The organism is Kitasatospora sp. NPDC127035 (assembly GCF_042726075.1).
Taxonomy (GTDB): Bacteria; Actinomycetota; Actinomycetes; order Streptomycetales; family Streptomycetaceae; genus Kitasatospora.
This window is the reverse complement of sequence record NZ_JBHXDN010000012.1, coordinates 112,546-170,216: the sequence shown is the minus strand read 5'-3', so window position 1 is coordinate 170,216 and position 57,671 is coordinate 112,546. Positions and strand designations below refer to the sequence as shown.

The 57,671-nt window shown below is 75.0% G+C and carries 42 protein-coding genes and 2 pseudogenes (1 of these 44 running past the window's edge); 15 read left to right on the top strand and 29 right to left on the bottom strand.

Annotated elements, in window-relative coordinates; all coding sequences use genetic code 11:
- The 4 genes in view from ACFWIC_RS11125 to ACFWIC_RS11110 are tightly spaced (at most 7 nt apart) and all read right to left on the bottom strand, a layout consistent with a single transcriptional unit that may run on beyond the window.
- Positions 1-596: the 5' portion of an ATP/GTP-binding protein gene (locus ACFWIC_RS11125; protein ID WP_329878286.1), read on the bottom strand. It extends 58 nt beyond the left edge of the window; the window shows 596 of its 654 coding nt (coding positions 1-596); it begins with the start codon at positions 594-596; its stop codon lies beyond the left edge, outside the window.
- A gap of 3 nt (positions 597-599) precedes the next feature.
- Entirely contained in the window at positions 600-1,025 is a 426-nt protein-coding gene (locus ACFWIC_RS11120; protein WP_380355415.1) for a DUF742 domain-containing protein, read from the bottom strand.
- A 7-nt stretch (positions 1,026-1,032) separates the two neighbouring features.
- Entirely contained in the window at positions 1,033-1,464 is a 432-nt protein-coding gene (locus ACFWIC_RS11115) for a roadblock/LC7 domain-containing protein (protein ID WP_329878284.1), read from the bottom strand.
- Entirely contained in the window at positions 1,464-4,421 is a 2,958-nt protein-coding gene (locus ACFWIC_RS11110; RefSeq protein ID WP_329950879.1) for a nitrate- and nitrite sensing domain-containing protein, read from the bottom strand. Before ACFWIC_RS11110 ends, ACFWIC_RS11115 begins: the two co-directional genes overlap by 1 nt.
- Positions 4,422-5,214: 793 nt before the next feature.
- On the opposite strand from ACFWIC_RS11110, the pseudogene ACFWIC_RS11105 reads away from it, so the two are divergent.
- Positions 5,215-6,921, top strand: a pseudogene (locus ACFWIC_RS11105) (2-isopropylmalate synthase); the annotation flags it as partial.
- Between the two features lie 36 nt (positions 6,922-6,957).
- On the top strand, positions 6,958-7,455 hold the full coding sequence (locus ACFWIC_RS11100; RefSeq protein ID WP_355401503.1) for a YbaK/EbsC family protein: 498 nt from the start codon (positions 6,958-6,960) through the stop codon (positions 7,453-7,455).
- Between the two features lie 63 nt (positions 7,456-7,518).
- Here ACFWIC_RS11100 and ACFWIC_RS11095 read toward each other — a convergent pair whose 3' ends face one another.
- The 3 genes from ACFWIC_RS11095 to ACFWIC_RS11085 form a co-directional block, all read right to left on the bottom strand.
- Positions 7,519-8,127, bottom strand: a complete 609-nt coding sequence (locus ACFWIC_RS11095) for an RICIN domain-containing protein (RefSeq protein WP_380517806.1) — start codon at positions 8,125-8,127, stop codon at positions 7,519-7,521.
- Entirely contained in the window at positions 8,124-8,783 is a 660-nt protein-coding gene (locus ACFWIC_RS11090) for a hypothetical protein (RefSeq protein WP_329950877.1), read from the bottom strand. Before ACFWIC_RS11090 ends, ACFWIC_RS11095 begins: the two co-directional genes overlap by 4 nt.
- A gap of 345 nt (positions 8,784-9,128) precedes the next feature.
- Positions 9,129-10,289, bottom strand: a complete 1,161-nt coding sequence (locus tag ACFWIC_RS11085) for an NAD(P)-binding protein (protein WP_380517802.1) — start codon at positions 10,287-10,289, stop codon at positions 9,129-9,131.
- 282 nt (positions 10,290-10,571) lie between these two features.
- On the opposite strand from ACFWIC_RS11085, the gene ACFWIC_RS11080 reads away from it, so the two are divergent.
- Complete coding sequence (locus ACFWIC_RS11080) at positions 10,572-11,015, top strand: SRPBCC family protein (protein ID WP_329878272.1); 444 nt, start codon at positions 10,572-10,574, stop codon at positions 11,013-11,015.
- Between the two features lie 72 nt (positions 11,016-11,087).
- On the opposite strand, the gene ACFWIC_RS11075 is transcribed toward ACFWIC_RS11080, so the two are convergent.
- Complete coding sequence (locus tag ACFWIC_RS11075; protein WP_380517798.1) at positions 11,088-12,524, bottom strand: LuxR C-terminal-related transcriptional regulator; 1,437 nt, start codon at positions 12,522-12,524, stop codon at positions 11,088-11,090.
- 175 nt (positions 12,525-12,699) lie between these two features.
- On the opposite strand from ACFWIC_RS11075, the gene ACFWIC_RS11070 reads away from it, so the two are divergent.
- Positions 12,700-13,656, top strand: a complete 957-nt coding sequence (locus tag ACFWIC_RS11070; RefSeq protein WP_329950873.1) for an NADP-dependent oxidoreductase — start codon at positions 12,700-12,702, stop codon at positions 13,654-13,656.
- A gap of 121 nt (positions 13,657-13,777) precedes the next feature.
- Here ACFWIC_RS11070 and ACFWIC_RS11065 read toward each other — a convergent pair whose 3' ends face one another.
- Together ACFWIC_RS11065 and ACFWIC_RS11060 are read right to left on the bottom strand one after the other, a co-directional pair.
- Positions 13,778-14,200 carry a MarR family transcriptional regulator gene (locus tag ACFWIC_RS11065; protein ID WP_329878265.1) on the bottom strand — a complete coding sequence of 141 codons (423 nt, stop codon included), beginning with the start codon at positions 14,198-14,200 and terminating at the stop codon, positions 13,778-13,780.
- Positions 14,201-14,237: 37 nt separating this feature from the next.
- Positions 14,238-15,458, bottom strand: a complete 1,221-nt coding sequence (locus tag ACFWIC_RS11060; protein WP_380517795.1) for a M48 family metalloprotease — start codon at positions 15,456-15,458, stop codon at positions 14,238-14,240.
- 216 nt (positions 15,459-15,674) lie between these two features.
- On the opposite strand from ACFWIC_RS11060, the pseudogene ACFWIC_RS11055 reads away from it, so the two are divergent.
- A pseudogene (locus ACFWIC_RS11055) lies at positions 15,675-15,887 on the top strand (aminopeptidase); the annotation flags it as partial.
- 216 nt (positions 15,888-16,103) lie between these two features.
- Positions 16,104-17,270, top strand: a complete 1,167-nt coding sequence (locus ACFWIC_RS11050) for a CapA family protein (protein WP_380517792.1) — start codon at positions 16,104-16,106, stop codon at positions 17,268-17,270.
- 68 nt (positions 17,271-17,338) lie between these two features.
- Here ACFWIC_RS11050 and ACFWIC_RS11045 read toward each other — a convergent pair whose 3' ends face one another.
- From ACFWIC_RS11045 to ACFWIC_RS11035, 3 genes are all read right to left on the bottom strand, one after another.
- Positions 17,339-18,037 carry a siderophore-interacting protein gene (locus ACFWIC_RS11045; RefSeq protein WP_380355430.1) on the bottom strand — a complete coding sequence of 233 codons (699 nt, stop codon included), beginning with the start codon at positions 18,035-18,037 and terminating at the stop codon, positions 17,339-17,341.
- Between the two features lie 69 nt (positions 18,038-18,106).
- Positions 18,107-18,754, bottom strand: coding sequence for a TetR/AcrR family transcriptional regulator (locus ACFWIC_RS11040; protein ID WP_380517789.1), 648 nt, complete (start codon positions 18,752-18,754; stop codon positions 18,107-18,109).
- Positions 18,755-18,758: 4 nt separating this feature from the next.
- Entirely contained in the window at positions 18,759-20,075 is a 1,317-nt protein-coding gene (locus ACFWIC_RS11035) for an MFS transporter (protein ID WP_380517786.1), read from the bottom strand.
- Between the two features lie 320 nt (positions 20,076-20,395).
- Between ACFWIC_RS11035 and dhbC the strand changes: the two genes are divergently transcribed.
- On the top strand, positions 20,396-21,598 hold the full coding sequence (gene dhbC / locus ACFWIC_RS11030; protein WP_380517846.1) for an isochorismate synthase DhbC: 1,203 nt from the start codon (positions 20,396-20,398) through the stop codon (positions 21,596-21,598).
- 264 nt (positions 21,599-21,862) lie between these two features.
- Here dhbC and ACFWIC_RS11025 read toward each other — a convergent pair whose 3' ends face one another.
- The 11 genes from ACFWIC_RS11025 to ACFWIC_RS10975 all read right to left on the bottom strand — a co-directional run bounded on the left by ACFWIC_RS11025 (position 21,863) and on the right by ACFWIC_RS10975 (position 34,810).
- The gene (locus ACFWIC_RS11025; protein ID WP_329950868.1) at positions 21,863-23,239 is read right to left on the bottom strand and encodes an MFS transporter; all 1,377 of its coding nucleotides are present in this window, start codon (positions 23,237-23,239) and stop codon (positions 21,863-21,865) included.
- Positions 23,236-24,561, bottom strand: coding sequence for an acetyl-CoA carboxylase biotin carboxylase subunit family protein (locus tag ACFWIC_RS11020; RefSeq protein ID WP_380517783.1), 1,326 nt, complete (start codon positions 24,559-24,561; stop codon positions 23,236-23,238). Before ACFWIC_RS11020 ends, ACFWIC_RS11025 begins: the two co-directional genes overlap by 4 nt.
- Entirely contained in the window at positions 24,554-26,206 is a 1,653-nt protein-coding gene (locus tag ACFWIC_RS11015; RefSeq protein ID WP_380517780.1) for an AMP-binding protein, read from the bottom strand. The genes ACFWIC_RS11020 and ACFWIC_RS11015 overlap by 8 nt, the downstream gene beginning before the upstream one ends.
- Positions 26,207-28,246 (bottom strand): hypothetical protein, encoded by a 2,040-nt coding sequence (locus ACFWIC_RS11010; protein WP_380517777.1) that lies wholly within the window; start codon positions 28,244-28,246, stop codon positions 26,207-26,209. It abuts the gene before it with no gap.
- Positions 28,243-28,509: a phosphopantetheine-binding protein gene (locus ACFWIC_RS11005; protein ID WP_329878245.1), complete on the bottom strand. Its 267-nt coding sequence runs from the start codon at positions 28,507-28,509 to the stop codon at positions 28,243-28,245. The genes ACFWIC_RS11010 and ACFWIC_RS11005 overlap by 4 nt, the downstream gene beginning before the upstream one ends.
- Positions 28,503-29,372, bottom strand: a complete 870-nt coding sequence (locus tag ACFWIC_RS11000) for an aspartyl/asparaginyl beta-hydroxylase domain-containing protein (RefSeq protein ID WP_329878244.1) — start codon at positions 29,370-29,372, stop codon at positions 28,503-28,505. The genes ACFWIC_RS11005 and ACFWIC_RS11000 overlap by 7 nt, the downstream gene beginning before the upstream one ends.
- 44 nt (positions 29,373-29,416) lie before the next feature.
- Positions 29,417-30,418, bottom strand: a complete 1,002-nt coding sequence (locus ACFWIC_RS10995) for a proline racemase family protein (protein ID WP_329878242.1) — start codon at positions 30,416-30,418, stop codon at positions 29,417-29,419.
- A gap of 64 nt (positions 30,419-30,482) precedes the next feature.
- Positions 30,483-31,427 (bottom strand): PhzF family phenazine biosynthesis protein, encoded by a 945-nt coding sequence (locus tag ACFWIC_RS10990; protein WP_380517773.1) that lies wholly within the window; start codon positions 31,425-31,427, stop codon positions 30,483-30,485.
- Complete coding sequence (locus ACFWIC_RS10985) at positions 31,424-32,539, bottom strand: DUF6421 family protein (protein ID WP_380517770.1); 1,116 nt, start codon at positions 32,537-32,539, stop codon at positions 31,424-31,426. Before ACFWIC_RS10985 ends, ACFWIC_RS10990 begins: the two co-directional genes overlap by 4 nt.
- 25 nt (positions 32,540-32,564) lie before the next feature.
- Positions 32,565-33,398 carry a DUF6202 family protein gene (locus tag ACFWIC_RS10980; protein WP_329950862.1) on the bottom strand — a complete coding sequence of 278 codons (834 nt, stop codon included), beginning with the start codon at positions 33,396-33,398 and terminating at the stop codon, positions 32,565-32,567.
- Between the two features lie 245 nt (positions 33,399-33,643).
- The gene (locus ACFWIC_RS10975) at positions 33,644-34,810 is read right to left on the bottom strand and encodes a GNAT family N-acetyltransferase (protein WP_380517767.1); all 1,167 of its coding nucleotides are present in this window, start codon (positions 34,808-34,810) and stop codon (positions 33,644-33,646) included.
- 240 nt (positions 34,811-35,050) lie between these two features.
- On the opposite strand from ACFWIC_RS10975, the gene ACFWIC_RS10970 reads away from it, so the two are divergent.
- From ACFWIC_RS10970 to ACFWIC_RS10940, 7 genes are all read left to right on the top strand, one after another.
- On the top strand, positions 35,051-36,253 hold the full coding sequence (locus ACFWIC_RS10970) for a PQQ-dependent sugar dehydrogenase (RefSeq protein ID WP_380517764.1): 1,203 nt from the start codon (positions 35,051-35,053) through the stop codon (positions 36,251-36,253).
- A 350-nt stretch (positions 36,254-36,603) separates the two neighbouring features.
- Positions 36,604-37,458, top strand: coding sequence for a DUF4132 domain-containing protein (locus tag ACFWIC_RS10965; protein WP_380355459.1), 855 nt, complete (start codon positions 36,604-36,606; stop codon positions 37,456-37,458).
- Positions 37,455-42,650 (top strand): hypothetical protein, encoded by a 5,196-nt coding sequence (locus tag ACFWIC_RS10960; protein ID WP_380517761.1) that lies wholly within the window; start codon positions 37,455-37,457, stop codon positions 42,648-42,650. Before ACFWIC_RS10965 ends, ACFWIC_RS10960 begins: the two co-directional genes overlap by 4 nt.
- Positions 42,647-43,795, top strand: a complete 1,149-nt coding sequence (locus tag ACFWIC_RS10955; RefSeq protein ID WP_380517758.1) for an AAA family ATPase — start codon at positions 42,647-42,649, stop codon at positions 43,793-43,795. Before ACFWIC_RS10960 ends, ACFWIC_RS10955 begins: the two co-directional genes overlap by 4 nt.
- A gap of 270 nt (positions 43,796-44,065) precedes the next feature.
- Entirely contained in the window at positions 44,066-47,878 is a 3,813-nt protein-coding gene (locus ACFWIC_RS10950; protein ID WP_380517755.1) for a DUF5682 family protein, read from the top strand.
- Positions 47,875-50,049 (top strand): hypothetical protein, encoded by a 2,175-nt coding sequence (locus ACFWIC_RS10945; protein ID WP_380517752.1) that lies wholly within the window; start codon positions 47,875-47,877, stop codon positions 50,047-50,049. The genes ACFWIC_RS10950 and ACFWIC_RS10945 overlap by 4 nt, the downstream gene beginning before the upstream one ends.
- A gap of 156 nt (positions 50,050-50,205) precedes the next feature.
- Positions 50,206-50,673 carry a MarR family transcriptional regulator gene (locus tag ACFWIC_RS10940; protein WP_329878223.1) on the top strand — a complete coding sequence of 156 codons (468 nt, stop codon included), beginning with the start codon at positions 50,206-50,208 and terminating at the stop codon, positions 50,671-50,673.
- 64 nt (positions 50,674-50,737) lie between these two features.
- On the opposite strand, the gene ACFWIC_RS10935 is transcribed toward ACFWIC_RS10940, so the two are convergent.
- The 5 genes from ACFWIC_RS10935 to ACFWIC_RS10915 form a co-directional block, all read right to left on the bottom strand.
- Positions 50,738-51,310, bottom strand: a complete 573-nt coding sequence (locus ACFWIC_RS10935; RefSeq protein WP_329878221.1) for an ATP/GTP-binding protein — start codon at positions 51,308-51,310, stop codon at positions 50,738-50,740.
- Positions 51,311-51,398: 88 nt separating this feature from the next.
- Positions 51,399-51,779, bottom strand: a complete 381-nt coding sequence (locus tag ACFWIC_RS10930) for a DUF742 domain-containing protein (RefSeq protein WP_329878219.1) — start codon at positions 51,777-51,779, stop codon at positions 51,399-51,401.
- The gene (locus tag ACFWIC_RS10925; protein ID WP_329878217.1) at positions 51,776-52,207 is read right to left on the bottom strand and encodes a roadblock/LC7 domain-containing protein; all 432 of its coding nucleotides are present in this window, start codon (positions 52,205-52,207) and stop codon (positions 51,776-51,778) included. Before ACFWIC_RS10925 ends, ACFWIC_RS10930 begins: the two co-directional genes overlap by 4 nt.
- On the bottom strand, positions 52,207-54,432 hold the full coding sequence (locus tag ACFWIC_RS10920) for a sensor histidine kinase (protein WP_380517748.1): 2,226 nt from the start codon (positions 54,430-54,432) through the stop codon (positions 52,207-52,209). Before ACFWIC_RS10920 ends, ACFWIC_RS10925 begins: the two co-directional genes overlap by 1 nt.
- A 438-nt stretch (positions 54,433-54,870) precedes the next feature.
- Positions 54,871-56,142 carry an acyl-CoA dehydrogenase family protein gene (locus ACFWIC_RS10915; RefSeq protein WP_380355478.1) on the bottom strand — a complete coding sequence of 424 codons (1,272 nt, stop codon included), beginning with the start codon at positions 56,140-56,142 and terminating at the stop codon, positions 54,871-54,873.
- 405 nt (positions 56,143-56,547) lie between these two features.
- Between ACFWIC_RS10915 and ACFWIC_RS10910 the strand changes: the two genes are divergently transcribed.
- A complete protein-coding gene (locus ACFWIC_RS10910; RefSeq protein ID WP_380517745.1) occupies positions 56,548-57,624 on the top strand; it encodes a GAF domain-containing protein in 1,077 nt (358 codons plus the stop codon).
- Positions 57,625-57,671 lie beyond the last annotated feature (47 nt).

Below are 57,671 nucleotides of genomic sequence, written 5' to 3'. Positions count from 1 at the left end.
AGGTCCCGCCCGTAGGTCCGCTCCCGCACGTCGCCGAGCAGCATCGGCACCTGCGGGTCCAGGTCCAGGGCGGCCCGGATCTCCTCCGGGCCGCGGGTGTTGTGGGCGTGGAAGCAGTTGATCGCCACCACGAACGGGATGCCCCGGCTCTCGAAGAAGTCGATCGAGGCGAAGCTGGTGTCCAGCCGGCGGGTGTCGGCGATGACGATCCCGCCGAGCGCGCCGTTCACCAGGTCGTTCCACATGAACCAGAACCGTTCCTGGCCGGGCGTGCCGAACAGGTAGACCACCAGCTCCGGATTGACCGTGATCCGGCCGAAGTCCAGGGCGACGGTGGTGGTCTCCTTGCTGTCGATGCCCGACAGGTCGTCGACGCCGACGCTGGCGCGGGTCAGCAGCTCCTCGGTGCGCAGCGGCGCGACCTCACTGACCGAGCCGACCAGGGTGGTCTTGCCGACGCCGAAGCCGCCGGCGATCAGGATCTTGACGGCGGCGGGGGCCGTCGTCGGGCCGTGGGAGGCCGGGCCCCCGGCGGCCAGGCGGTTCGGCCCCGCTGCGTGCGGTCCGGGGGAGGGGAGGGGTGCGGTCGGTGCCATGGTTCAGAGTCTCCGGAGTCCTTCGCGTACGGCCGTCAGCAGTCCGAGGTCCACGCCCCCGCTGACCCGGGCCACCGAGAGCGGCGGCCGGGCCAGCAGCAGGCCCTGCGAGATGAGATCGCCCAGCAGGATCTTGGTGACCGAGACCGGCAGGTTGAGGCCGGCCGACACCTCGGCGACGGCGGCCGGACGGCGGCAGCGCTCCAGGATCATCCGGTGCTCCGGCTGCAGCGAGCGCGGCCCGGACCGGGAGCCCCGGGCCAGCGCCTCGGCCGCCGGGTCGTCGACGGTGGTGAGCAGGGTGATCAGGGTGAGGTCGTCGCGCTCGGGCGCGACCCGGCCGCGGGTGATGGTGTAGGGGCGCACCATCGTGCCCGCGCCGTAGTCCTCGTCGTCGTCCTCGTCGGGCTCGCTCCAGTGGGGGCGCACCGGCGTCTCAGCCCCGGTTCCGGGCCGCGAAGGCGTCGAACTCGTTGCGGGCCGGGGTGCTCATCTTCTGGCCCACCTGCTGCACCAGGGTGTGCATGGCCACCGACATGACCTCGGCGTCCACCTCCTGGGAGGCGACCACGGCCAGGTGGGTGCCTTGGGCGGCGGCGATGATGAACAGCCAGACCTCGGCCAGCTCGACGATCACCTGGTGCACCGGACCGCCGTCGAAGAGCTGGCCGACGCCGCGGGCCAGGCTCTGCTGGCCGGTGGCGACGGCGGCCAGCCGCTCGGCGTCCGACCGCTCGATGGTCCGCGAGTGACTGACGACCAGGCCGTCGTCGGAGAGCAGGACGGCGCTTCTGGTCCCGGCCACCGAGTCGACGAGTCCGTCCAGCAGCCAGTCCAGGTCCTGGTGGGTGGCGATCGTACGGTTCATCACTGGTCTTCCGTCCTCGTGGTTCGGGGGTCCGCGGCGGGGAGGGCCCAGGGGGACGGGCCCGGCGCGGGAGTCGGGGGGCCGGCGTGGGCGGGGGGTGCCGGGGAGTCGGGGTACTCGGGACCCGTGCCGTCCGGGTCCGGCCCCTGGCCGCGCGCGGCGCGGGACTGGCGCTGGAAGGCGCCGATGGTCGCGCCCGACCGGCGGGGCGGACGCTGGAAGGGCCCCGCCGCACCGTCCTGCCCACCCTGCCCGACGAGCCCGGGGGCGTCGGCCTGCCCGCCGGCGGTGGCGCCGTGGTCGGCCCGGGGCTGCGGCGGGACCCGCAGCTCGGCGGCGAGGCTGGCCTGCCGGACGCGCTGCGGGAGCGGCGGCTGGCCGGTCTCCGGGGCGCTGAGCGGGATCGCGGAGTCGTACTCGCGCCGCTCCCGGCGCTCCGCGAGCCGGTAGTGGTCGGCGGGCCGGTACTGCTCGTCGGCGTACGGCGCCTCGGCGGGCGTCACCGTCGCGTAGGCGATGTCGGGGTACGCGGGGGCGTCGTACGGCGGGAGCGCGGCCTCCGGGGCACCGGCGTGGGCGGGGCTGCCGTGGGCCGGGGTGCCGTCGTAGCCGGGTCCGCCGTACGCGGGTGCCTGGTAGCCGGGCGAACCGTGCTCGACGGGCTGCTCCGCCTCCGCGGGCGTCACGTACTCGACGAGCGCGAACGCCTCGGCGGGCTCCGGCCGGGGGTTGCCGGTGAACCAGTCGGTGTCCGGGGGGACGTCGTCGTCGGTGAACGTCTTGCCACCGGAGTAGCCGCGGCCCTCGGGGTAGCCGCCCTGCTCCGGGTAGCCGCCCGCCTGGGGGAAGGCACCCTGGTCGGCGGGGGCGGCCTCGCCGGGGCCGTCGGAGGGGCCGGCGGCGGTGGGGGCCGTGGTCACGGTGTCGACGCTGTCGCCGAACGCCGCCTCGATGGCCGCGCGCCCCTCCTCGTCCTCGTCGACCAGGACCACCGGTCCAGCGGTCGGCACGGTCGGTGCGGTCGACAGAGCGGGCATCTCGGTCACCGAGGCCAGCACCGCGTTGCCGTGCGCGCCGCGCTGGCGGCGGGCGAGCGGGATCGGCTCGACCGGCACGGCGTCCGGCAGGTCGGCGTCCCCGTCGATGACGAGCTCGCCGGGGACGAGCACGACCACCCGGGTGCCGCCGAAGGCCGACGGCCGGAACTCCACCCTGATGCCGGTGCTCGCCGCGAGCCGGGCGACCACGTAGAAGCCGAGCCGGATGTCGTCGGCGCGGGCCAGCACGTCCATCCGCGGCGGGCTGGTCATCAGCGCGTTGGCCGCGTCGTACTGGTCCGGGTCCATGCCGAGCCCGCGGTCCTCGATCTCGATGGCGAGGCCGCGTCCGACGACTGCCGCCCGCACGTCGACCGGCGTGGGCGGCTTCGAGAAGGTCGCCGCGTTCTCCATCAGCTCGGCGACCACGTGGGCCACCGGTCCGACGGCGCGCTCCGAGAGCCACGGGTGGCCCTCGACGTCCAGCATGATCCGGCGGTAGTCCTGCACCTCGCCCTGGGCGGAGCGGAGCACGTCCAGCAGCGGGACGGGCTTGCGCCACTTCCGCTGCGGCTGGCCGCCGGCCAGGATGACCAGGTTCTCCTCGTAGCGGCGCAGGCGCGCGGTGAGGTGGTCGAGGTCGAACAGCCCCTCCAGCACCTCCGGGTCCTCGTGCTTGCGCTCCAGCTCGTCGAGCTTGCGCAGCTGCTGGCCGATCAGCAGCTGGGTACGGCGTGCGATCCGCTGGAGCAGCCGCTCGAAGCCGCGGTACTGCTCGGCCTGGCGGACGGACGTCTCCAGCGCGGAGGTGCGGGCCAGGTTGAGCGCCTGGCCGAGCTGCGCCAGCTCGTCGGTGCCGTTGGAGTGCGGTCCGGCCGTGATGGCCCGGCTCTCCGCCTCGACGTCGACCTGCTCGCCCTGCGAGAGCCGCTCCACCACCTCGGGCAGGGTCCGCTCCAGCTCCTGGGCCTGGCTCTGGAGCTCCTTGATCCGGCGGCGCAGCGAGCGGGTGAGCCGCCAGCTGGTGAGGACCACCGCGACGACCGCGAACAGGCCGATCACGGCGGTCAGCGCGACCCGGGTGAGCAGCGAGATGATCGAGCCCTTGCCGACCTCGACGACGCCCTCGGTGCGCGTCTCGATGGCCTTCACCAGCGCCGGGTTGACCTGGTCGAGGGCCTGTCGCCACTGGTCCTGGAGCTGCGGGAGCTTGACGCTGCCGCCGGCGTCGACGGTGGCGGGCCGGATCAGCGCCTGCTCGACGGTGGCCTTGGCCTGCCAGGCGGGGCTGTTGGCGAGCTGCTGCCAGGCACCCTGCTCGTCGGCCGGCACGTACGGGACGACCTGCACGGTGAACAGGTGGTCCTGGGCGCCGATGGCCTGCTGGAGCAGCTGGTAGTCGGCGGTGCTGAGCTTCCCGGAGGGCCAGCCGCGGGCCAGGATGGCGTCCTCGCGGGCCAGCATCTCCTTGGCCCAGAACGCGTTGACCAGGGTCTTGGAGATCCAGGTGACCTCGCCGTTGGCCACGTGGCTGAGCGCGGTGAACAGCCGGAGGTCGACGGCGATCAGGTCCGTGTAGTACGCGTAGACGGTCTGCTGGTCGACGGCGGACCGGTCGACGGCGGACCGCTGCTCGGCCAGCCTGCCGAGCGCGCGGCGCGCCTCGGCGACCGCGTTGCGGACGTCGGTGGGCGCGCTGTCGGCGGTCTCGCCGGAGAGCGCCTGGAACTTCGTGACGGCCTCGTCGGTCAGCTGCCGCTGGCGCTTCAGCTGGTCCGTGACGCTGCCGGGCCGGGCGAGCGCCTCGGCACTGAGCCGGCGCTCCTCCTGGAGGTTGTAGTAGACGATGTTGGAGGGCTGTCCCGCCTTCTGCGCCAGCAGTCCCTGGGCCGCCTGGCGTTGGAAGTCGAAGAAGGTCACGCCGCTGGTGACGGCCCAGAGGGCGGCCAGGGCGAGACTCGGGACGAGGGCGAGGACGAGCAGTGCCGTCCGCAGTGACAGGCGCGGACGCCTGCGGGGGGCCTTCGGCGTCGGGGGCCGCCGATTCGCACGCGCGCGCAGAACTGTCTCCTTGGGGCTGGCGGCCGGTCCGTGAGGGCCGGGCCGTCCGGGGCACGGTCTTTTGACGAGGCGATACTAGTCATACGGTGTGTTAGGAGTGAAAGCGCGTTCGATCTTCGGACGACGTGCACACACGTCCTTAACATGGCGTCAGTGTGCGGTTAACGTCCCGGCCGGGCGCCGGACGGTCCCTGCGGCCCGCCCCCGGAGGTGCCGCGGCCGTGTCCGCGGCCGTGCCCCGAATCCGTCCGGGATGTGCCCGATCGCGCCTCCGACCTGCCCTCCGACCCGACCTCCGACGACGTCCGACGTGCTCCGGCCGGCCCCGGTGCGGGCGCCCGGCAGCGGCGCGCGGCCCGATGTCCGTTCTGCGGAACCGAGTTGTCCGAGGCGGCGGATCGTGGTTACGGTACCCGCTATGCAGTCGTGGAGTCTCCTTCTCGGTGGCCGCAGCGGGGTCTGACCGGACCGGCACCCCGCTGCGGGGTGCCGTGCTGCCGGTCGTCGTCCGGTACCGACCGCGCGGAAACCGCGCAGCGAAGGACCCCCCGTGACCGCCCCAGGCACCGCTCCGCAGTTCCCCACCCTCCGCACCCCCGCCGGCCCCGTCCCGGCCGCCGCCCCCGCCTGGAACCCGCAGCGCGGCAGTGCGATGCCGTTCCACCGCTACCGCCCCGCCCACCGGCGCGTACCGCTGCCCGAGGCCACCGCCCGCGCGTGGCCGTCGCGGCGGATCGAGCGGGCCCCGCTCTGGGTGCCCGTCGACCTGCGGGACGGCAACCAGGCGCTCGCCGAGCCGATGGACCCGGCGCGCAAGCAGCGGATGTTCGACCTGTTCCTGGCCATGGGCTTCAAGGAGATCGAGGTCGGCTACCCCTCCGCCAGCCGGACCGACTTCGACTTCGTCCGCCGCCTCGCCACCACGCCGGGTGCGGTGCCCGAGGACGTCACCGTCGTCGTCTTCACCGCCGCCCGCGCCGACCTCATCGACCGCACCTTCGAGTCCGTCGAGGGGCTGCCCCGGGTCGTCGTCCACCTCTACACCGCGACCGCCCCCGTCTGGCGGGACGTCGTCCTCGGCCGCAGCCGCGAGGAGGTCCGGGCGCTGGTCACCGGAGCCGCCGAGCACATGGCCCGGCGGGCCGGCGACCGGCCCGGCCTGCGGTTCCAGTTCTCGCCCGAGGTGTTCAACCTCACCGAGCCGGACTACGTCCTGGAGCTCTGCGACGGCCTCACCGCGCTCTGGGACGCGAGCCCCGACCGCCCGGTCGTCCACAACCTGCCCGCCACCGTCGAGATCGCCACCCCCAACGTCTACGCCGACCAGATCGAGTACCTGCACCGGCACCTGGCCCGCCGGGACTCGGTGATCCTCTCCGTCCACCCGCACAACGACCGGGGCACCGGCGTCGCCTGCGCGGAACTGGCCGTCCTGGCCGGCGCCCAGCGGGTCGAGGGCTGCCTCTTCGGCAACGGCGAACGGACCGGGAACGTCGATCTGTCGACCCTCGCGCTGAACCTGTACACGCAGGGCGTCGACCCGATGGTCGACTTCTCCGACATCGACGAGATCCGGCGCACCGTCGAGCACTGCAACCGGCTGCCCGTCCACGAACGCCACCCCTACGTCGGCGACCTCGTCCACACCGCCTTCTCCGGCACCCACCAGGACGCCATCAAGAAGGGCTTCGCCCACCACGCCGCGACCGCCGCCGGCCTGGGCGTCCCGCCCGGCCTGGCCCCGTGGGACGTCCCCTACCTGCCGATCGACCCGGCCGACCTCGGCCGCGACTACGAGGCCGTGATCCGGGTCAACAGCCAGTCCGGCAAGGGCGGCATCGCCTACCTGCTCCAGGCCGGGCACGGCCTCGACCTGCCGCGCCGCCTCCAGATCGAGTTCTCGCGCGTGGTCCAGGAGTCGACGGACGACAGCGGGCGCGAGGTCACCGCCGACGAGCTCTACGCGCTCTTCCGGGCCACCTACCTGGACGCCGCCGTCGACGCGTCGTGGCGCACGGGGGAGACGGCCGGCGGCGCGCACTGGGCCGAGGTCACCCTCGACGGCACGGCGTTCCGGGGCGAGGGCAACGGGCCGCTGGACGCGGTGTCCGCGGCGCTCCGTGCGGCCGGGCACCCCGTCGACATCCTCCGGTTCACCGAGCACGCCGTCCGCACCGGCCCCGACAGCGACGCCGTCGCGTACGTGGAGGCCAGGATCGGGGGCGGTGGCAGCGCCGACGGCACGGACGACGCGGGGGACACCGGCGGTGCCGGGGGCGAGGTGGTCTGGGGCGTCGGACGGGACTCCTCCGTCCTGACCGCCGGGGTCCGGGCCGTCCTCAGCGCCGTCGGGCGCGGTCGGGCGCGTTCCGCGGGCGTCCGGCAGGACGGCGCGATGACGTCCTCCCTCCCCGCCCGCAGTCAGGCGGTCGCCGACGCCCTCGCGGCGGCCGGTCTGCCCGGCGAGATCCGGGTCCTGCCCGACTCCGCCCGTACCGCCGCCGAGGCCGCCGCCGCCCTCGGCTGCGAGGTCGGCGCCATCGCCAACAGCCTGGTGTTCACCTGCGACGGCGCGCCCCTGCTGGTCATGACCAGTGGCGCCCACCGCGTCGACACCGAGTACCTGGCCAGGCGGCTGGGCACCGGACCGATCACCCGGGCGGGCGCCGAGCAGGTCCGGGAGGCCACCGGCCAGGCCATCGGGGGCGTCGCCCCCGTCGGCCACCCCGCCCCGCTGCGGACCGTCGTCGACACCGACCTCGCCGGCCACGAGGTGCTGTGGGCCGCCGCGGGCCACCCGCACACCGTCGTCCCGATGACGTACGACGACCTGCTGAAGCTGACCGGCGGCACCCCCTCGGCGGTCGTCCCCGAGGAGCGGCGGGTGCTCTGACCCGTCCGGAGGTCCTCCCGGCCGCTGCCCGGCGCCGGGAGGACCTCCCCCGTCCCGTTCCGGCTACCAGACCTTGTGCAGCGTGAACAGGTCGGCCTGGAACTGCATCTGGACGGCGTGCGCCGCCCACCACCCGCCCTGGACGGCCACCCAGCTGCTGCTGTGCTGGGCCTGGAGCGCGACCAGGTCGGTGCCCGGGACCGGCTTGCTCCAGAACACCTGCCGCGTGGCCGTGCTGCACCCCTCGGTGAGGAGCCAGGCGCCGTCGCCCTCGTACCCGTGGTCGACGGCCAGGCACCACCAGCGCGCGTGGTCCTTGAGCTTGTAGAACCTGCTGCCGGGGTGGTCGGGGTCGGGCCGGCTGCAGAGCTGCCACTGCTGGACGGCCTCCCCGTCCCACGGGGCCTGGATGATCGAGCCGTGCTCGCCCCGCTCCTGCGAGACCTGGAGCACCATCCGCTCACCGCCGTACGTGTGCGGGGTGAGGATCCGGTACCCGCCGCCCTCGCAGCTGTAGCCGTCCATCGGGTCGGCCGACGCGGCCGGCGCCCCGACCGTCAGCAGCGCGCCGACGGTGACGGCCGCGCCGAGGACGGCACCGATGCGGCGGGCGGCCCCGCTCCTGCGCTTCGTCATGCTCTTCCCCTCCTGGTCGTACCTGCGGGTCGTCACTTGCACAGCTCCTTGCGGGCCGCGGCCCGGACGGTGCCGGCGGGCTCGGGCGACGGGCAGGAGACCGTGCCCTCCTCCGGGAAGTTGAAGGTCGTGTACTGGCCCGTGCCCGTCTGGCTCGCGTTGATCCAGTAGCCCGAGGCCGCGCCGGACCGGGCGCACAGGTACCGCGACCACTCGCCGTCGACCCGCAGGACGCCCCGGTAGATCCCGTAGTAGCCGGGCGCGTTCAGGTTGACGACCCGGCTCAGCTCCGTCGTCCGGGTACTGGTGCGCTCGTTGGCGACCTGGAACCCGACCTTGACGCCGACCTCGGACAGGGTGGACTTGTAGCCGGCGCTGAAGTCCGCGGTGTTGTTGATCTTCGTGGTGACCGTGTTCAGGACGCTGAGGCGCTGCGTCTGCTGGCCGGTCGTCCCGGGCGTGATGTTGAACGAGGTGAACTCCGTGATCACCGGGGTGATCGTGGCGGAGGTGATGTCGTCCCAGACGCTCTCGATGTTGGGGTTGCAGGTGGCCCCGGGCGGCGGGGTGGCGTGGGCGGGCGCCGCGCCGAGCCCGAGGCCCGTGACCGCGAGGACCGCGGCGAAACCCGTGGTGAGGCCCGTGGTGAAGACGGCCCGCCGACGCTTGGGGGCGGGAGACGTGATGGTCATGCGGAGATCCCTCCGGTAGGGGGAACGGTCCCGAACTGACTACCGGAATCCTCGGGTGCACCCCGGCACGGCTTCCATCCCAGCAATCTGGAGGGGAAGCCGCACCGGGGCGGCGGCGTTCCGCTACGCGATGCCGAACGGCGCGGCCCAGCGGGCCGTTCCGGACGGCAGCGGGTGGCGCTCGGCGTCCAGGCTCAGGGCCATCCACGCCTCGTCGGGCGCGTCGAGGGTGGTGCCCGGAGGCGGCGCACACCGTTTTCGGGCAGCCCGGGCAGCCCGGGCCGAAGACCTGCGCCAGGGCCGTTCGCGCCGCCACCCGCCCGTCCCGTGCACGCCCTGGCACCCTCAGCGGGAGACCCGGCTCGCCGGGCGCTGCGCGACGGCCAGCGAGACGGCCTCCAGCGCGCTGGTGAACGAGACCTCGCTCAGTACGCCCGGCGCCGCCACCTGGTCGCCCACCAGGTACACGCCGTCGCCCCGGTCGACGGCCGGGCGGTCGCGCCAGCAGGTACCGGGCAGGTCCACCGCGCCGGTCCGGCCGCCGGCCACCGCCGTGCGCCGCCACACCACGCGCTCGCGCCAGCCGGGGAAGCCCAGGTCCAGCACCCGTTCGGCCCGGGCGGTCCCGTCCTCCTTCCGCCCGCCCGGGGCGAGCGGGAACTGGGCCTGGATCAGCTCCTCCCCGGCAGGCGCCAGACTCCCGTCCTGTGCGGTGAACCGCTCCACCCACCCCGGGCCGTCCAGGTCCGAGACGAAGAACGCGTCGCCGCGCCGCGACCGCACCGCCAGGTCGAGCAACAGCGTCCGACCGCTGTGCCAGACCAGGCCGTCGTCGCCCAGCAGCCGCCGCGCCGAGTCCAGGGAGGTCGCCACGATCACCGGGCCGCCCCCGACCGGAAGGTCGTCCACCCGGGCGCCCGTCTCGATCCGCACACCCAGCTCGCGGGCCCGCGCCGCCATCCGGTCGATCACCGACTGCCAGCCGCCCACCGGGTACCGCGCCTCCGGCAGGAGGCTCGCGGACCGGCGGAGCCGCTCCTGGACGAACGCCGCCGACAGCAGCCCGGGGTCGTGGTGGAACGTGGCGACGGCCACGAAGTTCGCCGCCGCCCGCGCGGTCCGCTCACCCGCCACCTCGCTCGCCCAGCCCAGGAAGGTCCGGCCCACCGGGGCCCCGCGCCGACGCGCCAGCCGCGTGAGCCCGACCGGCGGCAGACGGTGCAGCCCGCCGTCCCGGTGGTAGCGCATCCGCAGGGCCTCCGCCGCCGGGATCCGGGCCAGTGGCCCGACCAGCCCGCGCTGCCGCAGCCACGTCCAGTGCGGCCCCCGGCGGTAGAACGCGTGCGGGCCCTCGTTGGTCCGGTACGGCGCCTGCGCCGTCCGGGCCCGCCCGCCGAGCGTTCCGTGCGCCTCGTGCAGGGTGACCGCAGCCCCCGCCTCGGCCGCCGAGATCGCCGCCGTCAGTCCGCCGAAACCGCCGCCGACGACCGTGATGTGCTGCGCCATGTCCTGTGCCCCTCCGGGTGCCGGGCGGCCGCTTCCGGTCGCCGTCGCCAAGGGGACGGAGCAGCCCGCCGGAATGTGACAGCCGATCCGCAGAGGACTGCCCCGGCCCCGTCCCGCCGCCCGGCTGCTCCGCTCCGGCGCTGCCGGCGGCACCGCCGGACCCGGCGCCCGGGAGGCGGGGTGGGCGGCTCTCTGAAATCCTGGCCGCGCCGTACCGCGGTGCCGCCGTACCGCAGTACCCGCAGCACCGCAGTGCCCGACCGCACCCCGCGAGGAGCCGGCATGTCCGGAATGTTCGACACCAGCGTCGAGGTCGACCGGCCGGTGGAGCACGTCTTCGCCTACCTGGCCGACGGCCGCAACGACCCGGAGTTCAGCCCCCGGGTCCAGTCGATCGAGAAGACCCCGGACGGCCCGACCGCCGTCGGGACGGTCTTCCGCAGCACGGTGAAGGACGCCGGGGTGAAGACCTCCCGGGAGTTCCGCATCACCGCGCTGGAGCCGCCGCACACGATCCGCTGGACCGAGCAGAGCAAGAACCTGATCACCGCCGAGGGCGGCTACGACCTCGAACCGCTCCCGGGCGGCGGCACCCGGGTCCGGATCTTCAACGAGCTGGACGGCCACGGGCTCGGCAAACTTCTGGTGGCCCCGGCGCTGCGCGCGGCCCGCAAGGACGCCCCCGACTTCGGCCGCCGCATCAAGGCCGCCGTCGAGCGGTCCTGACCCCCTCGGGCCCCGCGGCCCCCGGGCACGCGGGGCGCGGCGGGCAGGTGGGTCCGGTGCCGGGCCGGCCGCTCAGGACGCGGCGTGGAGGGACGGCGGGGTCGAGGACAGCCCGGCGCGGTGGGCGAGGGCGGCGGCCTCGCCGCGGGAGCTGACGTCCAGCTTGGCCAGGATGTTGGCCACGTGGAACTTCACCGTCGACTCGCTGATGTGCAGGGCCTGGGCGATCTCCCGGTTGCGGCGGCCCTGGGCGAGCTGGTCGAGGACCTCCAACTCCCGCGGCTGAAGGCCCTCCAGGGGATCCACCGAGGTGACCGGGGCCGCCGCCACGTTCAGCGGCAGGTCGACGGTGACCGTCGTGCCCCAGCCGGGGACGGCGTCGATCGTCAACCGGCCCGCCAGGGCGGCGATCCGGTCGGCGGTGCGGTGGACGGCGAGCGCGTCGGGGGTGAGCAGCCCCGGGCCGTCGTCCCGGACGACGGCGCGCAGCGTGCCGTCCACGAACTGCCAACTCACGTGCAGGCGGCCCAGACCGTCCTGCTCCAGCATGGCCAGCACGGTGGAGCGGACGGCCGCCCGCGCGGTGTGCGCGGTGTCGGCGGGGACGGACCGGTCGCCGGCCGTCGGCGCCAGCAGGTCCAGCCGGACCGGACTGTGCCGGAGCAACGGCCTCAGCACGTCGGCGAGTCGGGCGAACGCGGTGGCCGCGGGCTCCTCGCTCAGCTCGCGGTCGAGGTCGGCGGCCCCGCGCAGGTCGAGCAGGGCGGTGACGGCCAGGTCGGTGGCACTGCGCCGGGCGGTGGCGTCGTCCAGGGCGGCGGCGCGCAGCGGCGCGAGGATCGCCGAGAGCGCGGAGGCGTGCGCACCGCTCAGTTCGGCGATCGCGCGGGCCCTGGCGGCGGCCGAGGCGCGGGAGGCGGCGGCATGCGCGGGGGCGGCGTCGATGGCCCGGTGGTGGGAGTGCGTGGTCACCAGCTCCCAGAGCTGCTGGAGCAGGGCGAGCGGCAGCTCGGGCAGCGGGGCGAGGGGCCCGGCGGTCGCCCGCACCAGTACCAGCAGCGCGCCGTTGCTGCCGGCCGGTGCCGACGCCACCGCGACCGCCGGCCGCGACCGCCCGGCCAGGACGGCCTCACCCTGCCACGGCCGGCCCGGCGGCACCGCCTCGGCGACCCGGGCCAGCTCCGGGCTGGTGATCCGGGTGGACAGTTCCTCGGGGCCGAAGGCGCTGGCCGGTGAGTAGGTGCAGACGCCGCTGAGCTGGGCGAGCGCGACGTGCGGGACGAGGTCGGCGGTCACCTCCGAGAGCCTCGGCATGATCGCCGGCCGGGGCGTGCGCAGCACCTCGACGACCCGGGCCAGCGCGCCCTCCGGCCGGTCCCAGGACCACGCGGCCCGCTCGCCGCCGGGGGCCCGGTCCATCGTCCGGGCGGGGTTCGTCGACCGGGTCTCGGCCGTTCGGACCGGTGCCGCCGTCCGGGCCCGGCCCGTTGCGCGTGCCTGTTCCACCATGCCGTCCAGCGTAGACCGGGCCCGCCCGGCGCAGCCTGGCCGAACGGCCAGGCCGAACCGGCCGAACGACCGGCGGGGGATCGCCTCCACCACGGACAGGCTGGGACCGTCACCTCGGCGCCGCACCCGACACCGAGGCCCCGGCAGAGACAGACGAGAGAACGGTGGAATCCCCATGACCGACGCCGATCCCGGCACCCTTCCGACCAAGGCCATCGGCTTCGCCGAGTACGGCGGCCTCGACGTGCTGCGCCCGATCGAGATCGAGGTGCCCGCGCCCGGCGCCGGCCAGGTGCGGATCGCCGTCCGCGCCGCAGGCGTGAACCCGCTGGACCACAAGGTGCGTTCGGGCTCGATCACCGAGTTCTTCCCGGTCACCTTCCCCGCCGTCACCGGCTACGAGGTGGCGGGCGTCGTGGAGGCGGTGGGCGAGGACGTCACCGCGTGGCAGGTCGGTGACGAGGTGTTCGGCGCGGTCCACGGCGGCGGCTACGCGGAGCACGTGCTGGCGGCGGCCGACAAGCTGGCCCGCAAGCCCGCCGGGCTGGGCTGGGAGCAGGCCGCGGCGATCCCGGTGGCCGCCGAGACCGCGTGGCGCTCGCTCGACCTGCTGGCCGTCGAGCCGGGCGGGACGCTGCTGGTGCACGGTGCGGCGGGCGGGGTCGGCACGATCCTGCTGCAGTTCGCCCGGCAGCGCGGGATCCGGGTGATCGGCACCGCGAGCGAGGCCAACCACCCGCACCTGCGCGATCTGGGCGCCGTCCCGGTCGTCTACGGGGACGGTCTGGCCGGGCGGGTGCGGGCCGCCGCCCCGGAGGGTGTGGACCGGGTCCTGGACGCGGCGGGCCTCGGCGGCGTCCTGCCGCTCTCCGTCGAGCTGGCGGGCGGACCGGAGAACGTGCTGGCCATCGCCGACTGGCAGGGCGCCGCCGAGCACGGCGTGCGGTTCACCGGCGGCACCGAGCCGGCCGACTACCAGGGGCCGGCCCTGGCGGGTGCGCTCGCCCTGTTCGAGGGGGACGGGTTGGTCCTGCCGTTGCACCGGGTCTACCCGCTGGCGGAGGCGGCCGAGGCGCAGCGCGAGAGCGAGGGCGGCCACGTCCGCGGCAAGATCGTCCTCACGGTCGGCTGAGCCGCTGAGCCGCTGAGCCGCTGAGCCGCCGATCGCCGATCGCCGAGTCGCTGAGGGGGGCGGGTCGGCCGCCTCGCCGGCTGCCTCGTTCGGTGACCGTCGTCCCGGCGCGGCCGGCCGGTCAGTCCTCGGCGCCGTAGCGGGCCAGGTACGCGGAGAACCGGGCGACGTCCTCGTCCGACCAGTCGGTGAAGCGGGCGGAGAAGGAGACCCGCCGGTGCTCGTTGGCCTCGCGCAGCAGGGTCAGGCCGGCGTCGGTGGCGCGCAGGATCTGGCCGCGCTGGTCCTCGGGGTCGGTCTCCCGGCGCAGCAGGCCGAGTTTCTCCAGCGCGGTGACCTGGCGGCTGACGGTGGACTTGTCGAGCATGAAGTGCGCGGCGACGTCCGCGGCCCGGCAGCCGCCGCGCTCCGTGATGAGGTCCAGGATGCTGTACGTGACCAGGGAGAGGTCCGGATGCAGCTGCGAGGCCTTGTGGCGGGCCCGGCGGGCGAAGGCGGTCAGCTCGCGCTGGATGGTGTCGATCGACGTCTCGCGGTCGGGCATGGTGGACCCACCTCCTCGGCTTCCGATATTTGTTGCACTATACAACGAGTTTGTGTGCGGTGCGACGTGCCTGCCAGGCTCGGGCGGCCGCGATCCGGCGCGTTGCGCTCGGGTGAGTGGCGAACAGTAGTTCGAGCACCCGGGGCGGGTCGACGTCGGACACGTTGGTCAGGGCCAGTCTGCGCTGCATCGCGATGAATTGCTCGGCGTCCGAAGTGAGTTCGAGGGCGTGCCGGTCGGCCCGGACCTCGACGCGGCGGCTCACCGCACACTGCACCGGGCCGGACAGCGCGCCCAGCAGCGCCGCGCACGCCGCCAGCAGCGGCAGCGAACGGGGGTCGGCCGCGTCCGTGGCGCCCGCGGCCGACAGCAGCGGGCCCCGGTCGAGGGCCAGGCCCAGCAGTGCCACCACGACCGCCGCCCCCACGGCGCCCAGCACCGTGCCGGTCAGCACGTCCCGGTGCTTCACGTGCCCCAGCTCGTGCGCCACCACCAGCTCCACCTCGCGCGGCTCGGCGGTGGACAGCAGCGTGTCGTACACGACGATCCGCCGCGTCGCGCCGAGTCCCGAGACGTAGGCGTTCAGCGCCGTCGTCCGGCGCGACGCGTCCGCCACCAGGACGTCCCGCACGCGGACGCCGTCCCGCTCGGCGAGAGTCAGCAGCGCCTCGCGCAGCGGGCCCGGCTCCATCGGGGTGAACCGGTTGAACACCGGCTCGACGAGGAGGGGGTAGAGGAAGGAGAGCGCCGCCGTCAGCAGCGCGGCCGCGCCCGCGGCCGGCACCCACCAGTGCTCCGGCGACCGGTCGGTGAGCGCGTACAGGCCGAAGGCCGTCGGCAGGACCAGGGCGAGGGTCAGGGCGAGGCCGCGCGCCAGGTCCGCGGCCCAGCCGGCCCAGCCCTGGGTCACCAGGCCGAACCGGGTCCGCACCGACCGGGCGCCCGCCCCGAACGGCAGCTGGGCCGCCCGGCCGAGGAGCACCAGCGCACCCGCTCCGGCCAGCACCTCCGCCGTACGGGAGCCGCCGAACCAGCCGCCCACCGCCGTCACGAGCCCGGCCCCGGCGGGGGTCAGCCCGAGCGCGAGGGTCAGCGCCAGGCCGGTGAGCCGTCCGCCCAGCGCCCACGGGAGCCCGGCGCGGCGCAGCGCCCGGCCGCGGGCGCGCTGGGCGGGGGTGAAGTCGGACTCGGGGGAGGCCGGCGCGGGGGCGTGGCCGGGCTCGGTGCCGCCCGGGTGTGGTCGGACAGAATCCGTCATCTGTTATCCGTCATCCGAAACTCGTCAGCTGCCGGCCGTCGTCTGTCGGCCGTTGCCTGTCTGCCCTTGCTTGTCGGTCCGTGCCTGTCGGTCCGTGCCTGTCCGGCGGCCCTTGCTCGCCGGCCGGGCAGCCCCCGGCCGTGCGGGCCGCCGGGTATCAGCATGGCACCCCCGTGCCCGGCCCGCGGCGCCACGGGTGCCCGCGCGGAGCGCCCTGGCATCTGGCACGCCGGCCACCTCGTCGGCGAGTTCCCGCACGAGACCAACGAGGGTGCCAGGGCCGAGTCCTACATCACGCCGGAGAACGACACCCCGCTGCGCCGCACCGACCGGGCCGGCCGGGTCTGCCACTGGATCCTGGAACTCCATCTGGTCGACCGGGAGCGCGGGTTCGGCGGGTTCTACGAGCAGTTGCTCGACCTGGCCTGAGCCGGGAGGAGCCCGCCACCGCCCCGCCCCGCCGCAGCCGTTCCGCGAGTCCCGTCCACCCCGTCCGCCCCACCCGTCCCGTCGGTCGCACGGGTGGGGCGGGGCGGGGCGGACACCGGGCGGCGGGCGGGCGCGGCTCGTGGAGGCGTGGCGGAGGGGGAGTGGGGGAGTGGCGTAGGCTGACCGCGCTCTTGGACCGACCCACGGGGGGAACACATGCGCCGTGCCGCGGCCGCCGTCGCACTGCTGCTCGGGCTGATACCCGTCGCCGCCTGCGGACCGGACGACCCCGACCCGGCCACCGTCAAGGCGGCCAAGGAGGCCAAGGCCGCGAGTGCGGCGGCCGAGGCGGCGAAGGCGGCCCCGGAGGCGTCCGGCACTCCGGACGACCCGACCTCCTCCGACGGCGCCGACGCGGCTCCCCGTCCCGACGGCAGCATCACGGTGGCCTTCGCCGGCGACGTGCACTTCGAGGGCCGCACCGAGGCCCGGTTGGGCGTGAAGGCGCCCGAGACGGCGCTCGGCCCCATCGCCAGGACGCTCTCGGCCGCCGACCTGGCCGTGCTCAACCTGGAGACCGCGATCACCGAACGCGGTGCCCCCGAGGCCAAGACCTACACCTTCCGCACCTCCCCCAAGGCGCTCACCGCGCTGAAGGGCTCGGGCGTCGACGTGATCTCCCTCGCCAACAACCACGCCGTGGACTTCGGCGCCGAGGGCCTCACCGACACCCTCGCCGCCCAGGACTCCTCGCCGGTCCCGATCGTCGGCTTCGGCCGCAACGCGCAGGAGGCGTACGCCCCGTACGTGTCCACCGTGCGCGGGGTGAAGGTCGCGGTGGTCGCGGCCAGCCAGGTCGAGGACCTGACCAACCAGAAGTGGCGCGCCGGCGCCAACAAGCCCGGCATCGCCTCGGCGCTGGACGCCGCCGCGCTGGTCAAGGCGGTCGAGACGGCGAAGAAGCAGGCGCCGGTGGTGCTCGTCTACCTGCACTGGGGCGACGAGGGCAAGGCCTGTCCGACCAACGCCCAGACCGCCATCGCCCGGAAGCTCGCCACCGCCGGCGCCACGGCCGTGGTCGGCACCCACGCGCACACCATGCTCGGCTCCGGAATGCTCGGCGCCACCTACGTCGGGTACGGCTTCGGCAACTTCCTCTGGTACGGCACGTCCAACTACGCCAACTCCAACGAGACCGGCGTGACGACGCTGACGGTCAGCCCGACCGGGAAGGTGCTCGGCGAGGCGTTCGCGCCGGCGACCATCGACGACAAGGGTGTACCCGTCCCGCAGTCCGGCGCCGCGGCGACCGCCGCCCTCAAGCGGCGCGACGGCCTGCGCGGCTGTACGGGGCTGACCCCCGCACCGAGCCCCACGCGCTGACCTCCGCGCGCCTGGTCCCTCGCGCCGGGTCCCGCGCGCCGGGCGGGCCCTCCGGTGCCCGGCGGACGTCAGCCCTTGTGGTCGGACTCGCCGTGCTTCCAGTAGCCCTTGCTGTGGACGCGCTCGCGCGGAAGCGACCAGTCCGTCAGCAGGTGGCGGCGGACGACGGCGACGGCGTGGGCCTCGCCGGCCAGCCAGGCGGCGGTGCCGGCGGGGATGTCGGTGGCGAGCAGGGTGTCGGCGAGCAGGCTGCCCTTGGTCTGCTCCGGGCGCCGGACGAGCCAGTGACCGGTGAGGCCGGGTCGGGCGGGGAGGGGAAGGTCGTTCCCGGGGTCACCGATCTCGACGAAGAGGGAGACCGGGATCCCCGGCGGAAGGTCCTCGACGATGGTGAGCGCGGCGGGCAGGGCACTCTCGTCGGCGGCGAGGAGGACGTGTTCGGCCCCTTCGAAGGAGGGGCGGCGACCACGCGGTCCGGCCAGCTGCGCCCGGTCGCCGGGGCGGGCGACGGCGGCCCAGCGGGCGAGCGGGCCGTTGTCGTGGAGCACGAGGTCGATGTCCACCTCGCGGTCCGCCGGTCGGTGGTGGCGGATGGTGTAGGCCCGGGAGTGGCCTTCGGGGATCGCCAACTTGACCCACTGGGTGGGGTGTTCGATGGGGAGGTCGCTCAGGGTGGGGCCGGTGAAGGTGATCCGGGTAAGCGCCGAGGTGAGCGGCGTGACGGCGGCGACCCGGACGTCGTAGGTCGGGCGGGTGCGGTTGAGCATGGTGACTCCTGAACGGGCCCGGAGGTGAACACGGGCCGGAGTGAGGGGAGTTGGTGAGGGCGTGGAAGGTCAGCGCGGAAGGTGCCGGTCGAGCAGCGCGTCGACGAACGCGGTGTCGAGAGGGCGGCGCAGGACCAGGGCCCGGTGGTAGAGCGGGGCGAGCAGGGCGTCGAGCAGCAGGGCGGCCCGCTCGTCGGGGTCGTCCCCCGCGGGGTCCAGGCAGGCACGGGTGTGGGCGACGTCGCGGGCGCGCAACTCGTCCAGGAAGCCACCGTGCAGCAGGTCGGCCGTACGGGAGTCGAGTTGGGCGTGGCCGAGGAGGGCCTGAAGGACCCGGCCGGCCGGCGCCTCGCCGAGGAAGGCGGCGAACCGGTGGACGTAGGCGCGCAGGTCGGCGAGGGTCGACGGGGAGTCGGGCCAGGCCAGTGCGGTGGAGGCGTCCAGGACGAGATTGTCGAACAGGATGTCGACCTTGGACTTCCACCAGCGGTAGATGGTCTGCTTGGCGACCCCGGCCGCAGCGGCGATGCCCTCGATCGTGAGACCTTCGAAGCCCTGCTCCACCAGGAGGTCGTCGGCCGCGTTCAGCACGGCCAGGCGCGCGGCCTCACTGCGGCGGCTGCTGGAGCTGCTGCCGGTGGCGGGTCGGGGCTGGGCGGCGATGGTGCTCGGGTCCTTGTGCGGGGGCGGCTGGCCGGGGGTGTCGATCGTGGTCATCCTCTCATGCCTCCTCGGCCAGGGCCGCCGACGGACCTGCGGTGTTCGCTCCGGTCGGACCCGGGGTGCCGGCCGGACCCGGGGTGCCGGACTCCTCCGCCCCCGTCGCCTCGCGGGTCCGTCGGACCAGGCCGGCCGCGACGCCCACCGCCAGTGCCGCGACCACGGCACTGAACGTCACCCCGCCCGTGCGCAGCCCGGTGGCCTGGATGAGCACGCCCACGCCGATGACCGGCACCGAGAGCATCGAGAACAGCACGGCGAAGAAGGTGGACACCGTCTCGCCGCGCCGCTCGGGGGCCACGCCGCCGTTGATGGTGCCCAGCCCGGTGCCGATGGCGGTACCGGTGGCGAGTCCGTTGACGCAGGCGCCGAGCAGCAGTGGCGCCAGCGTCCCGGTCAGCAGCGCGGCGGCGATCAGGGCGGCGGCCAGCACCAGTCCGGCGCACGCCAGCGGCAGGGTGCGGGCCGGGGGGAGGACGCGGACGAGTAGCTGCCCGACGGCGGTGGAGAGGAAGGCGAGCGCGACGACCAGGCCGGTCAGCGCGTGGTTGTGCAGGTCGAGCACGGTGGCGAGGAAGAGCCCGCTGACCGCCGTCAGCACGCCGCTCACGGCGAAGCCGGAACCGCCGGCGAGCGCGGCCCGCAGGAAGGCGGGGCGGATGTCGGCCGGTATGCGCAGGGGCTGGAAGCGGAGGCGGATCCCGCCGGCGCGGATCTCGGCGGGGACGGTCTCGGGGACGGCGGACAGGCCGATCAGGGCGATGCCGGTGAGCACGAGGGTCACCGTCCAGGGCAGTCGGAGCGGCGAGCCGGCCCATTCGGCGAGGATGCCGGAGAACAGGGTGCCGCCGGCCAGGCCGCCCATGTTGGCGGCGAGCGCCAGGGTCTGGGCGCGCAGCCGTCGTTCGGGCGCGGCGAGGTCGAGCAGGGCCGCGGTCGCGGCGCCGGTGATCAGTGCCGCGCCGAAGCCTGAGAGCACCCGGGCGGTGAGCAGCCAGGGCAGCGAGTCGGCGGCCTCGAACAGTCCGGCCGCGGCCGCGGCGAGCAGCAGGGCGGTGGCCATGACCGGGCGCCGGCCGATCTGGTCGGACAGTCGGCCGAGTGCGAGCAGTCCGGCGACGACGCCCAGCGCGTAGACGGCGAAGATCACCGTGACCATGAACGGCGAGAACCCGAAGGCGTGTTGGTAGAGCGAGTAGAGCGGGGTCGGGACGGTGGTGCCGGCCATGGTGACCCAGAACGCGAGGGCGACGGCGGCCCGGGCGAGCGGGGCGGAACGGCCGGGCGGGCCTGTGCGGCCGGGCGGGGCGGAGGGCATGCGGAGGCTCCTCTGAGGAGAAGGAGAGCAGGGGGAGGGTGGTGGCGGCCGGTCCGTGCCGGTGGGCGGGACGATTCGCGAGAATGGACGCAACGTTGCGTCTCGACCGGACCGTAACACCAGACGCAACGTTGCGTCCACCTTCGGGTGCGCCCGGCGTCCTGTGGGCCCTCGCGGTCCGACCCGGAAGCCGTGAAGGACCTCTCGGCGGAATCGTTCGATTGTGTTAGGTTAGGCTTGCCTAATGTTGCTGGTCGGAGGGGATTTCCTGTGCAGCAGTCCGCATTCGCCGCCTCGGCCGCCGCTCACAGACTGGGGGAATCCAGGTGACCACGGTGCATCGCGCCCCCGCCGGGGCGGACCACGCCGTCATCGGCGCGGCCAGCGGACTGCTGGGTCAGTACCGGGCCGCTCCCGACCAGGCGTTCTTCGCCTCCCCGACCCGCACGCTGCTCGCCGAGGGCGTGCACGCCGAGGTCCCGCAGGACGGCCGCCCGCTGCCCGTCCGGGTCGCCGAAACGCTCGCGCAGGCCCGCCGTGACGGCGTGGAGAACCCGCTGGTGGTGGGCGCCGTGGCGTTCGACCACGACAGCCGTGCCGAACTCGCGGTCCCCGTCAGGGTCCGCGCCTGCGGCGCGCTGTGCGACGACCCGCTGATCGCGCTGCCCGCCCCGCCCGCCGACCGGGTGCAGTGGGACGTCCGGCCGGTGCCCGCGCCGGAGACCTACGGCGCCGGCGTCGCCGAGGCCGTCCGACGGCTCCAGGAGGGCGAGTTGAGCAAGGTGGTGCTCGCCCGGACGCTGGAGCTGAGCGCCGCCGAGCCGCTCGACCTGCCCGCCATCCTCCAGCGCCTCGCGCGGCGCGACCCCGGCGGCTACACCTTCGCGCTGCCCGCAGGGTCCGGCCGCACCCTGATCGGGGCCAGCCCCGAACTGCTGCTCTCCCGCCGGGGCGTCGCCGTCCTCGCCAACCCGCTGGCCGGCTCCGTCCCGCGCAGCCCGGACCTCGGGGAGGACGTCCGCCGGGCCGCCGCGCTCCTGGAGTCGCCCAAGGACCTGCACGAGCACGCGGTCGTGGTCGACGCCATCAGCGCCGCGCTCGCCCCGTACTGCCGCACCCTGGACGTGCCGGAACGGCCCACCCTGGTGCGCACCGCCGCGATGTGGCACCTGGCCACCACGATCACCGCCGAACTGGCCGACCCGGCCGTCTCCGCCCTGGAGCTGGCCACGGCCCTGCACCCGACCCCGGCGGTCTGCGGCACGCCGACACCGCTCGCCCGGGAGGCGATCCGCGAGATCGAGCCGTTCGACCGGGGCCTGTACGCGGGGATGGTCGGCTGGGGCGACGCGAACGGCGACGGCGAGTGGGTCGTCACCCTGCGCTGCGCCGAGGCCGACGAACGCACCCTGCGGGTGTACGCGGGGGCCGGCGTGGTCGCCGCCTCCCGGCCCGAGGCCGAACTCGCCGAGACCAGCGCCAAGTTCCGCACCTTCCTGGACGCCGCCGGGGTGCCGCGGTGAGAGGGGCGGCCGACGGCCCCGGGGTGAGCGGGCCGGCGCGGCCGGGTGCGCCGACCCGGGCGGCGTAGCCGGGCCGGCCCGGGCGGCCCGTACGGCAGCTCGCCCCACCCAGAGACTCCGGCGGCGCGCCCCTCCTCACGGGGCGCGTCGCCGGGACGCACCCGGCCCGCGCCGGTTCGCCGGGCGGGTCCGCCCCCGGACGACGTGGCGCGTCTCCCGTCGGGTTCCGACGGGTGGCGCCTGCACGGTCCCCGGTTCGTGCCGTCAGGTGAGGTTCGCCCCGACGCCCACCGCTGCGGGCGCGGGCCGCGGACCGGTCATCCGGTCCATGACGGGCCGGCAGATCGCGCCCGTCGCCAGCACGATCACGGCGAGGGCCAGCCAGCCGGGCAGCCCGAGGGCGAGCGGGAGCGCGCTCAGGACGGCCGGTGACACGCCCTCGGCGAGCCCGTGCCCGAGGCCGAACACCCCGGCGTACTGGCCCTGTGCCTCGGCCGGGGCCAGCCCGAAGGAGTACTCGGCGGCTGCGGCGGTGTGCCAGATCTCGCCGAGCGTGTAGGCGGCCATCCCGGCGGCCAGGGCGACGGTGGCGAGCCAGCCCGGGGGAGTCCCGGCCACCGCCATCAGGATCAGGCCCGCCGCGACGGCCAGCCCGGCCCGGCGCATCGCGTTCCCGGCGGACGGCACGTCGGCGACGCCCCGGCTGAACCGGACCTGGAGGACGACGACGAGGACGGTGTTCAGGACGAGTACGCCGGAGATGGTCCAGCGCGGCGCCGCGGTGTGGTCCGCGATCCAGAGCGGGAGCAGGAACGTCGGGACCGCGAAGTGCAGGGACATCACCGCGTTGACCGCCGTCGCGGTCAGGTAGGTGCGGTCGCGCAGCGCCGCCCAGCCGCGGCCGGAGACTCCACCGGGCCCGGCTGCGGACTCGGTTGCGGACTCGGAGCCGGTCACGGTGGCGGGCGGGGCTCCCGGGTCGGCGGCGTGCGCCGCGTCGGTCGTGACCGCGGGGCCCTCCAGGGTGAACGGCGGGAGCCGGAGCAGGATCAGTCCGGAGACGAGGTACGTCAGGGAGCGGGCGATCATGACGGTGAGGAAGGCCGCCCGGGTGTCCACCTGGACGGCGAAGCCCGCCGCGACGGCGCCGAGTGCGATCGCGAGGTTGCCGACCGACCGCAGGTAGCCGCGGAACACGGCCGGCGAGTCCCCGCCGAACGCGCGGACCAGCGGTGCCAGGGTGGACCAACTCGCCGCGACCACGGCGCCGGAGAGCACCGAGACCGCCAGGTAGGTCCAGAACGCGTCGACCAGCAGGAGACCGGTGTTGACCACCGTCCCGCACACCGCGACGACGAGCTGGACGCGCTTGGGCCCCCACCGGTCCGCCAGCCGGCCGACGTACACCCCGGCCAGCAGGCCCGTCATCGCCGCCGCGAACAGGCCCACGGCCACCTGGGAGGCGGGCAGTCCGACGATCCGGGTGAAGAAGAGCGCCCCGGCGGCGACCGACATCCCGGTGCCCAGGCTGTGCACGAAGGAGGTGAGCGCGACCACCCGCTGCCCCCGGTCGGACGGCAGCAGTGCGGCCGACAGCCGGGCCGCGCCGGGCCGGCCCGCCGGCGGGCGGGACCTCGTCACCGCCACAGGGTGTCCCCGAAGTCGGCGCCCGGCTGCCAGGCCCGCTGGAACTCCCGCCGCCCGCCGGTGGTCAGGTGCTCGGGAAGCACCCACAGCCGTTCGTCGAACCAGCGCCGGACCTCCTCGAAGCGCCCGGTGAGCTCCTCGACCGACTCCGCGACGACCATGAACTGCCCCACCCGCTGGCTGGTGTTGGCCGGCCCGGCCGCGAACCGGGTGCCGACCGGGTGCTCGACCCGCGCGAACTCCACCTGCGGCAGGGCGACGAGGTCGGCCGCCGTCGGGCAGCCGAGCAGCGTCCCCGGCCGGCCGGGCAGGTAGGTGCCGCCGAAGATCTCCGGCCGGACCTCGGGCTTGATCTCCGGGCGGGCGCCGAGCGCGATCCGGACGGCGCACTCGGCGACGTTCACCCCGAACTTCGCCTGGATCTGCTCGTGGATCAGCCCGCCGCCGCGCCGTGCGGCGCACTCGCCGAAGGTCAGCGACCCGGACGCCGCGTCGTGGAAGAGCTCCATGTGGAACGACCCGTCGTGCAGGCCCAGCGCCCCGAGCGCGGACTCGACCACGCCCCGGGCCCGCTCGTACACCCAGGCCTCCCGGACCGGGTCGAAGTGGCGCAGCCACAGCGGCTGTCCGCTCTCCAGCGCGGTGAGGCAGGGGTCGCCGTAGGCGCCCACGGCGAGGAACAGCAACTCCCCGCCGAAGACGACCCCGTCCACGAACCACTCGTCGCCGCCGATGTGCTCCTCCAGCAGGAACGTGCGCTGGGCGGGCTTCTGCTGCCGGTACTCCTCGCTCCGCGCCCGGAGCTCCTCGACGGACCGGACCGAGGAGGTGAAGGACGTGGCGGCCCCGGCCACCGGCTTCAGGACGGCGGGCGAGAACGGCAGCTCGTCGAGGTGGGTGACGTCGAGGACGTCGTCGACGACCAGGTAGTCCGCGGTGGGCAGCCCGGCCCCGCGGACCGCGCGCTTCTGTAGCGACTTGTCGCGGAACCGGATCGCCACCTCCGGGTCGAGTCCCGGCACCCCGAGGTGGCGTGCCAGGACGCCGGCCGTGACCATGGAGAACTCGTCGGAGGTGTGGACGGCGTCGAAGCCGCCGGCGTCCGGCCCGGCCCGGCGCAGTGCCGCCAGGACGCTCTCGACGCTGCTCTGGTCGTCGACGTCCAGCACGGTGAGCTCGGGCGGCACGCTCATCAGCCCGTCGTCCCGGGACGCCGCGCCGCGGACGACGACGGCGTCCACGTCCAGGCGGACGCACGCGTCGAGGGTGTACCGGTCCAGTCCCACGACGAGCAGGCGAGGTCGGCGATCAGCCATGATTGTTCCTTCGGTTCTGCGTGCGTCCCCAGTCCTCCAGGGCGGCACGGTCCAACTTTCCGTTCGGCGTCAGCGGCAGGGCCGCGACGGCCACGGCACGGGCGGGCACCAGGAACCCGGGGAGCACCGCGGCCAGGGCGGCGCGCACCCCGAGCGGGTCGGCGGAGCCGGCCGCACGGTCGGCCTCCTCGTCCGGCCGCACGGTGTAGGCGAGCAGCAGCGACTGGCAGCTTCCGTCGGCCTCGCGGACCGGGACGGCGGCGCAGTCGAGGACGCCGGGGACGGCGCGCCCGGCGCGCTCCACCTCGGCGGGCTCCACGCGGTAGCCGCGGAGCTTCACCTGGCGGTCCCCGCGGCCGAGATAGTGCAGCAGGCCGTCGTCGTCCACCCGTCCCCGGTCGCCGGTGCGGTACACCCGGGTGGGCACGCCGTCGAGGGTCAGGGTGCGGAACTTCTCCGCCGTCAGGCCGGCCTGTCCCAGGTAGCCGTGGGCCAGGCCCTCGCCGGCCACGCAGATCTCGCCCTCCTTTCCGGGCGGGCAGATCTCGCCGAAGCCGTCGCCGTCCGCGCCGCTGTCCGCTCCGGCGTCCGCGAGGACGAGGAGCCGTGTCCCGGGAGCCGCCGTGCCGAGCGGCACGCCGTCGGGCCGGTCGCAGTCCGGGAGCGAGACCCGGTGCCAGGAGACGAACATGCAGCACTCGACCGGCCCGTAGCAGTTCACCAGCGGGACCGTCGGATGGGCCCGTACGAACCGGCCCGCGTGGGCGCCGGACATCGCCTCGCCGCTGACCAGGACGGCCCGCAGACCGGTGAAGCAGCCCGGGTCCACGTCGACGAACAGGTTGAACAGGGAAGTCGGCAGGTGCACCGTGTCGGCACCGTGCCCGGCGACCGCCGCGCGCAGCGAATCCGGGAGGAAGAGCGGGGCGCCCGGGCCGGGGAGGAGACACGTCCCGCCCGCGACCAGCGTGCCCCACACCTCCAGCGCGTACATGTCCCAGGCCGCGTTCGACACCTGCGGCATGACGTGGCCCGGGCCGAACGACGCCGGGCCGGTCCCGTCGAACAGCCGCAGTGCCGCCCGGTGCGGCAGGACCACGGCCTTCGGTGAACCGGTGGTCCCCGAGGTGAAGATGACCATGGCGGGGGACTCGCCGTCGGCCGCCCGCCGCACCGGTGCGCCCGCCCGGTCCGCGAGTTCGGCCGGCGGTTCCAACGGCGGCGTCCAGACGGGGAAGCCGTGCCCGTCCGTCGGCCCGGGTCCCTCCGGCCCGGGGTCCTGCGCCCCGGCCAGGTCCGTCACCGCCCGGGCGGCCACCGCCTCGTCCGCCACCGCCAGCGGCGACCGCAGCCGTCCGACCAGCGACGCCAACCGCGCGGGGGGCCACCCCGGATCGAGCACGGAGTAGGCCGCGCCGCACTTCAGCAGGGCCAACTGGACGATGACCAGGCGCGCGGACCGGGGGAGGATCACGGGGACCAGGCTTCCCGGCCCGATGCCGAGGTCCGTGAGGAGCGACGCCAGGTGGTCGGCCGCGCGGTCGAGGGTCCGGTAGGTGACGGTCGTTCCGGGCTCGACCAGCGCCGGACGGTCGGGCGTCAGCAGGGCCCGGCGGGCCACCGCCGCGTGGAGGGTCCGGTTCATCTAGACCTCCCCGGCCGGAAGGACGGCGAACGGGCAGCGGAGCAGGGACAACGCGAGGTCCTGCACCGCGAAGACGGTGAAGTGGTGCTCCTGGGGCGGGGCCGACGCGTCGAGGTGCACCTCGAAGACGGCACTCGGCCGCCCCGCCCGCCGGTCGGACCCGGCCGCCCCCGGTCCGACGGCCTGGACCGGCGGCGAGACGGCGGCCCGGACGCTCCACGGCAGGAGCACGCCGACCTGGACCGGCCCGGGGCGCGACGGCACGACCGGCACCTCGATCCGCAGCGTCCCGCCGGCGGGGACGGTCGCGGCGGAGGCGGCACCGAGCAGCCGCGCCGCGCCGTCCGTCCAGTAGCCGACCGGGCCGCAACTCAGGCAGACGTGCGCGGTGGTGAGCGGGACCCGGGAGGTGAACCCGCGGCGCGGGTACTGCCAGGCCTCCCGCCCGCACAGGACGCAGGGGGTGGTCACCGCCTCGGTCCGCGCGACCGAACTTCGGTCGCCGAAGAAGCGGGGGAACTCGGAGAGCGGGTCGTCGGGCCGCTCCGACATGCGGACGGCGATCGCCCGGTCGAGCACCCGCGCCTCCTCCCGGAGCGTGCCGACGAACGCCTCCCGGTCGGCGGCCGGACCCATGACCGGCCGGACGGCCGTCAGCTCGGCCCGTTCCGCCAGCTGCCCGAGCGGCTCTCGCAGCGGGTGCGCGGCCGGCAGCATGCCGGTCATGAGGAACCCCTGCGCCCGGGCCGAGAGGCCGCCGACCCACCCGGCCTGCTCGGCCGCCGACTCCACGGCCGACCCCGCGGCCGCCTTCCCGGTCGGCCCGCCGTCCGGCTCCACGGCCGGTGCCCCGGCCGGTTCCGGGGGCGACGAGGCCCCCGGGTAGGCCGAACTCGGCAGCCCCACCTGGATGAACGTGGGGTACGGGTGCAGGGCGTACAGGCTCGCGTTCAGCCGCCGGGCGGTGCTCCCGTCCCCGTCCGCCGAGTCCAGCCAGACGAGGTTCTCGACGCGGGCCGACTGGTGCATGGAGAGCGCGGCGACCACCGCCTGGGCCGGGCCGTCGACGGCGTTCAGGAGCAGCTGGTAGCGGGGGTCGTAGGTGGCGAGGTCCGCCAGGGCGCCGCTGTCGCAGCCGCTGAGCACCAACTCGGCGGCCCGGACGCGGTGGGCGGGGATCAGCTTGTCCTCGGGCTTGTAGCAGCCCCGGCCGTACGAACAGGTGGGCCCGGACCGGCCGGGGCCGGCGGCCGGGCTGAGCCCGCACACCGTGTGCGCGCCGAGGTTGATGCTGTCCTCGGTGCCGTGCCCGCTGACCAGGACCCGTCGCCAGACCCGCTCGGCGGTGAGGCGGACCAGGTCCGCGCCGCTGACGGTGCGTGCGTCGTGATAGGTCGCGGAGGTGGCCACCGGCCGGGTGTCGAGGTCGGTGAACAGCCCGGTCGCACCGTCGGGGTGGACCTCGCCGTACTGCTTGGCGATCGCCCAGGTGAGCGAGTGGAGGTCGCGGCCCGTCAGCAGGAAGACGTCCCGGCCGCGGGCGTACGCGTCCACCAGGACGGGGCCGATGACGTCCATCCGGAGGTCCTCGTACCGGCCGAGGACGACCAGCGGGCCGTCGTCCGCGGGCGGCGTGCCGGTGGTGCGGCCGGCCCCGTGCGCCGCCGGCGCGCCGTGCTCGGTCCAGTGCCGGGCGAGCGGGCGGGCGAATGCGCGGATCGTCGCGGGCACGTCCCCCACCACGACGCCCGCCGCGCACACCGGCGGGCGCCGCCGGGCCGGGTAGAGGCCCGCTGCGAGGTCGAGGGCCGCCAGGAGGTCGGAGCGGTCGCCGATCCACACCGGGACGGCGTCCTCCGCCCCGGACCCGAACGCGGCGACGGCGCGCGCGAAGTCCGCCGCGCCGGACACCGCACGGAAGATGCCCGGCACTCCCGCCAGGTCGTCGGTCCCGCTCGTGCCACCCGTGCTGCTCGTGCCACCCGTGCCACCCGTGCCGCTCGCGCGGGAAGTGCGGTCGGTGTCGTCAGTGCCGCTCATGCCACCCCGTCGTCGTTGACGATCGCGGCGGCGAGCGCGTCGACCGTGCGGTGTTCGAAGATCACCCGCAACGAGAGGTCGCGGCCGAGTTCCTCCCCGAGCCGGGAGGCGGTGCGGATCGCCCCCAGTGAGTGACCGCCGAGCTCGAAGAAGTCCTGGTCGGGGTCGATCCGGTCCACGCCGAGCACGTCCCGCCAGACCTCGGTGATGTGCTCGACCAGTTCCGCCCGCGGCGACCGCCCCTCGTCGGGTCCGCTCAGCACGGCAGGAAGGCGAAGTCCTCGCCGACCTCGCGGGACAGGACGAAGAACTTCCTGGCGCGCTCGGCGATGTCGATCAGCTCCGGGTCGCCGGACTCCCGGGTGATGTCGACCAGCCAGTCCCACGAGGCCCCGATCGGCACCTCCTCGGCGAAGTGGATCCGGCCGAGCAGGAACGCGATGTCCTTGATGTTGTACCGGGAGACGACGGTGCCCAGGGCGCGCAGCCGTTCCGGCAGGTCCGCGGCGGCCGGCCGCCGCTCCACCAGGGCGGGTTCCAGGTCGGGCCGGTACAGCTCGGGCCGCGCGAAGATGTCGGCGGGCCGGAAGCCCGGACCGGCAGCGAAGTCCAGGCAGAGCGACCAGCGGCTGCGCGAGGACATGTTCATCCCGGCGTGGATCTGGGCGGCGTCCAGGAACCACACCTCGCCCTTGCGCATGTGGAAGACCATGTCCTCGTCGGAGTTGACGGCGTGCTCGTTGTCCTCCAGGAAGACGATCACCCGGAAGAACTCCGTGACGTCCCCGGCCTCGATGAAGTCGCGGTGCGGGATGATCGAGAACTCGGAGACGTTGCGCCCGCGCACCATCGTCAGCCGGCTCCCGTCGAACCACTCGGCCAGCACCTCGCGGAGGTACGGGACCTCGTCGAGCAGCTCGGTGGGCTGCCCCGGCCGCTGCTCGTGGCCGTACCAGAAACCGTCGCCGTGGTCGCCGGAGGCGTTCCACAGGTTGAGGTTCAGCCAGGTGCCGGTGGTGAACACCTGGTACGGCTCCTGCGGGACCGGGAGGCTCGCCAGGCGGGCGACGTCCTTGGCGAGGCGCTCGTCGTCGAACGGGATGCGGCCGAGTATCACGGAGGCCATGGAGAGGCGTGCCCTTCTGTTCCAGAGGCCGGGGAGGGGTCGGGTCAGAGCTCGAAGCCGGCCGGGAACGGGTCGTCGGGCGACAGGAAGTACTGCGCGGTGCCGGTGATCCAGGCCCGTCCGGTGACGGTCGGCACGACCGCCGGACGGCCCGCGACCGTCGTCTCCTCGACCAGGCGGCCGGTGAACTTCGAACCGATGAAGGACTCGTTGACGAAGTCGGCGCCGATCGCCAGCTCGCCGCGTGCGTGCAGCTGCGCCATCCGCGCGCTGGTGCCCGTCCCGCACGGCGACCGGTCGAACCAGCCCGGGTGGATGGACATCGCGTGACGGGAGTACGACGCGTCCGAGCCGGGCGCCTCGAAGTAGACGTGCTTCACACCGCGGATCCGGGCGTCCTCCGGGTGCACCGGCTCGTCGGTCGAGTTGATCGCCTGCATGGTGGCCAGCCCGGCGGCCGTGATCTCGTTCTTGGCCTTCCGGTCGAACGGCAGCCCGTAGTCGTCGAGCCGCACGATCGCGTAGAAGTTGCCGCCGTACGCCACGTCGTAGCGGACGGTGCCGAACCCGGGCACCTCCAGCTCGGCGTCCAGCCGCTCCGCGAAGGCGGGCACGTTCCGCAGGGTGACGTGCTTCGCGACCCCGTCCGTGACCGCCACGTCGACCACGACCAGGCCGGCCGGGGTCTCCAGGCGCACCGTGGTGACCGGCTCGGTCACGGGGACCATGCCCGTCTCCACCAGTACGGTCGCCACACCGATCGTGCCGTGGCCGCACATCGGCAGGTAGCCGGACACCTCGATGAACAGCACCCCCCAGTCCGCGTCGGGCCGGGTCGGCGGCTGGAGGATGGCCCCGCTCATCGACGCGTGCCCACGGGGCTCGGTCACCAGCAGGGTGCGGATGTGGTCGAGGTTGTCGCGGAAGTGGATCCGGCGTTCGGCCATCGTCGCGCCGGGGATCACCCCGACGCCGCCGGTGATCACCCGGGTGGGCATGCCCTCGGTGTGGGAGTCCACCGCGTGGAAAACTCGATTGGTGCGCATGTCGTCCCTCTGGGGTCTGGGTCTGGACGGGGGGCTGGGGTGCGGGGTCCGGGCGGAGCCCCGGTCAGGGGCGCCGCGCGGGATCCGGGCTCTGGTCGAGGTCCTCCTCGGAGAGCTGGATCACCCCGGTCATGTACGGTCGTGCCGCGCCGATCAGGCCGACCCGGTCGCCGGTCAGCTCGCAGTCGAGGCTGATCGTGCGGGTCCGGCCCAGCCGGGGCGAGAACTGGTGGGCGTGCAGCCGGGTCCGGCCCAGTCGCTCCGCCCAGTACGGGACGAGCGCGCAGTGCGCCGACCCGGTGATCGGGTCCTCGGGGATGGACAGCTTCGGCCCGAAGAACCGCGAGCAGAAGTCGGCCCCGTCACCCGGCGCGGTGACGACGACGCCCCGCAGGTCGAGCGCGGAGAGCGCGCGCGGGTCCGGTACCACCGCGCGGACCTGTGCCTCGTTCTCGTAGACCGCGATGTAGTCCATCGACCGGTAGACCGCCGTGGGTGCCACCGGTCCCAGCCCGCGGAGCAGGTCCGCCGGCGGGTCCACAGGAGTGAACTCCAGGGCGGGGAAGGTCAGCCCGAACCGGTCGCCGTCCCCCTGCCGGGCGACCACGAGCGGTCCGCTGGCCGAGTGGAACGTCACCTCGTCCCAGTCCGGCTCCAGGTGGGTCAGGACGACGTGGGCCGCGCCCAGCGTGGCGTGCCCGCACAGGTCCACCTCGGTGGCCGGGGTGAACCAGCGCAGGTCGTAGGCGTCCCCGTTCCGGACGATGAAGGCGGTCTCCGGGAGGTTGTTCTCCAGGGCGATGGCCTGCATGACGGGTGCGGGCAGCCAGCTGTCGAGCGGGCAGACGGCCGCCGGATTCCCCCACAGGAGCCGGTCGGTGAAGGCGTCCACCTGGAAGATCGGGATCCTGATCGCCGACGTGCTCACCGGCGCGCTCACCGGCGCGCTCGCCGTCGTGGTCGTCGTCGTGTTCGTCGTGCTGCTCGTCGTTGCGTTCGTCGTACTCACACGCCCAACCTCTGCTTGGCGTCGGCGAAGAACGGGATGTGACGGTAGTCCTTCGCCGCTTCGTCGTAGTCGGTGTACCGGTTGGTGAACTGCAGGAGCCGGTCCTGGACCTGTTCCGCCGGCTCACGGTGGATCCGTCGCTCGATGCCCTGGATCTCGCCGAGGAACTCGGCGAGGACGGCGGGCAGGCCCGGCCGCAGATGGATCAGGCCGCCGTGCACCCGGATGCCGTCCGCGGCGAGCAGGTAGTTGAACAGCAACTGCGAAGCGACGGCGTCGTAGTTGGGCCGGGGGATGCCCTCGACGGCGTAGCGCAGCAGCCGTTCGGACAGGATGTACTCGTAGGCGAGCCGTGCGTCGCGTTCCGGGAGGCCCGGGTCGTGGAGGCAGGCGAGCATCGCGGACACGTCGACCCGCAGCTCCTCCAGGCCGGCCAGCGGCTTCAGCTTCTTCACCGGGAGGAAGTCCGGGATGGGCATGTCGCCCTGCCGGTGGTGGTACTCGTGCAGCCGCACCCACCAGGACGACGCCTGCTCGACCTCCGCCGGCCCCGCCGTCTCGACCAGCGGGAAGGAGCCCGGTGCCATGACGTGCCGCGTGAGCAGGCGGGTCAGGCGCAGGTGCCGTTCCACGAACTTGTCGATGAAGTAGAAGATCAGGTCGCCGCTCTCCTGCCGGCCGTCGAGGTGGTTCTCCGGGAAGAGCGCCACGACCGGTCGGGCCTCGAAGCCCTTCGACATCCGCTCGATGGTGACCGGCAGGGTCGGGCTGGGGTACCGGACCTCCAGGCCCTCGTCGGTCGGCAGCGGCCGGTAGGCCAGGAAGTCCAGGGAGAGGGTCGGGAAGTAGGACGCGTCGAACAGGGAGAGGACGTGGCCGTCCTTCCTGCCGTTGATGTGCGCCTTGGTCCGGAGCAGCCGGGGGTCCTCGGTGAACGTCAGGACGTCCTCGGCCAGCGCCTGCGCGGCGGGCAGGTTCCGCAGGGCCGGTGACGAAGTCAGCTCGTGCGAAAGGCGTTTGAGGAAAGCCTCGTCCCGCAGCTCGTCGCGCCGGACCGAGCCGCGCAGCGCGTTGACCGCGTCGACGACGTCGTTCAGTGGCTCGTTGTTCACTTGGTTCCGTACGTCCTTCCCCGGATCAGCTCGCGGAGGCCTGCGCCGTGGCCTGCGCCGGGGTCCCGGCGGCGAGCGGGCCGGAGAGCTGGTCGGCGAAGTCGTCGAGCGCGTCGGCCCAGTGGGCCGCGTACCCGGTGGCGAGCCGCAGCAGCTCGGCCGCGTCCTCCTCGCCCTCGACCAGCGCGGTCATGCCGGTCTCCTCGTCGCTGACCGACTTGGCGTGGCTGGTCTCGGCCTTGATGTGCGCGTCGATCCACACCAGCGCGTCGGAGTCCGCGAACAGCTTCTCCCCGCCGACCTGCACCTTGCTGTACACGCGCCGGAACGCGACGGCGATGTCCAGCGCGATCGCCTCCACCACCCGCAACTGGACCGCCGCGCCGAGCCGGTGGTCGGCGAGTGCGTCCATCGCCTCCAGCAGCCGGGCGACGCCCGCGGGCAGCGCCGGCGCGGACTCCTCGCCCGAGGCCTTCACCAGCGGCGCCACGATCGAGTCCGCCCACCACAGGTAGTGGATGCCCGCCGCTCCGCCCGGTGCCACCGCGCCGAAGTCGTCCGCCAGGTTGTCCAGGTCGTCGCCGATCACCCGGAATGCGGTCTGGAAGGCCGCGAGGGTCTCCCGCCCCGGGGCCTCCTGCGCGGCGAAGTGTCGGGCGGCCGCGCCGAGTCCGCCGATCGTGGTGAACATGAAGGCCTTGGTCATGGCCTCCCACTGCCGCGCCACGGCGAGTGCGTTCGCGGGCGGGACGTCGTCCACCAGCCGCGCGTTCGCGAAGAAACGGTTTCCGGGCCGGACCAGCCCCGCCGCCCGGACGATCGAGGAAACCTGTTCGTCAAGTGCCGTCTCACCAGGCATGATTGCTCCCCCTTTGCCTGTGCCATTTCACATGCCACACGTTAAATGGCATCTGAGGAGGTGTCAATGATTCCCGGAGGGGCGGGAGGACGGGCGGGAGGCCGTGGCGGGAAGGTGGTCGGGGGTGCGGAGCGGGGCGCGGTCGGGGGTGTGGACCGGGGCTTGGGCGGGTGCCCCGGGTGGGCGTGTGCCGTCGCCCCCGGGGCGGGTGGCGGCCGTGTGCCCGTGGGTGTCGGTCGACCGCGCTACGGGCGGACGGCGTTCGGGCCTTCGCGCCGGCCGGAGGGCGGTTGCGGTCGGCGGTTCCCGGCGGGCCGGAGGAGCTTGACCAGCCGGCGGTGGCCGGGGCCCCACTCGTACCCGAGAGCCGAATTGACCGCGATCATCGGGATGTTGGACGCCTCGACCTCGGTGCACGCGGTCCGCACGCCACGGGAGGCGAGGTGTCGGGCGGCGTGCAGCTTGAGCGTCCGGGCCAGTCCGCGCCCGCGCCAGGAGCGCAGGACGCCGGTGAAGTCGATGTGGCAGACGCGCGGGTCGGCGGTCTCGCGGACGGCCGTGACGCCGACGATCCGGCCGGCGGCCTCGGCGGTGAACACCCAGTCCGGGCGGCAGCCCTGGCCGGACAACGCCTCGGCGTGCCAGCGCTCGAAGCCGGGCACCGCGTCGGTGAAGCCCGGGTTGTCGCTCAACGTCTCGCGGTAGAGCCGGTGGAGCTGCCGGGCCGGCTGCGGTGCGCCGGAGGTGGCGAGCGTGCGGAGGTCGATGCCGAGGGGTGGCGGCGGGGCGAGGGTGCGCGGCTCCAGCCGGGCCGTGGCGGTGCGGATGTGGGCGTCGATGCGGTGGCCACGGGCGATGAGCAGATCGAGGAGTCCTGCGTGGCCGCTGCTGCGTGCGCTCCGGCCGCTGTCGTCGGTGCTGTCTCGCCTCTCGCCGTCGCCCTCGCTTCCGCCGGCGGTCCGGTGGGCGTCGGCTCCGTCGGCGTCGGGCGCGGCCCCGGCGGACTCGCCGTGGTCCGGCAGCTCGCCGAGCAGCCGGCGCGCGCCCGCGCCGTGGGCCCAGTCCTCGATCCCGTCGAGAAGGGGGAGCAGGAGCTCCGGAGCCCGGCCCGGCGTGCCGACGACGAGCGAGGCGACGTCGCCCGGCGGCGTCCAGGGAGCCCGCCATGCGGTCGCGAACGCGAGGAGCCCGCCGCTCGGCCCGGGATCCACCAGACGGATCCGGCCGTGCCCGATCAGGAGGCCGTCGGGGTCGGTGGCAAGGCTGCCGACGGGAGGCATCACCTCGTCCTGCGCCCGGAGCTCCGCCGCCGTGACCTGTTCCGGCCCGGCGGAGGACAGGAGCGCGGCCAGCGCCGGATAGTCGGTGGCGGGCCAGAACGGGCGGATCACGCCGTTCGCAAGATGCGTCACATGTGACACCTTACTGATGAATGTCGCGGCCCGTGCGGGAATCGGGCGAGTTCGCCCGGCGGCAGGTGCCCGCCCCCCTGTGCCGTGCTCCACCGGAGCGAGGGCGGGGGCGGGAGCGCCCGGTCGGCCGTGCGGGCGCGGCGGGTTGCTGACCGTGCCGTCCGGCGATGTGGTCTGCTGGGAGAGCGTCCGCCGGACGTTCGTGTCGCCATGCGCCTGCCGCCTCCGGGAGGGTCACCGATGCTCCGCCGCTCCGCCGCCGCCCTGCTCGCCCTGCTTCTCGGACCGGCCGCCGTCGTGGGCTGCTCCTCCGCCGCCGCGCCGGACCGCGCCGCCGACCCGGCACCCACCGGCACGCTCGTCGCCTCCTCGCCGGCCCCCGTGCCGACGGCCGCCGGGACGACACCCGCGACGCCGCCCGCGACCTCCCCGGCCGCCACGCCCCCCGCCGCACCGGCGGTGAACGTCCGGGCGACCGTCACGCAGGACCTCGACGCCCCCTGGGGCCTGGCCGTCCTTCCGGACGGGGACCTCCTCGTCGGCGAACGCGACAACGGCCGGATCGTCCGAGTCGCGGCCGACAGCGGCGCGAGGACCGACGTCGGCACCGTCGCCGGCGTCGCCTCCGGCGGGGAGGGCGGCCTGCTGGGACTCGCCCTCTCGCCCGGATTCGCCACCGACCACCGGCTGTACGCCTACCACTCCACCGCCGACGACAACCGCATCATCCGGCTGGACTACGACCCGACCCGTCCGGCGGGCGAGCAACTCGGCGCTCCCGAAGTCCTGTTGAAGGGAATCCCGCACGGCTCGCGGCACAACGGAGGCCGCATCGGCTTCGGTCCGGACGGCTTCCTCTACGCGGGTACCGGCGACGCGAGCGACAAGGCACTCGCCCAGGACCGCAACTCCCTGGGCGGCAAGATCCTCCGTCTCGCTCCGGACGGCGCACCCGCCGCCGGCAACCCGTTCCCCGGCTCGCCGGTCTGGTCGCTGGGCCACCGCAACGTGCAGGGCCTCGCCTGGGATCCCCAGGGCCGGCTCTGGGCCTCCGAGTTCGGTCAGGACGCCTGGGACGAGCTGAACCTGATCACTCCCGGCGGCAACTACGGCTGGCCGACCGTGGAGGGCGTCGGCGGTCGCCCGGAGTTCACCGACCCGGTCGCCCGGTGGCGTACCGCCGACGCCTCCCCGAGCGGCATCGCCTACGCCGACGGTGCCGTCTGGCTGGCCGCGCTGCGCGGCGGGCGGCTCTGGCGCGTCCCGCTCAACGGGGATCAACTCGCATCTGAGCCGCAGGAGTTCCTGTCGGGCGACTACGGCCGGCTGCGGACCGTCGTGGCCGACCGGGACGGCACGCTGCTGCTCGTCACCAACAACACCGACGGCCGCGATGAGCCGCGCCCCGGCGACGACCGCATCCTCCGCCTGACCGTCTCGTAGCGGCTCGCCGGGCCCGCCCTGCCGGCGGGACCCGTCTGCCGGTCATGCCTCTCCGCCCGGCCGCTCCGCCCGGCCGTTCCGCCGCCCCGTTCCGCCGCCCCGCGCCGGGCCTCCGGTCCGCGTCCCCGCTCCCCGGGGCGCCCGGCGTCCGTGCGCCGGGGCCGTTTCCCGCAGCTGTTCCGCGGCCGTTCCGCAGCCGTTCTGCGCTGCCGTTCTGTGCTGCGCTAGTTCATTCGTTCGAGGGGTTTGGAATCGGGATCCGCTCGGGGCCAGCCCCCGCCGGTCGCGTTGTCAGTGTGTCCCGTTACGTTCCTTCCATCACTGACCGACCAGCTGGGAGGAGAGCGGCCGTGGCGTGGGTGGATACGGGTGCGGGTGGCTATCAAGTCGCCCTCGACGAAGAGGGAAAGGTGCTCTGCCGGAATGCGGCGGGGCGTCCGCTGAAGAGCCTTCCGTCGAAGCTCAACGACGATCCGGTGGTGGTGGGGCTCAAGCAGCTCACCGAGTGGCTGGCCGCACACCGGCGCGGCTGCCTGGAGAGCGTCGAGCGGTGGATGGTCCGCTCGCTGCCGGTGCCCGCCGCCGTCGTCACGGCCGTCTGGGCCGACGAGGCCTGGCAGGAGGTCCTGCGCGACCTGGTCGTCACCGGCTCCGACGGCGCCGTCGCCGGGTTCCTGCGCGGTGCCGACGCCGAGCGCGGGATCGGCCTGGTCGACCTCGACGGCGACACCGTCCGCCTGACCGCCGACGAGTTGCTGATACCCCACCCGGTCCTGCTGGCCGACCTGGACGAGCTGCGCGAGTTCGCCGTCGAACTCGGCGTCTCCCAGCAGGTCCAGCAGTTGTACCGGGAGGTCTGGCACCGGCCTGCCGACACCACCGGCACCGAGGTCGACACCTACGCCGGTGGTCACTACGCGGCGCTGCGCGACCTGCTCGGCCGGTGCGCCCGGCTCGGCTACCGGGTCCGCGGCGGTCACGCCGTGCTGCCCGTGGTCGAGGACGGCCGCGCGCTGGAGGCCAGGGTCTGGGTCGGCGACTACTACGAGTACGACGAGTGCGAGACGGGCTCGCTGAGCTGGGCGGGCCCGGACGGCAAGGTCCTGCCGCTCGCCGAGGTCGGACCGGTCGCCTGGTCCGAGGGGACGCGGATGGCCGCCGCGCTGTACGCCGGCCGCACGATCGAAGGGGAGGAAGCCGAATGAGCACCACCGGAGCCGAGCGCGGGACCGCACGCGGGACCGAACTGAGCGAGCGCCTGCTGGACGCCGGGGCGGTCCTTCCGCCCGGTACCCTGCCCGGCGCCGGCGCGCCCGACGCCGTCGCCGACGTCCTCACCGCCCGCAGCTACGCCCACCCGGTGCTCGGCGAGCGCCGGATCGTCCGCCTGGTGCCCGGCGCGCTCGGTCCCGCCGAGGACCTCGCGGTGGACTTCCTCGGCCTCGTGCCCGCCGGGGAACCGGCCGAGGTCGGCCAGGTCCGGCAGGAGGCGCTCGGCTTCCCGGCCTGGGCGCTGGTCCACGACCCGGCCAACGGCCACCACGCGCTCGCGCTGGTCAAGGAGATGGAGCGGCTCGCCCGCCAGGCCAAGTCCAAGCCCGGCCACGCCAAGGACGGCTTCGAGGAGCTGGCCAAGCGGCTCGGCCGCGCGGTGCCGCACTTCCTGCCCACCTACTGCGAGCAGGTCGGTCGGATCTTCCTCGAACAGGGCAACCAGACCTACGCGAGCACCTTCTTCGGCAAGGCCCGCGACGCCGAGCGCACCCACAACCTGACCGTCGACGAGGAGCGGCTGCGCGCCGTCTTCCTGGAGTTCGCCCTCGCCGGCGCGCTCACCGTCAAGGCGCTCCGCCAGTACGTCAAGGAGCTGAGCGTCCGGCTGGACCCGGTGACCGCCTGGCAGCGGTTCAGCCAGCTCTGCACCGAGCGTTCGGCGGCCGGGATGGCCCCCTACGCGGGGGTCGCCGAGGACGCCCGGGCCCTGCTCCGGGCCGCCGGCCTCGACCGCGACGAGCACGAGCGGGTCCTGCTCGCCGAGCTGCTCGCCTCGCCCGCCGTCAACCGGGCACCCACCGCGTTCTGGAAGAGCTGGCACGACGCCGTCATCGAGCTCGCCCGGCGCGACGACACCGTCCGCGCCCGCCTGCTGGAGATCCTGCCCGACCCCGCGGGCTCCGACGACCGCGACGGCCAGGACACCGCCTGGCTCACCGTCCTCTCCGAGAGCGGCGCCGACCGGCTGCTCACCGACGTCACCGGTTCGGCCGCGCCCGCCGGTTCCGCCGAGCCGCTCGACGGCGGCGCGCCCGCGGAACCCGCCGCCGCCTGGCTTCAGCGCTGGGTGAACCACCTCGGCCGCGGCTGGCGCGATCGCGGCCTCAGCGCCGAGACCCTCGCCCTGGCCGCGCGGATGGCGGCGCGCCTGCGCGCCGAGGCCGTCCCGGTCGACCTCTTCACCGGGGTGCGCCGCAGTGCCACCCAGATCGAACTCCTCGATCTGCTGCTCGCCGAGGGCGTCCCGGTCGCCGACCCGTCCGACGGGCACACCTTCCACCTCTCCGGCTGGGTCCAGGCCTCCGGCACCGACGGGCGCGACCTCGCCGCCGTCGCCGCCGACGCCCGCTTCCGGCCGTCCCTGCGCGCCGCCGTCCCCGACGTCTGGAAGGCCGCCGGCACCAAGGGCGTGACGGCGGTACCGGTGCTGCGCGAGCTGTTCGTCGAGTGGTCCGACGCGCGGGCCGACGAGCTCGCCGCCGTCCGCGGCCTCTCGACCGCCGTCGGACTGCTGCGCGGGCTGTCCTCCAGCCGCGCCGCCATCCGCACCGAGAACCCGGCCGCCGCCGAGCGGATCGCCGCGCTCGACGTGGCCGGCCTGCTCGCCCGCAGCCTGCGCACCGGCATCCTCGACGAACTCGGCTGGCCCGCGCTGGAGGAGGCGCTCGCCCGGCTCGGTGTCAAGAAGAGTGAGGCCCCTGGCTTCGGCGACAGCAAGACGCTCCCCGAGGGCCTCATCCTGGAGGACGCCTGGCCGCACCTCATCCTGGTCCGCGGGGACCAGGCCCTCGTGGTCGGCGCGGAGGGCATCCTCCTCGAACACGCCGTCCGCATCCCCGACAAGCAGGAGTCCTGGCAGCGGCCCCGGTTCCGCTTCGTCGACGGCGAGCTGCTGGTCGCCTGGTTCCACGAGCGCAAGCAGCGCGCCTACTGGTCCAGCCGTCCCGCCGAGATCTTCGACCTCGGGGGCGCGACCATCGCCTACTACTACGGCGGGTCCCAGGAGCCCGACCAGCCGTCGCTCCCGCTGCCCGGCGGCGGCAGGAGCACCGGCGAGCGCCCGCTGCACCCCGGTGACACCCGGATGCCCGAGGAGTACCGGGTCCTCGGCGACGGCACCGGCTACTGGACGGTCCGCCACGGCCGCGGCACCGCCGCGCTCACCGAACTCGACCCGGCCACCGGCACCCTCGGCCGCGCCGCCGAACCGCCCCGGATCGCCGCCACCGCGGCCGCCGGCCGGCTCGACGTCCGGCGCACCCTGCTGCTGCCCCTCCGGCCCGGGCTGGAGGACACCCCGCTCGGCACGGACGGCTCCGCGGTCGGCAGCTGGCTCCGGGTCGAGGGCGGCCGCGTCACCACCGGTACCGCCGACGGCACGACCCTCGTCCTGCACAACACCAGGGACCACGCCAAGCTCTACCCGCTCGGCCGGCTCGGCCTGCCCGGTGGCGCCCACCCGCTGCTCGTCGAACTCCCCAACGACCACCTCGCCATCGTGCTGCCGACCGACGGCGCCACGGCCACGGGTACCGTCGCCGGGCCGGCCGTCGTCGAGGGCGACGCCGCCGGAGCCACCGCCGACGTCCGGTTCTGCCGCCCCGGTGGCCGCGGCGCCGCCGGCACCGCGCTGGTGCCCCCGCTGCCCTACTGGCACGTCCTGCGGCCGCGCGACGAGGAGGGCTCGCGCCACCTGCGCACCGTCACCGCCGAGCAGGCCGCCCGGCTGATCGACGCGGCCTGGCCGGTCGACGCCGAGCCCGTCCCCGAGGAGCGCCAGCTCTGGCTCACCACCCAGGGTGTGCGCCGCCGGCTGGTCAGCGGCAAGAAGGCCAAGAAGGGGCTCCCCGTCCAGGACGTCGCCGGGATCCTCCCCGGCATCGGGGACCGGCTGCTGCTCGCAGGGGTCACCGGGCTCGCCCGGACCGCCGCCGACCTGCTCGACACGATCTCCCGGTACGTCCCGCAGCCCGAGGCCGAGGCCGAGGCCTCCGCGGACAGCGGCACCACCGCCTTCGCCTACCGGCCGGAGCACGGCTCCGACTACGACCTCGGCGAGGCCGTCACCCTCCTGCTGCCGGACATCGGGGGCTTCGGCCGGAACTGGGAGCGGTCCGCCAACTGGCGCGTCCTCAACAACCTCCGGGCCGTCACCGCCGTCCTCGCCGCACCGCCCGCGGCCACCGGCGAGAGCTGGACGACGCCGCACCGGATCAAGCTGCACGGTGACGACAACCACCACGGCTGGCTGCACCTGCTCGGCCGGCTCGGCACCGCCGCCTACGCCGCCGCCGCCCCGCTCACCTCCGACGCCGCACGCGCCTCGCTCGCGCTGCTGCTCACCGAACTCACCGCCGGCCCCCTGGCCGACCGCGGCGCCACGGTCCGCGAGGTCACCCTCACCGAACCGCTCACCGACCCCAAGGCCACCAAGGGCAAGCACGAGAAGCGGGCCGGCCAGGTGTGGCGGCACGGCGAGCGCACCGTCGTCATCCTCGGCTGCCGCCACCACGAGAACGACCGGGTGCACTGGCTCGCCGTCGACCACGACCCGTCGGGAGCGTTCGGACAGGTCGCGCACTTCGGCGCCGAGCAGGAGCGCAGCACCGAGGAGACCCTCACCGCCGACTGGGTCACCCGCTTCACCGCCCTGCTCGCCCTGCACGGCGGCATCCCCCACCGGGCCGAGCGTGCCGCCGACTTCGGCGACCGCAGCGGCATCGGCGCCGTCCGCGCCACCCTCCTGCTCAGCCCCACCGCCGCCCTCGTCCAGTGGTACGGCGCGCCGCTGCCCGCCGACCGGCTCAAGGAGTACGGCCTCAAGTCCTCCGAGGCGAAGGCCGCCCGGGACTGGGTCCGCGACCGGGACCGGACCGTCCTCACCGACGTCTGGGCGGCCCTGCTGCCCGCGGACCCGGCGAGCCTCTGGACCGACGGCCCCGACACCGCGGCCGCTGCGGCGCTCTGGACCGAACGCCTCGGCAGGCTCGTCACCCTGCCCGAGGAGATCCAGGCCACCGTCAGCGGCGCCACCATCGCGCACATCGAGGAGATCCTCAACGTCGCCCGCACCCCGTGGCTCAGCCGCACCACCCGCCACCGGCTCCGCCCCGAGGAGGACGACGGCTCACTGCGCCTGCGCCCCGACGACCCCGCCGCCCTGCCGGCGTACGACAGCCTCACCGGCGCCGTCGACGCCGTCCGCTGGCTCGCCTACCACCTGCCCTACGAGAGCCCGCTGCGCCCGTCGCTGCCCGGGGCCGCCGTCGCGCTGCGCGCCCGCCTCGCGGACCCCGAGCTGCTGCTGAGCTACGGCTACGTGCAGACCGTCAAGGGCCGCCCGGTCTCCGAGGTGCTGCGCTCCCGGTTCGGCCTGCCCGTCGAGGGCGGCGCCGACACCGACGGCCTGGTCCGGTGCGGCGACGCCGTCGTCCTGTCGCCCGGCCACGGCGACGAGCAGATCTGGCTGCGCCCGGCCGGCCTCACCGGGGCCGACGACCCGGTGCTGGAGCTGCTCGGCGGCCTCGCCGAGGGCTACGGGTTCGCGGACCAGGTGCTCGCGATCCGGACGATCCTCGGCGGCGAGCTCGACCGGCTGGCCGCCCTGCCGGGAGCCGGACCGGCTCCGGACCCCGACGGGGCCGACGGGGCCGACGGGTCCGACTTGTCCTGGCCGCACCACCCGCAGGTCAGCGTGCCCGACCTCGTCGCCGAGGTGGCCAAGACCCACGAGCTCGGTGAGGACGCCGCCGCGCTCTACCTCCAACTGCTCGCCCTCCCCGACCCGACCGACCGCAACGCCGCCCGCTGGACGGGCTGGAAGCCCGCCCGCCTGAAGCGGGCCCGGGCCGAACTCGCCGGATCCGGACTGGTCCTGGAGGCCAAGCGGGCCCGGGCGGGCCGCACCCTCTTCCTCCCCGGCGGCTGGCAGGAGGCCAAGACTCCCGCCCTGCCCGCCGAGACCTGGAAGGCCGGGCTCTACGAACTGCCCACCCACCGGACCGCGCTGCCCCGCCACGCCGTCCCGGAGCTGTTCGCCCGGGCCTGGCAGCGCGTCACCGACGGGGACACCCCCGGCTACGAAGAGCTCCAGACCGGCAAGCGCAGGAAGGCCCGCCGATGACCACCCCCACCACCACGGAACCCGCGGCCGCCCGGCAGGTCGTCCCGCCCGAGGAACGCCACGCCGCCGAACTGGAGTTCCTCGCCGCCTACGACTCCGGCCCCCGGCCGCCCGGCTGGCGCCTCACCCCGCGCGCCGTCATCACCTTCGTGATGGGCAGCGACGGCGAGAAGCTCAAGGCGGGGCGGAAGAGCCTCGTCATCGAGCAGAAGTTCGTCGGCGAGCGGGCCCTCGTCGAGCGGTGCGTCGTCACCCTCGCCGGCGAGCGCGGCCTGCTGCTCGTCGGCGAGCCCGGTACCGCGAAGTCGATGCTCTCCGAACTCCTGGCCGCCGCCGTCTGCGGCACCAGCGCACTCACCGTCCAGGGCACCGCCGGCACCACCGAGGACCAGCTCAAGTACGGCTGGAACTACGCCCTCCTGCTGGCCAAGGGCCCCAGCCGGGAGGCCCTGGTGCCGTCCCCGGTGCTCACCGCGATGACCACCGGCGCGGTCGCCCGGGTCGAGGAGGTCACCCGGTGCCTCCCCGAGGTCCAGGACGCCCTGGTCTCGCTCCTCTCCGAACGGCGGATCGCCGTCCCGGAGCTGGCCGGGAGTCCGGACGGCCAGCTGCACGCGGTGCCCGGCTTCACCCTGATCGCCACCGCGAACCTGCGGGACAAGGGCGTCAGCGAGATGTCCGCCGCGCTCAAGCGACGGTTCAACTTCGAGACGGTCGGTCCGATCGGCAGCCTGGCCGCCGAGGTCGAGCTGGTCCGGCGTCAGTCCACCGCCGCGGTCGCCCGTGCCGGCGCCCCCTACGCGGTCGACGACGCGGTCCTGGAGGCGCTGGTCACGGCCTTCCGGGACCTGCGGACCGGCCGCTCCACCGAGGGCTGGGACGTCGAACGCCCGTCCACCGTGATGAGCACCGCCGAGGCCGTTTCGGTGGCCACGGCCCTCGGCGTCACCGCGGCCTACCTCCCCGACGGCGGCGACCTGCTCGGGCGCCTGCCCGGCCAGCTCATCGGGGTCGTCCGCAAGGACGACCCCGCCGACGGCGCCCGCCTGCTCGGCTACTGGGACGGCCCGGTCCGCCGGCGCGCCGAACAGGGCGCCGGCACCTGGCGCACGCTCTGGGACCTCCGCACGGCGCTGGAGTCGTGAGGTGACCGCGCACACCGCCACCGGGACCGGCGGCCTCCGGCCGGGCCCCGACGGCATCCGCCGGGCCTGCGGCGGCCACCGTCGCCGGGCCCGGTGCGCGGTGTGCGCGACCCGCACCGGCGCACCCCGCCCCGAAACGCCCACCGCCGCACCGCACCAGAGCCACCCGGCGACGGTCGGCACCGCGGCGGCTCCCCGTCCCCCCGGCCGACCCGCCCGCCCGGCGGCCCGGCCCCATCCAGATCCGTTCCACACCGGAGAGGTGAACACATGAGCAGCGCGGTGCTGCCCGACGAGGCGGGCGTCGACGACCCGCGAGGCGTGGTCGAGGCGGAAGCGGCCCGGCTGGCCGACTCCGGCCTCGGTGCGCCCGGGCCGTACCTGATCGGGGTGCGCCACCACGCGCCCTCGCTCAGCGCGGTCGTGCCCGCACTGCTCGACGCCGCCCGGCCCGAGGTGCTGCTCGTCGAGCTGCCCGCCGAGTTCCAGCCCTGGCTGGACTGGCTGGCGGACGAGTCCACCCGGGCGCCGGTCGCCCTCGCCGCCGCGCCCGGCGGCCCGGACGACGGCGGTGACGCGGGGCGCGGCGCCGGAGGGCTCGCCTTCTACCCCTTCGCCGACTTCTCGCCGGAGCTGGCCGCCCTGCGCTGGGCCCGCCGCAACGGCGTCGAGACGGTCGCCTGCGACCTGCCGCTCGCCCTTCGGGGCGCCGAGCGCGGTTCGGCCCCGGCGGCGGGGGAGCGGGCCGCCGCCGGCCCCCTGCCGGGGGTGGCCGACGCCCTCCGGCACCGCCTCACCGGCCGCGAGGACGACGACCTCTGGGACCGCCTGGTCGAGACGGCCGCCCCGGGCTCCGCACCGGAGGCCGTCCGCCGCGCCGCCCTGCTGGTCGGCTGGGCGCTGCGCCGGGACGCCCAGGACGGCCCCGGCGTCGACCCGTACGACCTGCGGCGCGAGGACTGGATGCGGTCCCGCATCGAGGAGGCCGCGGCGGGTGGACGCCGGGTGGCCGCCGTGATCGGCGCGTTCCACGCCCCCGCGCTGACGGCCGCCGGCCCGGCCGCCCCCGGGGACGCCGCCCGGGCCGCGGACCCCGCCGACCCGGCCCCCGCAGGCGGCGGCCACGTCGTCTCGCTGATCCCCTACACCTACCCGCTGCTCGACGCCCGCTCCGGCTACCCGGCCGGCATCCGCGACCCCGAGTGGCAGCACACCGTGCTCGACGCGGGCGGCGACCCGGACCGGCTCGCCGAGGCGCTCACCACGACCGCCGTCCGCATCTGCGAGGCGCTCCGCAACCAGGACCACCCCTCCGGCCCGGCCGACGCCCGCGAGATCGTCCGGATCGCCGGCGACCTCGCCCGGCTGCGCGGGCTCGCCGCGCCCGGCCGGGGCGAACTGATCGAGGCGGTGCAGACCGCCCTCGCCCAGGGCGAGCCACTGGGCCGCGGCAGGGCCGTCGCCCGCGCCCTGGAACGCGTCCTGGTCGGCACCCGCACCGGCCGGCCGGCGCCGGCCGCCCCGCGCAGCGGCCTCGCACCCGCCGTCGAGGCGCTGCTCGCCGAACTCGGCCTGCCCGGCCCCGGTGAGACCGCCGAGTCCGCCCCGCGGGATCTCCGCCTCGACCCGCTCCGGTCGTCCCTCGACCGGCGCCGCGAACTCCTCCTGCAGCGGCTCGCCGTCTGCGGCGTCCCGTACGGAGACCCGGTCGCCACCACGGGCGCGGGCGGTACCGAGACCCTCTCCACCCGCTGGCGCGTCCAGTGGACCCCGACCGCCGCCGCGATGCTCACCGTCGCCGGTACCCGGGGTGTCACCCCGGCCCAGGCGGCCGAAGGCGCCCTGCGCGAACAGCTGCGCCGTGAGCGGCAGGCGGACGGCCCGACCGCGCGCGAGGTCCTGCGGGGCCTGGCCGACGCGGCCGCCTGCGGGCTCCCCGCCCTCGCCGACTCCCGCCTCGCCCAGCTCACCGCCGTCCTCCCCGAGAGCGGGACCCTCCCCGAACTCCTCGACGCCCTCGCCCTCGTCGACCGGCTCAGCGCCGGCCACGTCCCCGGCCTCGCCCCGGACCCGTCCGGCACCGGTCACGACGCCGGCGGCGACGCCGATCACGACGCGGACCGCCCGGCGGTACCGCCCGGCCCCGCCCGGTCGGGCAGGGCCGAGGCTCTCGCCGCCGCCGCGGAGGTGGTGACGGTGGCCGCGGTCCGGCAACTGGAAGGGCTCGGCGGCTCGGACGAGCCGGCCGACGCCCGGGCCCTGGTGGAACTGGCCCGGCGGGCCGACCTCGCCGGGGGCCTGCGGCTCGGCCACGCCCTCGCCGAACTCTCCGACGGCGGAAGCCCGCTGGTCCGCGGCGCGGCAGGCGCGGTGCGGGTGCTGCTCGGACACGAGGAAGCCGCGGTGTTCGGCGGCCGGGCCGCCTCCTGGGTGGACGGGGCCACCGGTCCCGAGGCACGGCAGGCTCTGGGCCGGTCGCTGGTCGGACTGCTGACGGCGGCCGAGGGCCTGTTCGCGAGCGCTCCCGAAGTCCTCGAACCGGTGCTGGAACGGGTCGTCACCCTCGCGGACGACGCCTTCCTGGACCGCCTGCCCGCGCTGCGCGGCGGCTTCGACACCCTCAGCCCGGCCGCCCGCGACCGGTTGCTGACCCTGGTCGAGGAGCGGCTCGGCGCCCGTCTCGACGTCCTGCCCGAGGAGGTGCCGCCGGCCCTGCTCGCCGACTGGTCCCGGGCCGACCTGGCCGCCCGGGCCGCACTGGGCCGTCGAGGACTGCTCCCGGCGGCGCTCACCGCGCCGGACCGCGCGGGCGCGCACCCGGCTCCCGGCGGCACTCCGGCCCGCCCGTCCGGCGCGGCACCCGTCCCCGCCGCAGACCCGTCCGCCGACCGCCCGGCCGCTCCCGCAGCCGGTCCTGCGGCCGACCCCGCAGCCGGTCCCGCCCGTGCCCTCGGCCCTTCCGAGCGGTGGCGGCTCCTGCTGGGCCGGCCCGGCGACGGCGGCCTCGGCGGGCGCTCCGCCAGGCTCGCCACCGCCCTCGACGAGCTGTACGGGACGGGACACGGCGAGGGTTCCGGCCCCGGCCTGGACGGCCGGGGCGGCGGGAACCGCGGTGGACGCGAGGCGCCGTTCCCGGGCGTGCGGGAGTGGTCCGAGGAGCTCATCGCCCTGTTCGGGCCGGGTATCCGGGAGGAGGTCCTGGCGGCGGCCGTCGAACGGGGCCGGACCGACGCCCTGGCGGCGATCGACCCCGGCGCCGTCCGCCCCTCCGTGGACCTGCTGCGCACCGTGCTGGAGCACGCGGGCGGCCTGCCCGAGGCCCGGATCGCCGGACTGCGCCCGCTGGTCCGCCGCCTGGTCGACGAGCTGACCCGGGAGCTGGCGACCACGCTGCGCCCGGCCCTCACCGGGATCAGCGTGCCGCGCCCGAGCCGCCGCCCGGGCGGCGGGCTGGACCTGCACCGGACGATTCGCGCGAACCTCGCCACCGCCCGCCCGGCCGAACCGGGCCCGCCCGGCAGCCCCGGCGGCGGCCTGGTGATCGTCCCGGAGCGGCCGGTGTTCCGCACCCGGGCCCGTAAGGCGTCCGACTGGCGGCTGATCCTGGTCGTCGACGTCTCCGGCTCGATGGAGGCCTCGACCGTCTGGGCGGCGCTGACCGCGTCGATCCTGGCCGGGGTGCCCTCGCTGAGCACCCACTTCGTCGCCTTCTCCACCGAGGTGGTGGACCTGACCGACCGGGTGGAGGATCCGCTGAGCCTGCTCCTGGAGGTCCGGATCGGCGGCGGCACGCACATCGCCGCCGGCCTGAAGTACGCGCGGGAGCTGGTGACCGTGCCGTCCCGCACGCTGGTCGCGGTGGTCAGCGACTTCGAGGAGGGCGGCCCGATCGGGGGGCTGCTCGCCCAGACCCGGGCGCTGGTCGACTCGGGCTGCCACCTGGTCGGCTGCGCCGCGCTGGACGACACCGGGACGGCACGGTACTCGAAGGCGGTCGCGGGCCGGCTGGTCGCGGCCGGGATGCCGGTGGCGGCGCTCAGCCCGCTCGAACTGGCCCGCTGGGTGGGGGAGAAGGTCCGATGACGGAGACGGGAGCGGTGGGAGCGGTGCAGGAGACCGGGGCGGACTGGCCGGCGATCAGGCCGGAGGTGGTCGCCGAGGTGGTGGCGGGGCTCTCGGCCCGGCTGCAGAAGCGGCTGGACAGCGCGGCGGCCAAGTTGGCGGGCCGCCCGGTGGAGCGCACCGGCGACGACTGGCGGATCGCCGTGGACGAGGAGGCGGAGCTCGTCCTGCACGCCCCGGGCGGGGTGATCGCCGATCAGGCCGACGTCCGCTGCGGCTGCCTGCTGGCACCCGCGTGCGTGCACCGGGCGGCGGCGGTCACCGTCTGCCCGATCACGGACGAGGAACCGGCCGGGAGACCGGGCGCCGGAGGCGCCGGTACGGACGGGGCGGGGCCGGCCGCCGCGGCCCCGCCCGCCGGCACTCCGGTCGCCGCTCAAGGGACCACTGCCGGGACCACTGCCAGGACCACTGCGGGGACCGCTTCCGGGACCGGTGACGGCGCGCCCCCCGACGTCCTCGCCGCCGCCGAGGTGGCCGCCGTGCACCACCTGCACCGGGCGGGCGCCGCCGTCCTGGCGGCCGGCGTGGGCGGCGCCGGCGCCGTGCTCCAGGCGGAGCTGCTGCGCGCGGCCCACCGCGCGCGGCTGGCCGGGCTGTACCGGCCGTCGGCCGCGGCCGTGGCGGTGGTCACCCGGGTCCGGGCGGCCCGTTCGGGGGAGCCGGACCACCGGCTGGCCGACCTGGTCGCCGCCCTGCGCGAGCTCCTCGGCCTCACCACGGCCCTGGCCGACGCCGCGTCCGCCGCCCCGGCCGGTACCCCGTCCGTCGTCCCGGTCGGCATCGCCGGCCTGCGCGGCACCGCCCGCCAGGCGTACGGCGAGGCAGGCGGTCTGCGGTTGTACGGGCTGTTCAGCGAGCCGGTACTGACGCCCACCCATGCGGGTGCGGTCACCTGGGCGGTCGACGCGGGCGGCGGCCTGCACACGATCGCCGAGATCATGCCGCACGCCGACGCGACGACGGCGGCACCGCAGGCGGTCGGTGCCGGGAACCGGGCGATCCGGCTGGGGGACGCGCTGCTCAGCCACCGCGAGTTCACCCGGGCCGGTCTGGCGGTCCAGGGCGCCACCCGGTCGGCGGGCGGGCGGCTCGGCGCGGGTGCCGCGGTCCGCGCGGTCCGCGCCTCGGGGGCCGCGTGGACGGCGGAGCCGATCGCCAGGCTGTGGGCCGAGCCGCCCGCCGCGCAGGTGGAGCGGGCGCTCGCGGCGGCGGCGCTGCCCCCGGAGGGCAGGCCCGCCGGGAGCGAGCTGCTGTTCCTGGAGGTGACGCTGATCGGTGCCGTTCCCTACGGGCCGGGCGGGGCACTGCAACTGCTGGCCGACTGCGGCGGGGCCGTCGTGGTGCTCCGCGCCGCGCACGACCACCCGGGGCTGGCCCACCGGGGCAACCTCGCGCTGCTCGCCGCCGCTCCCGGGCTGCGGCTGAGGGTGGTCGGCCGGCTGGAGCGGGCGGCCCGGCCGGAGCTGCGGCTGCTTGCGGTCGGGGCGCCGGCGGACGGTCCGCACCCGGGCGAGCCGGCGCTCGCACTGACCGACCGGGCGGACCGGGTCAACCTGGGTCTGGAGCGGCTCCAGCGGGCGGATCTCGTCCTCCCGGCCGAGACCCCGGCCGAGACCCCGGCTCCGTCCTCGACCCCGTCCGGCGCGGAACCGGAGGGCGCGTCACGCCTCACCGGAGCTCCTTCCGCCCCCGGCCCCCTGGCGGCCCTCCCGGACCGGGAGGGCCCCGCGGCCCCGGTCCACCTGCTCACCCGCCGGGTCGAGCAGGCGGTGACCGGAGGCCGGGCCGCGCTGACCCTCACCGTGCGGACGGCCGACGGCGCGCGGTCGGTGGACGGTGACCGGGCACGGCTGCGGTCGGCGGGTCTGGCCACCGGTGCCGCGCTGCTCGACGGGCTCCGTTCGGCGGCTGCGGACCAGCCGCGCGACGTCTTCGGCCGGGTGGTCGCGGACGACCACGAGGCGTTCGCCGTGGCCTGGCTGGCAGCCGCCTGGTACGGGGAGGAGCTCGCCTCGGCGCTCTGCGCGACCGCCTGGACGTCCGCGATGTCCGGGCCGGTGCCCGCCGCCGGGCCGGTGCCTGCCGGGGAGGGGGCGTCCGTCCATTCACAGCTGTCATCCCAGCCATAAGGGGAGGTACTTGCACAAGCAGGTAAACGGCGCCGAATGGCATACTGGGAGGACATGAAACGTTCGACCGGTCGTCCTACCGCCGACCGGCTGTGGACGACCGGCGATGGCAGGACCGTCGCCAGAGGGACGACCGGCAGCAGAGAGGCTCCAGCCATGGGTATCCAGGACGATGCCGCCGAGATCCGCGCCTGCGGCTGGCGCACGCTCGCCGCGTTGCACGGTCAGATCGACACGGCGCTGGAGAAGGCGCTGCAGGCCGAGCACCGGCTCTCGGTGGTCGAGTACACGGTGCTGGACGCCCTCTCCCGGCAGGACGGCTGGCACATGCGGATGCAGCAGCTGGCCCGGGCGGCCGCGCTGAGCAGCAGCGCGACCACCCGGCTGGTGACGCGGCTGGAGGACAGGGGGCTGCTCAGCCGCTACCTCTGTGCGGACGACCGGCGCGGCATCTACACCGAGCTGACCCCGCAGGGGCGCGAGCTCCTCGCGGCCGCCCGGCCGGTCCACGACGCGGCCTTGGAGGCGACGCTCACCAAGGCCGCCGACGTCCCCGAGCTGGCACCCCTGGTCCGGGCCCTGTACGAGCTGGAGCTGACGCCTGCGGCCCCGGTCAGGACCTGACCGGGGCCCGGCCGCGAGTCGTCCGTCGGCGCCGCGCCGCGCCGCGCGGAAGCCGCGCGGCCCGTCAGCGCTGGGCGGCGAGTGCTTCCCGGTGGACCCGGTCGAGGAGGGCGAGCAGGAGCTCCTTGCTGGAGGCGCGGTCCCGCACGTCGCACAGCACCACCGGGACGCCCGGGTCGAGGTCCAGGGCGCGCCGGACGTCCTCGGGGGTGCAGTCGCGGCGGCCGTGGAAGCAGTTGACCCCTATGGCGAACGGGATGCCGCGCTGCTCGAAGAAGTCCACGGCGGCGAAGCTGGACTCCAGCCGCCGGGTGTCGGCCAGCACGATCGCGCCGAGCGCACCGAGGGCGAGGTCGTCCCACATGAACCAGAACCGGAACTGGCCCGGCGTGCCGAACAGGTAGAGCACCAGGTCCTCGCGGACGGTGATCCGGCCGAAGTCCATCGCGACGGTGGTCGTGGACTTGCCCTGGATCCCGTCGAGGCTGTCGACCCCGATGCTGGCGCGGGTCATCCGTTCCTCGGTCTGGAGCGGTTCGATCTCGCTGACCGAGCCGACCATGGTGGTCTTGCCGACGCCGAAGCCGCCGGCGACGAGGATCTTGACCGCGCCCGGCACCAGGCTCTGGGTCGTCACGTCGGGTCTCCTGGGAGGGAACTGAACGGAACACGAATGAACGGGGGACTGCGACGGCCGCGGGGACGGCCGGGCGGGCGACGGCCGGTCAGAGCCGGCGCACGCCCTCGATGACGGCCCGGATCAGCGAGATGTCCGGCGCCTCGGCGAGCTGCACGGGTGCCCGGGTGAGGATCATCCGGGCCTCGGCGAGGTCGTCCAGCAGCACCTTGACCACGCTCACCGGGAGGTCCAGGCTGGCCGCGATCTCGGCCACCGCCAGCGGGCGTTCGCGGCAGAGGTCGAGGATCGCGGCCGGTTCGGGCGTCAGCCGGCTGGTGTCCGTGCGCGCGTCGGCGGTGACCACCAGGGTGATCAGAGCGAACCCGTCACGGACCGGTCCGGTGCGCCCGTTGGTGATGGCGTAAGGACGGACCAGATGGCCTGCGTCCTTGTCGAAGAACCAGGCCTCTTCGGCGTCGACGGTCACGCACTGCCACCCGCGCCCGACAGGCCGGCGTCGCTGCGCGGCGCCGCCGTGAGGTACTGGCCGACCTGCTTGACCAGCATGTTGATCTCGTAGGCCATCAGCCCGGCGTCGACCGCCTCGCTGGTGAGGACGGCGAGCCGGGCGCCCTGGCCCGCGGTCGTGACGAACAGGAACAGCTGGTCCATCTCGATCACGGTCTGCCGGACCCGGCCGCCGTTGAACCGGTGCCCGGCGCCGCGGGCGAGGCTCTGCAGGCCGGAGGCGACGGCGGAGAGGTGCTCGGCGTCGGCCCGGTCCAGGCCCTGGGAGAGCCCGACCAGCAGGCCGTCCTCGGAGAGGACGATGGCGTGCCGGGTCTCCGGGACCCGCGCCACCAGCTGGTCCAGCAGCCAGTTGAGGTCGCGCTGGGTGTCGGTGTGCTGCGTCATCACTGCTGTTCCTTAGCTGCGGAAGGTGCGGCCGGTGCAGAGGGAGTGGCCGGTGCGTCCGAGTCGGGTGCCGCCGCACGGGCGGTACGGGTGCCGCGCTGGATGGCGGCCATGGTCGCGCGCGAGCGCTGAGGCATCAGGTCGTCGGCGGCCGGGGCCGCCGGTCCGGTCCGGCCGAACGGGTTGTCCCGGCCCTGGGCCGCGGCGCCGGGGCCGGTGGCCGGGGCGCCGGGGTGGGCCACCGGCGGAAGCATGGCGCCCGGGGCGTGGGCCTCCCGCAACTGCTCAGCGAGGCTGGCGTTGCGGACCCGCTGGGGCAGGACGCGGGGGGTGCGCAGCTCGCCGTCGGGGCCGTGCTCCGCGGCCTCGTCCTCGGCCCGCTGGTGCGTCGGCGTGCGGGGCGCGGCGGGGAGCGCGTGGCTCCCGCTGCCGTCGCTGCGGTCGGAGCCGGCGCCGGGAGTCTCCGCGGAGCCGTTCTCCCACGGCCCGGCGGGACCGGCCGACGGACCGGCGGCCGGATCGCCCGCCTGCTGCTCCTCGTACGGCAGGGGCAGCACGGGTCGTGGGACGACCACCGCACCGGGCAGTCCGGGGATCTGCGCACCCACCTGCAGACCGCCGTTGACGGCGGGGTCGTTCTCGCCCCGTGCGCCGCCCATGGGGTAGCGCGCGAGCAACTCGCTGATGGCGAGCCCGCCTTCGCCGCCGGTCGTTCCGGCGACCGGGACGCCGTTCGCGGGCGTCCCGTCCACGAGCGGGGCCTCGTGCCACTCGGGCCCACCCGCGACCTGGCCGGGAACGGCCTGGCCGGGAAGGACGTGGCCGGGGAGGACGTAGCCGAGGTCGCCGGTCACCGCGGTGGTGTCCGCGGTGGTGTCCGCGCTCCGGCCCACGACCGCGCCCGGCGCCGAGTCCGGTGCGCCGCCGGAACCGGGCGTCGGCCCGGTGCCCAGCAGCCCGCCGAGCACGCCGGCCAGGGCCCCCGACAGCTCCTCGTCGATCTCGCCCAGGTCCGCGTCCGGGCCCGGCAGCGGCTCCGGTACCGGAGTCCGGGTGACCCGGGCCCCGGCCGGCAGGCCGGGAACGGAGGCCGCCTGCTCGGCCTGCTCCAGCAGCACCGCCGGAACCAGCACCACGGCCCGCGTCCCGCCGTAGGGGGAGGGGCGCAGGGTGACCTGGATGGCGTGCCGGGCGGCCAGGCGGGCGACCACGAAGAGGCCGAGCCGCAGGTCGTCGCCGAGCGCGGAGACGTCGAGCTCGGGAGGGTTGGCGAGGTAGTCGTTGAGGCGCTCGTACTCGTCCTCGCCCATGCCCAGGCCGCGGTCCTCGACCTCGACGGCCAGGCCCTTCGGAACCTCCTGCGCGGAGACCTGGACCTGGGTGTACGGCGGGGAGAAGGTGGTGCCGTTCTCGATCAGTTCGGCGACGAGGTGGATCACGTCGGCGACGGCCTGGCCGCTGAGCGAGGAGCGGGGCACGCCCTGGACGACGACCCGGGCGTAGTTCTCGGTCTCGGAGACGGCGCTGCGCAGCACGTTGACCATGGGCACGGCGTTGCGCCAGCGCCGGGCGGGCAGGGCGCCGCCGAGGATGACCAGGTTCTCGGCGTTGCGCCGCATCCGGGTGGCGAGGTGGTCGACGGCGAACAGTTCGCGCAGCAGCTCGGGTTCCTCGTGCTCGCGCTCCAGCGCGTCGAGCATGCTGATCTGGCGGTGGATCAGGATCTGGGTGCGCCGGGCGATGTTGAGGAAGACCTTCTTCGTCCCCTCGCGCCCCTGGGCCTGGTGGATGATGGCGGCGACCGCGGCCTGACGGACCGCGGCGAGGCCGTCGGCGGTCTGCTGCACCTCGTCGCCGACCCTGCGGGCGGGGGCCCAGGCGGGTGGGGACGGGACCGACTCGCCGGACTGGAGCCGGCCGACCACCTGCGGGATCTCGTGCTGGGCGATCGCGAGGGTGTCCTCGCGCAGGCCGGAGAGCCTGGCCGGGAGGGAGCGCGCGACGCGTATGCCGCGGACCAGGCTCCAGAGCAGGACGGCGGCGAAGACGGCACTGCCGGCGTACAGGGCGGTGGTGTCTCCGGAGTCGCGCAGCAGGTAGGCGGCGTAGCCCCAGGCGGCGGCGAGGCCGAGGCAGGGGACCAGCGCGAGCGCGAGGAGCGAGCTGCGGAGGGAGCCGGACCGGCCGGCGCGGTGGCCCGTGCGGGGGGCCGATATGCCTGGCATCTGATTCCTTGTAGCAGGGCCGAACGGCGGGGTCGCCCGTGTGCGGTACCGGCCGGGGCTTCGGGGGTGCCACGACCGGCGGGTCCCGGAAGGGTCGCCGACGTGGATGACGCGGTGTCACCGTCCGGACGGGTGCAGCACGGCCGCCGACTGCAGGCACGCTACCAGCCCCAGGTGCCCTCACTGCAACATCAACTGACGATATGTAAACGGCCGGTGACGGATGGGTCCGTTCCCGGACGGACCGTCGGGCCGGGGATCGCCGCTGGTCAGCGGAGCTCCGGGAAACGCCGGACGGCCTTCCGGCGGCCGAGGGGTGGTCGCCGGAAGGCCGTCAGGGACAGGTCAAGGGCGCCTGTTCCGAAGAGTCGTCCGTTTCGCCGGAAGAGATCCCGAAGGAGCCCCTCCGGGCTCCCGGCCGGTCGTCGCCGGTGCGGTTCAGCCGGCCAGCGGCATCCGGAACACCGCACCGACCTCCGCGGCGGCCTCGGCCGCCGCCTCGCGCTGGGCCAGTTCGGTCCAGGCCCAGCTGGCCAGGCCCGACAGTTCGGCGGACCACTGCTTGCCGTAGGTGCCCGAGGCCACCTGGCCGAGCCGCAGCCGCTGGATGTCGGAGGTGCCGGCCGGCGGGTAGACGTGGGTGGCGTCGCGCAGGTAGCGCTCGATGTTGAACTCCGTCTGCAGGCCGCGGGCGGCGTGGATCTCCATCGCGTTGCGGGCCGAGTCCAGGGCGTACTCGGTGTTGACCAGCTTGGCGTTCATCAGCTCCGCGTCGCACGCCTTGCCGTGGTCCAGCAGGTGGGAGGCGTGGTAGGCGGCGAGCTTGGCGGTCATCAGGCGGGACTGCATCTCGCCCAGCTTCAGGGCGATGTTGGGCAGCTGGGAGAGGGGCTTGCCGTAGAGCATCCGCCCCTCCGCGAACCGCACGGTGTCCTCGACGATCGCCACGTGGATGCCGAGCGCCACGGCGGCGAGGTTCAGTCGCCCGTACAGGGTCGAGGAGGAGTAGGCGACGTCCAGGCCCTGGCTCTCCCGGCCGAGCCGGTTGGCCACCGGGATCCGGCAGTCCTCGAAGAGGATCTCGCCGAAGCTGAAGCCGTGCAGGCCGCTCTGCGAGCCGAGCGTGCCGGTGCGGAAGCCGGGGCGGTCGCTCTCCACCAGGAAGGCGGAGAGGCCCCGGCTGCCCTTGCCGGTCCGGAACACCACACCGTGCACGTCGCCGATGTGCGAGTTGCCGACGAACCACTTGCGGCCGTTGAGGACGTACTCGTCGCCCTCGCGCCGGGCGGTGCCGGTCATGCCGAGCACGTGGCCGCCGGACTCCGGCTCGGTGACGGCGATGGTCGGCAGTGACTCGCCCGAGGCGAACCTCGGGAGCCAGTGGCGGCGCTGGACGTCGTTCCCGAAGTGGATGACCTTGGCGACACCGAGCTGCGAGGCCTGGGCCATGGCGCCCATCGCGCCGCTGACCCGGGACAGCTCCTCGACGATCACGGTCTTCGCGAGGTGGCCGAGGCCCAGCCCGCCGAACTCGCGGGGGATGGTGACTCCGATCCAGCCACGACGGGCGATCTCCCGGGACAGTTCGAACTCGACCCGGCGGTCGGCCTCCATTCTGGCCACCTGTGGGCGTATCTCCTTCTCCGCGAACTCCCTTACCTCCGCTCGGAGGTATTCGTGTCGCTCGTCGGTGAAGTAGTCCATCGCCATGCCCGGGTCCTCTCGGATCGTCTGGTGGTCGTGCCTCCGTCCGTGCAGCCGATCCGCTCCGGTCGCCCAGGCGTGGGGGTGGGTGGCGGCCGGTTGCCCCATTGCAGCCGGTGCGCGCGGAGTATCGGCGATGTCCAACGCTGCCCGAAGGAAACCACCGTTTTCGGCAGGGCTCATTGTCATATGTGGCTTGGTAGTGCTCCATAGTTGATCTTCGATTGGCGAGATCCTGATCATCCGAGTTCGACCGAGGATTGAGATGGCCGCAGGAGGGGGAAATGATCCAACCCGCTTTCCCGGGTCGACCACGTCGCCGTCCACATGCGCCTTTGACTGAGCATCAGCAAGCTGGATGTGGTGGGCCGGGAGCGCGGAAAGCGCCGCATGTCTGATTACATGTGCGCCATGACTGATGTGATGAGCACTCAAGGCCAGTTCCCGGGTGCCGCCGGGGAGTCCGAGCGGACCCGCAGGCTGCGCAGCCTGGGTCTCAACGAACCGACGGCGGACGAGGCCTTCGACCGCTTCGCCCACTTGGCCGCCAGCATCACCCGCGCCCCCATCGCGATGGTCAACTTCATCAACGACGAGCGCCAGATGTTCCGGGGGCTCTACATTCCGCCAAACTCCGCCGATGTCACGTCCGACGGAGGTGCCTCCTGGGCGGATCGCGGGATCGCCTTCGACCTCCCGACCCGCGAGATGCCGCTGAGTCACGGCTTCTGCCCGCACGTCGTCGCCCAGCGCTCGCCGCTCGCCCTGGACGACATCCTCGCCTACCCCCGGTTCGCCGGTAACCCGGTCGTCGACGAGCGGGGCGTCCGCGCCTACCTCGGCGCCCCGCTCGTCGACGACACCAACACCGTCATCGGCACCGTCTGCGTCCTCGACCGCGAACCCCGCCAGTGGGGACGCGAGCGGCTGCGCGACATCCAGCACCTCGCCGAGGCCCTGCTCTCCGAGATCCGGCTGCGCGACAACCTGCTCGCCCAGCAGCAGGAGATGTTCGCGGCCTTCGACGGCTCGCCCTTCCCGATCATGCTCACCGACGGCCCCGGTCAGGAGATCCGCTACGCCAACGCCCAGCACGCCGACATCTTCGGCGCCCCCGCGGCGTACGGCACGATCGGCCAGGCCTACCCGCAGCTCGGCATCGCCGGCCTCCAGCAGGCGGTCTCCGAGGCGTACCACACCGGCCGCACCACCGTGCTCAACGACGTCCGCATCCAGTCCGCCCGGCCCGAGGCCCAGCGGATCCAGCAGATCTTCAGCTTCACCTGCACCCCGCTGCGCACCGCCCGGACGGGCCAGGTCAACGGTGTGCTCACCGTCGGCATGGACGTCACCGCGCAGTCCCGCACCGAGGAGGAACTGGGCACGCTCGCCGCGCTCCTGGTCGACCGCCTCCAGCAGAACGGCGCCGCCCCCGCCGTCCGTCCGGGCCTCGGCGCCGGAGGGACCGGGCTGGTCCTCCCGGGCTGACACCGGGCCGGTACCACCGTGGCGGGGAGCCTCTCACCCCCGAGGAG

Coding starts and splice junctions, on each gene's coding strand:
- ACFWIC_RS11115 (WP_329878284.1), bottom strand. CDS start 1,464: ATGAACCGTACGATCGCCACCCACCAGGACCTGGACTGGCTGCTGGAC.
- ACFWIC_RS11100 (WP_355401503.1), top strand. CDS start 6,958: ATGACGTCCTCCCTCCCCGCCCGCAGTCAGGCGGTCGCCGACGCCCTC.
- ACFWIC_RS11090 (WP_329950877.1), bottom strand. CDS start 8,783: ATGACCATCACGTCTCCCGCCCCCAAGCGTCGGCGGGCCGTCTTCACC.
- ACFWIC_RS11085 (WP_380517802.1), bottom strand. CDS start 10,289: ATGGCGCAGCACATCACGGTCGTCGGCGGCGGTTTCGGCGGACTGACG.
- ACFWIC_RS11080 (WP_329878272.1), top strand. CDS start 10,572: ATGTCCGGAATGTTCGACACCAGCGTCGAGGTCGACCGGCCGGTGGAG.
- ACFWIC_RS11075 (WP_380517798.1), bottom strand. CDS start 12,524: ATGGTGGAACAGGCACGCGCAACGGGCCGGGCCCGGACGGCGGCACCG.
- ACFWIC_RS11070 (WP_329950873.1), top strand. CDS start 12,700: ATGACCGACGCCGATCCCGGCACCCTTCCGACCAAGGCCATCGGCTTC.
- ACFWIC_RS11065 (WP_329878265.1), bottom strand. CDS start 14,200: ATGCCCGACCGCGAGACGTCGATCGACACCATCCAGCGCGAGCTGACC.
- ACFWIC_RS11060 (WP_380517795.1), bottom strand. CDS start 15,458: ATGACGGATTCTGTCCGACCACACCCGGGCGGCACCGAGCCCGGCCAC.
- ACFWIC_RS11050 (WP_380517792.1), top strand. CDS start 16,104: ATGCGCCGTGCCGCGGCCGCCGTCGCACTGCTGCTCGGGCTGATACCC.
- ACFWIC_RS11045 (WP_380355430.1), bottom strand. CDS start 18,037: ATGCTCAACCGCACCCGCCCGACCTACGACGTCCGGGTCGCCGCCGTC.
- ACFWIC_RS11040 (WP_380517789.1), bottom strand. CDS start 18,754: ATGACCACGATCGACACCCCCGGCCAGCCGCCCCCGCACAAGGACCCG.
- ACFWIC_RS11035 (WP_380517786.1), bottom strand. CDS start 20,075: ATGCCCTCCGCCCCGCCCGGCCGCACAGGCCCGCCCGGCCGTTCCGCC.
- ACFWIC_RS11020 (WP_380517783.1), bottom strand. CDS start 24,561: ATGGCTGATCGCCGACCTCGCCTGCTCGTCGTGGGACTGGACCGGTAC.
- ACFWIC_RS11015 (WP_380517780.1), bottom strand. CDS start 26,206: ATGAACCGGACCCTCCACGCGGCGGTGGCCCGCCGGGCCCTGCTGACG.
- ACFWIC_RS11010 (WP_380517777.1), bottom strand. CDS start 28,246: ATGAGCGGCACTGACGACACCGACCGCACTTCCCGCGCGAGCGGCACG.
- ACFWIC_RS11000 (WP_329878244.1), bottom strand. CDS start 29,372: ATGGCCTCCGTGATACTCGGCCGCATCCCGTTCGACGACGAGCGCCTC.
- ACFWIC_RS10995 (WP_329878242.1), bottom strand. CDS start 30,418: ATGCGCACCAATCGAGTTTTCCACGCGGTGGACTCCCACACCGAGGGC.
- ACFWIC_RS10980 (WP_329950862.1), bottom strand. CDS start 33,398: ATGCCTGGTGAGACGGCACTTGACGAACAGGTTTCCTCGATCGTCCGG.
- ACFWIC_RS10970 (WP_380517764.1), top strand. CDS start 35,051: ATGCTCCGCCGCTCCGCCGCCGCCCTGCTCGCCCTGCTTCTCGGACCG.
- ACFWIC_RS10960 (WP_380517761.1), top strand. CDS start 37,455: ATGAGCACCACCGGAGCCGAGCGCGGGACCGCACGCGGGACCGAACTG.
- ACFWIC_RS10955 (WP_380517758.1), top strand. CDS start 42,647: ATGACCACCCCCACCACCACGGAACCCGCGGCCGCCCGGCAGGTCGTC.
- ACFWIC_RS10950 (WP_380517755.1), top strand. CDS start 44,066: ATGAGCAGCGCGGTGCTGCCCGACGAGGCGGGCGTCGACGACCCGCGA.
- ACFWIC_RS10945 (WP_380517752.1), top strand. CDS start 47,875: ATGACGGAGACGGGAGCGGTGGGAGCGGTGCAGGAGACCGGGGCGGAC.
- ACFWIC_RS10940 (WP_329878223.1), top strand. CDS start 50,206: ATGGGTATCCAGGACGATGCCGCCGAGATCCGCGCCTGCGGCTGGCGC.
- ACFWIC_RS10925 (WP_329878217.1), bottom strand. CDS start 52,207: ATGACGCAGCACACCGACACCCAGCGCGACCTCAACTGGCTGCTGGAC.
- ACFWIC_RS10920 (WP_380517748.1), bottom strand. CDS start 54,432: ATGCCAGGCATATCGGCCCCCCGCACGGGCCACCGCGCCGGCCGGTCC.
- ACFWIC_RS10915 (WP_380355478.1), bottom strand. CDS start 56,142: ATGGCGATGGACTACTTCACCGACGAGCGACACGAATACCTCCGAGCG.
- ACFWIC_RS10910 (WP_380517745.1), top strand. CDS start 56,548: ATGACTGATGTGATGAGCACTCAAGGCCAGTTCCCGGGTGCCGCCGGG.